We start from the raw sequence: 56,120 nt of genomic DNA on the forward strand, positions 1-56,120 counted from the left end.
CATTCCGAACCCGGAAGCTAAGCCTTACAGCGCCGATGGTACTGCAGGGGGGACCCTGTGGGAGAGTAGGACGCCGCCGAACAATTTTTGGGAAAACCCCCGCATCTTCGGATGCGGGGGTTTTCTGCGTTTTACGACGGCTGGACCAGCTTGGTGTCGTACGCCAGGATGACCGCCTGAATGCGGTCGCGGGAGCCGGTTTTGGCGAGGATGCGGCCCACGTGGGTTTTCACCGTCGACTCGGCCAGGTGGAGGCGGGTGGCTATCTCCGTGTTCGTCCAGCCCTGGCCGATGACCGTGAGGATTTCGCGTTCCCGGTCGGTCAGGGAAGCGAGGCGCGAGTCCTGCTGCGGCGTCTGCGCGGTGGAGTCGGTGGGCAGGTGGTGGACGTAGGCGTCGAGGAGGCGGCGGGTGAGGCTGGGGGCCACGACCGCGTCGCCCGTGGCGACCGCGCGGATGCCGGCCAGGAGTTCCTCGGGCTGGGCGTCCTTGACGAGGAAGCCGGAGGCTCCGGCGCGGAGTCCGGCGTAGGCGTACTCGTCCAGGTCGAAGGTCGTGACGATCAGGATGCGGGTGCGGTCGCCGGCGGCGGTGATGCGGCGGGTCGCCTCGATGCCGTCCAGGCCGGGCATGCGGATGTCCATGAGGACGACGTCGGGGTGGAGCTCGGCCGCCATGCGGACCGCTTCTCCACCGTTCGCCGCCTCGCCCACGACTGTCATGTCGTCCTGGCTCTCCAGGAGCATGCGGGAGCCGAAGCGCTGGAGGGGCTGGTCGTCGGCGATGAGGACCGTGGTCACTGCGGGGTTTCCTCCGGGAGGTGTAGGCGGACGCGCCAGCCCTGCTCGGGGTGCGGGCGGGGTCCGGCCTCAAGTGTGCCGCCGTACAGGGCGGTTCGCTCGCGCATTCCTGGTAGTCCACGACCATCAGGGGAGGGTCCGGGAGGGAGGCTGCCGTGACCTGTGTCCGTGATCGTGACCGTGACTGCGGCCTTGTCCTCGTAGGACAGGTCTATCTCCGCGGTGGCGTCGGGGCCGCCGTGTTTGAGGGTGTTGGTGAGGGCTTCCTGGATGACGCGATAGACGGTGAGCTGTCGGCCGGGGGGAAGTGTGTGGCTGCCGTGAGTGGTGGTGCTGACCGGGAGGCCGGCGGAGCGCACGCCGTCGAGGAGCTGGTCCAGGTCGGTGAGGCCGGGCTGGGGGGTCAGGTCGGCTTGCTGTCTCTCTTCCTCGCGGAGGACGTCGAGGAGGCGGCGGAGTTCGGTGAGGGCCTGGCGGCTGGTGGTGGCGATGGCGTCGAGGGCCTGGGCCGCGCGCTCGGGGGACTTGGCGGCCGCGTATCGGCCGCCGTCCGCGAGGCCGGTGATGACGGAGAGGTTGTGGCCGATGATGTCGTGCATCTCGCGGGCGATGCGGGCGCGTTCGGCGGCGGTGGCGAGCTGGGCCTGCTGGTCGCGTTCGGTCTCCAGGCGGCGGGCGCGGTCCTCCAGAGCCTCGGTGTGGTCGCGTCGGGTGCGGACGGTGACGCCGATGAGGGCGGCGACCGTGATGGACATCAGATGGGAGCCGATCTGCTGGTCCCAGCTGCCCTCCCCGTGGCGGACGGCCGACACCAGGACCGGGGCGATCACCAGGGCTGTGGCCCACCACAGGGTGCGCAGGGCCCGGCGCAGCGCGAGGTGGTAGATCAGGACCAGTTGGAGCAGGGCGGCCTGCAGGGCGGCGCCGGTCCAGGCGTTGACGAGGGCGAAGGGGACCATGGCGGCGAGGACCGCCCCTGGGTGGGTGCGGCGCCAGAGGAGGGGGACTGAGAGGCCCAGGCTCAAGGTGAGGAGGAGCCAGCCGGGGACGTCGAGGCTGTGGGCGTTGTGGCGCCAGCCGCCGCCGGCGTAGTCGATCAGGGCGGCCGTCACCCAGAAGCCGGTGAAGTGCAGGTCCCACAGCAGCGGGTGGCGTCGGTCGAGGGCGCGCACCCGGCCGGTGAGGCGGTGGGCGTATTCGGTGAGAGGCTCCGGTGTTCTGTCGTCCGTCACGGGGTCCATCGTGAGGGCTGCGATGCCGGGCGTCACACGTCTCGGCGGCGCAGGACCGAGGCCGCGACCGCGAGGACGGCAGTCGTCCACAGGAGCATGGCCAGGAGGGCGGCGCCCGGGGAAGCAGCCCCGGGCATGAGCTGGGCTGTGGTGAGGGCCTCCAGGGCCTTGCCCGGGAAGTAGCGGACGGCGTCGTCGGCCGGCGCGTACGGGAGCATGGCCAGGATCTCCGGGACGATCATGATGAGGCCGATGAAGGCGCCGATGGCCATCGGGACCGAGCGGACCAGGGCGCCGATGCCGAGGGCGAGGACGGCGAGGAGGGTGAGTCCGGCCGCGTTGCCCGCGAGGGCGCGCAGGACGCCCGGGTCGCCGAGGGCGGCCTCCTGGTCGGTTCCGGTGAGGAAGGACTGGGCCAGAGGGAAGGTCAGGAGGTTCGTCGCCAGGGTGAGGGGGAGGGCGACCGCGGCCAGGACGGCGGCCTTCGACCAGAGCACGGGCAGGCGGCGCGGGACGGCTGTCATCGTGGCCCGGATCTGGCCCGTGGAGTACTCGCCGGCGGTGGCCAGGATGCCCAGGACGCCCAGGTTGATCTGGGCGAACTGGGTGCCCAGGAGGACGAAGACCACCGTGTCCATCCCGCCTTCGCCGGAGCCGTCGTAGGCCGCGCCGAGGCCAGCGAGGGCGCGCAGGTGGTGGTAGGCGGTGCGGCCGGGGTGGACCGAGCGGGCCTCCAGCAGGGCGCCGACTCTGTGAGGGGCGCGGGGTGGGTCGCGTAGGAGCTTCCGGCCACGGTGGCGTGGCCGCGGGTGGGGGCGTCGAGGCCGAGGAGCATGCGCATCGTCGTTGACTTGCCGGCGCCGTTCGGGCCGAGGAAGCCGGTGACGGTGCCGGGGCGGACGGTGAAGGACAGGTCCGTGACGACCGTACGGTCGCCGTAACGTTTGGTGAGTTCGTGTGCTGTCAGCATGCTTCGATGCTCGGGCGCGCGGGGGCGGCAGACGTCGGACCGGCGGTGGTAATCGGGTGAGGGGTGTCGTACCCGGGTACTACCGTGGCCCGCATGAGCTATGTGATCCGGTCCGTCCGTGCTGATGAGTGGGCCGCGGCGAAGGAGCTGCGGCTCGCGGCGCTGCGGGACCCGGTGGCGCACCTCGCCTTCCTGGAGACGTACGAGGAGGCCGCGGCCAGGCCGGACTCCTTCTGGCAGGAGCGGACGGCGGGGGCCGCCGAAGGGGCGGACAAGGCTCAGCAGATCATCGCCGAGGCGCCGGACGGGCGGTGGGTGGGGACGCTGACCGTGCTCGTGGAGGAGCCCGGGACGACCGACTGGGCCGGGTTTCCGGTCGAGCGGAAGCAGGGGCACGTGGTCGCTGTGTTCGTACGGCCCGAGGAGCGCGGGAGCGGGCTGACCGAGGTGCTGTTCGACGCGGCCCTGGAGTGGGCGTGGGGGCGGGGGCTGGAGCGGGTGCGGCTCATCGTGCACGAGGAGAACGGGCGGGCGCAGCGGTTCTACCGCCGGGCCGGATTCGAGCCGAGTGGGCTGACCGTGCCGCTCGGGGACGCGGGGGAGCGGGAGCTGGAGTTCGTCCTCGAGCGGGAGTGAGCCCGGTTCAGGGCGGTGCCTCAGACCGGCAGTTCGTCGTGTGGCCAGCGGGCGCGGCCCTGTTCGCGGGACCGGAGCAGGGCCAGGGTCGGCATGCCCCGGTCCGCTCCGGTGGCCAGCAGCTCCGGGAGCTGGGAAAGCGGGGCCACGGCCGCGACGTCGTCCAGGACGAGCGTGAGTGGTGGGTCGAGGCGACCGGAGGATGACCGTTCGGCCATGTGCCGGCCGCGCTCGACCACGCTGGAGACGAGGGCCGTCAGGAAGGGCATCGCGCCCGGGTTGGTCCTGGGGTCCTCGATGGATTCACCCACCACATAAAGCGTTCCCCCTTCGTGGACGAAGGAATCCAAGGCGACGGCATCAGTTCGGTTGGGAGTGCACGCCTCCCGGATGTTGACCGTGGAGAGGGCCGCGAGGGCGCGGGTGTTCAACTGCTGGGCCATGTCGCGGCGCTCGGGGTGGGCCGTGAGGGCGCCCTCGAGTTCGCCCGCGGAGCCGGGGGCGGCCTTGGGGTTGGTGCGGAGGATGCGTACGGCGTCCTGGATCTGGTTGCCTTGGGACCAGCGGTGGAGGTGGCGGATGGTGCGGCCGTCGATGGCGGCGGCGTGCAGGTAGCTCCGCAGGAGGGTGGTGGCCGTGTCGCTGACCGCTTGGTCGAGTTTGGCGGTGGGGCGGACGGGGGTGAGGAGGGCGGTGGCTCTCCTGGTCGCTGTTTCCCTGTCCTCGCAGCCGGTGGTGGGGGACCAGTGGAGGCGGGACGGGGTGTCGCAGAGGTGGGCCGGGTCGTAGAGATGGGCGGGGCCCAGTTTGGCTCTGGCGTCCTTCGTCTCCTGCCACAGGGTGGCGTTGGAGGTGACGACCAGGGCTGGGCCCTCCGCGCCGCGTACCGCCTGGGTGGCGGTGGTCTGGCGGGACTCCCTGGGGGCTACGAGAACCTTTTCCCACCCGCTCACCCGTCCCGGGCCGAACAGGGAAGCGGGGGCTCCGGGCGCGGCCGCAGGGGTGGGGGCCAGGGGGGCGGGCGGTTCCGCCGGGTGCGGGGGCTCGGGGGCCGCGCGGCGGGTAATGGGGACGTCGTGCTGCGCCGCGGCGGGGGTGGGGGTGGCGGTGTGGGTGTGCTGCGCCGGCGTGGGGGTGGGGTGCTGCGCCGGTGTTGATACGTCGTGCTGCGCCGAGGCCGGTGTCGCATAGTGCGTCGGCGTGGGTGCGTCCTGGGGCGTGGCTGCGGGGGACTGGTGCTGTGCCGATGCCGGTACGTCGTGCTGCACCGGCTCCGGTGTCGTGTGCTGCGCCGGGCCCGGTGTCCCGTACTGCGCCGGGCCGGGGGCCCCGTACTGCGGTGGGGCCGGGGCCTCGTGGGGCGTGGGAGCGCCGGTCTCGTACGGGGCCTCTGCCCCCTTCCCGGCCGTCGCCGGCTTCTCCGCCCGGCGTCTCGCCCGGCCGGCCCTCCAGCGGGCCACCGTGCCGAGCACGAACATCGTCAGGACGAACAGGGCCATCAGCTGGCCGATGAACAGGCCCCAGAACAGGCCGTAGCCGGAGAGTTCGCCGGGGGGTGTGCCGGGCCAGGCGCCGGGGATGTCGTGGGGCTGGGCGATGAGGCCGCGCATGGCGAGGGGCGTGCGGGTGAAGGTGACGCCGGGCGGCCAGGAGCCGTGGGCGAGCCAGGCCGCGAGGCCGGTGGCCGTCCACACCAGCAGGGTCATGCCGAGGAGGAAGGCGAGTATGCCGACCAGCAGGCCGTCGGGGATGCCTCCGTGGGTGTCGCGCTGGATGCGGCGGTCGTCCGGTCTCACGCGTCCTCCCCCTCCCTCTACGCCACCGTCGATTCGGAGTCGCCCAGGTGGTGCTCCACGAAGGCCGCGGCCCGTTCCTCCGCCTCGAGTTCGGCGGCGCGCAGGGCGTCTTCCGCGAGGTCGGCGGAGGACTCGGTCATCGCGCGGTCGGTGAAGACCAGCGGGCGTTCTGTCTCCGTGACCAGGTGTTTGACGACCTGGACGTTGCCGTTGACGTCCCAGACGGCGATGCCGGGGGTGAGGGTCGGGATGATCTCCACGGCCCAGCGTGGCAGGCCCAGGACGCGGCCCGTCGCCCTCGCCTCGTCCGCCTTCTGGGCGTAGATCGTTCTCGTCGAGGCCATCTTCAGGATCGCCGCCGCCTCCTTCGCCGCCGCGCCGTCCACCACGTCCGACAGGTGGTGGACCACCGCCACGAACGACAGACCGAGCCGCCGGCCGAACTTCAGCAGGCGCTGGAACAGCTGCGCCACGAAGGGGCTGTTGATGATGTGCCAGGCCTCCTCGACCAGGAAGATGCGCTTCTTCCGGTCGGGGCGGATCCAGGTGTGCTCCAGCCAGACGCCGACGATCGCCATGAGGATGGGCATGGCGATGGAGTTGCGGTCGATGTGGGACAGGTCGAAGACGATGAGCGGCGCGTCGAGGTCGATGCCGACCGTGGTCGGGCCGTCGAACATGCCGCGCAGGTCGCCGTCGACCAGGCGGTCCAGGACCAGGGCGACGTCGAGGCCCCAGGCGCGTACGTCGTCTATGGCGACGTTCATCGCCTCGGCCGACTCGGGCTCGGGGTGCCGTAGCTGCTCGACGATGTCGGTGAGGACCGGCTGGCGGTCGACGATCGTCTCGGTGACGTAGGCGTGCGCGACCTTGAGCGCGAAGCCGGCGCGCTCGTCCAGGCCGTGTCCCATCGCGACCTCGATGATCGTGCGGAGCAGCGCGAGCTGGCCCGTGGTCGTGATCGCGGGGTCGAGCGGGTTGAGGCGGATGCCGTGGTCCAGGGCGGCCCTCGGGTCCAGGCGGATGGGAGTTATGCCCAGCTCCTGGGCGACGAGGTTCCATTCGCCCACCCCGTCCTCGCCCTGGGCGTCCAGGACGACGACCTGGCGGTCGCGGAAGCGGAGCTGGCGCAGGACGTACGTCTTCTCCAGCGCCGACTTGCCGTTGCCGGACTCGCCGAGCACCAGCCAGTGGGGGGCGGGGAGCTGCTGGCCGTAGAGCTGGAAGGGGTCGTAGATGTAGCCCTTTCCGGAGTACACCTCGCGGCCGATGATGACGCCGGAGTCGCCGAGGCCCGGGGCGGCGGTCGGGAGGTAGACCGCCTGGGCCTGGCCCGTGGACGTGCGCACCGGGAGCCGGGTCGTCTCGACCTTCCCGAAGAGGAAGGAGGTGAAGGCGTCGGTGAGGACGGACAGCGGGTCCCGCATAGGTCCTACCTCCGAATGCCGGTGGCGAAGGGAAGGGTGTTTACGAAGGCGCGGTGGTGCTCGCGGTCGCACCACTCCAGCTTCAGGTACGACTTTCCTGCCGAGGCCCTTATCGTCCGCTTGTCGCGGGCGAGGGCGTCGGGGGAGCGGGAGGAGACGGTGATGTAGCCGACGAGGTTGACGCCGGCCGCGCCGCTGGCGAGGTCCTCGCCGCGCTGGTCGAGCCGGGAGTTCGCTGCCACGTCGCGCGGGTCGAGGGTGCGGTTCATCTTGGCTGCGCGGGAGGCCTCGGCCTCGTCGTTGGTCTTCTCCGTCAGCATGCGCTCGATGGCGACCTCGGTGGGTTCGAGGTCCATCGTGACGGCGACGGTGCGGATGACGTCCGGGGTGTGGACGAGCAGCGGGGCGAGGAAGTTGACGCCGACGGGGGTCATCGGCCACTCCTTCACCCAGGCGGTGGCGTGGCACCAGGGGGCGCGGGTGGAGGACTCACGGGTCTTGGCCTGGAGGTAGGTGGGCTCCATGGCGTCCAGCTCGGCCGGCCAGGCATTGCGCTTCGTCATCGCCTGGATGTGGTCGATGGGGTGGTCCGGGTCGTACATGGAGTGGATCAGCGAGGACAGTCTGCCCTGGCCGAGCGGCTGCCGGACGCGGATGTCGGCCTCCTGCAGGCGCGAGCAGATGTCGGTCAGCTCGCGGGCCATGACGACGGCGAGTCCGGCGTCCCGGTCGACCTTGCCGCCGTGGGCGCGGGCGGCCCGGGCCATGGCGTTGGCCTCGGCGGCGAGGTCGCGGGTGTAGTGCATGCAGGCGACGAGGTAGGCGCGGTGCTGCTCGCTGCTGGTCGACACCATCGACTGGAGCTGGTCGTACGACTGCTGGAGCCACGGCGGTGCCTTGTCGTCGCCGCGGACGGCGACGTCCTTGGCGTGGGCGTCCGGGTCGGCGGGGAGGGTGCGGGCCAGCATCTGCAGGCGGGTGACGAAGCCGTCGCCGTTGGCCACGTGCTTGAGCAGCGTGCCGAAGCGGTCGACCAGGGCCTCCTGGTCCTCGCTGTCGCGCAGGCCGACGCCCGGGCCCTCGATCTCGATGGCGGCGGTGACGGTCTTGCGGTCGGCGTGCAGCAGGACGGCGATCTCGTCGGGCCCGAAGGGGGCGGCCAGCCAGGTGATGCGGCCGATGCCCGGGGGCGGGCCGACCTCGACCTCACGGCCGTCCAGCCGGATGCCGGCCTCGACGGCGGTGGAGCGGTAGGTGGTGCCCTGCTTGAGGGTCCGCTTGTAGCTGCGGTTGATCTCGAACCACTTGTAGAACGTGCGGTGCTTGTACGGCACGTACACCGCGGCCAGCGCCAGCATCGGGAACCCGGCGAGCAGCACGATGCGCAGGGACAGCACGGGGATGAGGAGGCCGCACATCATGCCGAGGAACGCGCCCACGACGATCAGGGCGATCTCGCCGGTCTCGCGGTTGCGGCCGATGATCGCGTTCGGCCGGGCGCGGCCGATCAGATACGTACGGCGGGGCGTGACCGGATGGGACACGTGGGAATCGGTCGTCAACGCCCTTCACCTCCCGTGCGGTTGGTGCTGCTGTTGCGGGTGTTGCTGGCATGGGGCGTGTTGACGGGGCTGCCCGAACGGGGTGCGGGTGCGGCGGAGGGGACAGATCCGCCGCCGCCGTTCGAGGTGCGCGCGCTGTGCGCGGCGACTCCGCCGGATGCGGGGTTGCTGGGGCGGGGGGCGGAGGACTGGCCGCCTCCGCCGTTGTTGTCGGCGCGGGAGCTGTGGGTCTTGATGCCCTGCGCGACCAGGGACGCCGGGGAGCTGATGACGGCCGCGGCCTTGCCCTCGGCGCCCTGCATGATGCGGTTGTTGCGGGAACCGGCGATCTCGTCGCCGAAGCCGGGGACGAAGCGGTAGATCATCGCGCTGGCGAAGATGGCGAGCAGGATGATGGCGAGGCCGGAGACGACGGCGGAGAAGGCGTCCGGTCCGTCGCCGGTGGAGAGCGCGCCGGCGAGGCCGAGGACGATGACGATGACCGGCTTGATGAGGATGACCGCGATCATGATGCCGGCCCAGCGGCGGACGTGGCCCCACAGGTTCTTGTCGACGAGGCCGGCGTAGACGACGGTGCCGAGCAGGGCGCCGACGTAGAGCAGGGCCGCGCGGATGACGAGTTCCAGCCACAGGACGCCGGCGGCGAGGATGCTGACCAGGGAGACGACGATCAGCATGATCGGGCCGCCGCCGATGTCCTCGCCCTTCTTGAGGGCCTCGGAGAACGTGCCGAAGAAGGCGTCGGTCTGGTCGCCGGTGGCTTTCGCGAGGACCTCGGTGATGCCGTCGGTCGCGGAGACGACGGTGTAGAGGATCAGGGGGGTGAAGGCGGAGGCCAGCACCGTCAGCCAGAGGAAGCCGATGGCTTCGGAGAGGGCGGTGGTGAGGGGGACGCCGCGCACCGCCCGCTTGGCCACGGCCAGGAGCCAGAGCAGGAGCGTGAGGATCGTCGACGCGGCGAAGACGACCGCGTACTGCTGGAGGAACTTGGGGTTCGTGAAGTCGACGTTCGCGGTCTCCTTCACGGCGTCGCTGAGCTTGTCGACGGTCCAGGAGGCGGCGTCGGCGCAGCCCTTCGCCAGGGAGGCGAGGGGGTCGAGGCTGGAGGTGGGGTCGAGACGGGAGGTGCCGCCGCCGGAGCGGCTGCCGGTGTCGGTGTCGCCTTGGCAGATCTCCAGGACCCGGCCGGAGAGCAGGGAGCAGTTGTCGTTGCTGGGGCTGGGGCTGGGCGACGGCGTGGGGGCCGCGACCGCCCGGGTGGCGAACAGGACCACGGCGGTCTGTACGGCGGTGAGGGTTGCTGCGACCTTCACTCCGCGGCGCGGGCTACCGGGCATACGTGAACCCTCCGAACTCCTCGACGGCCTTCGAGATGTCGTCCGACGTCGACACCCTGTTGTCGCCGTTGACCGGCGCGGGGCCCTCCTTCTGGGAGAAGCTGTCGACCTTCCAGTCGCCGTCGGTCCAGCGCAGCTGGAGGGTCATGGTGAACCAGTCGCTGGTGACCGGGTTCTCCGAGCGCTCCCCCGTCATCCCGTAGACGCCGGTGCACCAGACCTCGACGGTGGCGGAGCCGCCCCCGTAGTCGGTGACCTTGGTGCCGACCGGCATGGTGCGGGAGACGTACGTGCTGCCCTTCGGCGCGTCACCGTTCTCGTCCAGGCCGACCTTTTCCAGGAACCTCTTGTCGTAGACCCGGTCGAGGCTGCTCTCCAGCTCGGAGGCTCTGCCGGCGTCGAACACCTGACGGACGATCTCGGGCCGGCGCGCGGGCTTGAGGATGTCGGCCGAGACCAGCACCACGGCGTAGTTCGCCGCCGCGCTCTCCGCACCCTCCTGGTCCTGGGCGAAGCCCGTCGGGATACCGGCGGCCGACTTGGACTTGACGGGGCGTTGGCCGGAAGGAGCCGTCGCCGCCGATTCCGGCTTGGCGGCGGAGCCGCCCGTGGAGGAGTCCGACTCCCCTCCCCCGCGGTTCGCGAAGGCGATGGCCGCGATCAGGAGGACGACCACGCCCACCACCGTGACCAGGCTGCGGGACGACGATCGGCCGCGGCGGGGGGCACCGTAGGGGTCGGAGTCCGTGTCGGGCAGGCGGGTACGGGTCTGGCCCGTGCCGCCGTAGCCGCCGGAGGCCTCACGCTCGTCACCGAGACTCATGCCGCGTACGCCCCCTCGACGTCGTGCGGAAACACGTACTGCTCGTACGACGGTAGCGGTGCTGGTTCCCGCGCGGGCGCGGTGTGGTGACTCGACATCAGGGAAACGCAACCTCAGCCGGTGGGCACGACGGGCGGGTGGGATGGAGGGGGAGCCGGACGGTACCCGGCCGGGACGGACGGTGCCCGGCCTACACGGCCATGCCGTACACGATGGTGAACAGCGTCCCGAGTGAGCCGATGATGAAGACGCCCGTCAGGCCGGCGATGATGAGGCCCTTGCCCTGCTCCGCGCTGAAGGTGTCCCGCAGGGCGGTGGCACCGATGCGCTGCTTGGCAGCGCCCCAGATGGCGATGCCGAGGCAGATCAGGATGGCCACCGCCATCACGACCTCGATCATCACCTTCGCCTCGTTGCCCAGGCTGCCGAAGGGGCCCCAGTCCGGAGCGATCCCGCCGATGATGGTGTTGATGTCTCCCTTGTCGGCCGCAAAGAGCATGTAAGTCACCGCCCCTGTTGGGTAGTTCCGCACCCTCTGCGGACGTGCAGAGGTCAGGCCTCATTGTCGCCGACGATGACGCTGTCGTATGTCGACTTGGCGTCATTGATTGGCGGGTTTCGTACGAATACCTTGCCACCGTTCGGCGCCAGACCCTATGGAGGGCGACGAACGGTGCACGAAGGATCGTATGGTCACTCTGTGTATCACGGCAGGTCACGCCGGGCAATGAGGCCTGAGCGAAACCTGGGATGCGGTTCCGTCGTTGTGCCCTCCTGCGACCTTTCTCACCAATCCGAGCGGTTTCTGACGGCTGGTCGGGTGAGCGTCGCGCCGATGTTCCCGGGGTGAAGGCTACCGGGCACGGCGAAGGGGGCGGGGCTGGGTTGCCGGGGCCCGTACGTCCCCTGTCGCTCTTGGGACCTCGTGGCCCCGGGTGGTGTCCTCTCGGTGACGGTCCGTCACGAGTAGGAGGGGCGGCCGGTGAAGGCGTTGAGTCCCTGCGGGGTGCCCGGTGCCCTGCTGTTGCTGGCCATGACGTCGGTGACGCTCGTTCGGAGGCGTGAGGCTGGAGGGCGACTATCGGCGGTGGTGTGAGGCCGGTGGTAGTTGTAATGGACGTTCCAGACCGTGATCGCCCGGGCTCGCTCTTCCTCGGGGATCCACCGGCGGGCGTAGAGCAGCTCTTCGGCGAGGATGCGCTGGTAGCGCTCGACCTCGCCGTTGTGACGGGTCGTGTAGGGCTTGGTCCGCTGATGGCGGGAAGCCCGCGAGGTCACGGAGCGCGCGAGGACTGCGGCTCGGTAGTTGGTGTCGTTGTGGGTGACCACGCGCACGATCCTGTGGATGCCGTGGGCGGCGAAGAACGCGCGGGCGCGGCTGCAGAAAGCCACGGTGGTGGCGGCCTTCTCGTCGGGGAGGTGTTCGGTGTAGTCGTCTAGGTGGCCGCGACCACAGTGCGGAAGGGGACCGCGATAAGCAGGGTGATCGCAACCAGGAGCCCGCTTGCCCACAGCGGCCCGAGGTTCCCGACCGCAGTGCTGAGAGTGGTTGCGGCAATGAGGGGGCCGACGGCGGCGCCGACGTTGAGTGCCGCGGTCGCATACGACCCGGCCATGGTGGGGGCTTCCGCGGCCTCATAAAGAACCCGTGTGATCAGGGTGCTGCCCAGCGCGAACGACAGGGCGCCCTGCACGAACACGAGGGCGAACAGGGCGACCGGCTCGTTGGCCAGCACCGCCAGGGCCGACCAGCCGATGAGCAGCAACGGGCCGCCGACTGCGATGACCAGACCGGGGCGCTGGTCGGACAGCCGGCCGGCGACGGTGACCCCGGCGAAGGAACCGGCGCCGAAGAGCACAAGAACTACAGAGATCCACAACTCGCCCAGTCCAGCGGTGTCGGTGACGATGGGGGCGAGGAAGGTGAAGCTGCCGAACGTGGCTGCGTTCACCATCGCGCCGAGCAGCATCACCAGAATCAATGGCGGCTTTGTGAGCTGGGCGAGTTCCGCTTGCAGGGCTGGCCCGCCAGTCGCCTCTTGCTTCACACATCCTGCCGGGGATTGCCTTCAGGATGCCGAGAGCTGCAGGCAGGCAGAGAGCGGCAACGGCCCAGAATGTGGCCCGCCAGCCGAGCACCGCGCCGAGTACCGACCCACCAGGGACACCGGCGATCGTGGCCACCGTCGTGCCTGACAGCAGCACGGCAAGCGCACGTCCCTTCTTGTCGGGTGAAACCAGCGTGGCGGCAGCCGTCAGAGCGACGGCGAGGAACCCTGCGTTCGCGAGCGCGGCGACGACCCGGGCAGCGAACAGGACCGGGAAGCTGGTGGTGATGGTGCCCACGGCGTGAGCCGCCGCGAAAGTGAGGATGAACCCGAGAAGGCTGGAGCGCCTGGGCCAGTTGCGGGCAAGCGCGGCCACAAGGGGAGCGCCGACGACCAGCCGACCGCGAAGGCCGAGGTGAGCGTGCCTGCTGTCCCGACTGTGACGTCGAGATCTGAGGCGATGTACGGCAGGAGGCCGGCGAGCATGAACTCCGAGGTGCCCATGGCGAAGACCGCCATGGCAAGCTCGATGGTGAGGGGCGCCGAGGCCAGCGTGGATCATCTCGCCCGAGATCGCCCACGCCGTCACGGGCGTCGGCTCCTTCTTCGTCTACCCGAGTTCACCGAGACGGAGGGCGTCCCGTATCTCGCTGAGCTTCGCGGTCGTTGCCGGGGTACGCTCGTGCGCTTGTTCAGCGAGCCGGAGGGCGTCGTCAATCTCGCTGAGCTTCAGGGAGGACAGGACGGCCTCCCGCTCTATCAGGTCGGCCCGGGACACAGTGGTCAGCCACGTGCACGGGGTGAAGCCTGGACGCGGGAACGCGAGCCGCAGCACGCCTTCGAACGGCAGTCCTTCACCGGCGCCCACCATTACTTCGATGCCCAGACCGCTGATGTCGACGCCCGCCGGAGCAACGACCTGCATCACCCGGATCCCGGACGTGTCCTCTCCCGACAGCAGTACGACCAACCTCCGCTCGTCGAACTGAACCCACCAGACTTCGCCACGTTGCACAAGTCCTCCAAATACAGGACGGCAGGCAGACGCTGCGCGACCCTGACGCGCTGTGGAGACGGGCGCGGCCACCGTTGATCATCGGTGTGTGAAGACAAACTACGCACGAGGACACCAGTTGCGGGGGAGGTTGGTCGAACCCGGCCAGCGGTAGCCGTGGGTCGCCTCCTCCACCACCCGCGGCTGCACCGAGAGCGTCTGGATGACCAGCAGCGCCGAAGGCACCGGCTCCGGCTGCTCCGCCGCGCCCGCGCAGTCGTAGAGCTGAGGCAGGGCTTCGGCTACTGAGCCTCCTCCACGAAGTGGTCGAACTCGCCCGCCCGCACTCCGCGTGCGAAGGCGTCCCACTTGTGGCGGGTGGTGGTCACCACGGTGGCCGGGGCCCTGGTCTCGCGGAGGTAGACGGGGGTGTCACCGTCGTCTCCCTCGCCGAAGGCGATCTCGATCCAGGGGCCTGGGCCGGTTGCGTCCGGTGGGGCGGCGCGGGTCCAGGTGAGGTTCGGGGGGAGCTCAGCCATGGCGGGGCTCGTTCTTGAGGGCGGCGAGGAGGGCGCCGAGGGAGGCCGGGGTGGCGGTGAGTATCGCGCCTGTGGGGTCGCTGCTTTCGGTTATGTGGATGGCCTGGGGGCTCGCGGCCACGTGCACGCAGGAGTCCCCTGCTCCGCAGTAGGACGACTTCTGCCAGCTGAGTTCGGGCATCTCGTTCTTCCTCACAGGTCCTGGACGATGTTGTGGATGACGTCGCGCGACTTGGCGGGCGGGAGAGCGCGGGCTTCCAGTCGGTCGAGGAGCGTCCGGTACATCTGTAGTTGGGCCTCGGCGTCGAGGAACGTCGGTCCGTGGGACTGGTCCAGGTGGACCGTGTCGAGGTGAGGGACCGGCCCCCTCGAGTAGAAGATCGACTGGCCTGAGCCGGGGAAGGAGCCGACGCTGAACGGGAGCACCTTCAGGGTGACGTGTTCTCGTTCGCTCGTGTCCAGTACGTGCTGGAGCTGCGCCTTGGCCACGGTCGGGCCGCCGAACCGCATGCGCAGGGCCGCCTCGTGAATGACTGCCGTGTACGGGGTCGGAGGGTCCCGGAAGAGAACGGTCTGGCGTTTGATGCGGAACGACACGCGGTGCTCGACGTCCGGTGGGGAGAGCTCGGGCACGAGCTGGCGGAACAGCTCACGGGCGTGGTCGACGGTCTGCAACAGGCCTGGAATGTGAACGGTGACGGCCGCACGCAGGCTGACGGCGTGGTGTTCGAGCTCGGCCAGGTCGAGCAAGGCCGGGGGCAGGAGATCCCGGTACTCCTCCCACCAGCCGCGCTTGCGGTCGGAGGTCATGTCCGCGAGTGCCTCGATCAGGCTCCTGTCCGCGCACTTGTAGTGGCAGGCGATGGCGCGCACCCGCTCGGCGCTCACCCCCACGCGCCCGGCCTCCATGTTGCTGACCTGCGCTTGCTTGATTCCCAGGAGTTGACCAGCGTCGGTCGAGCTCAAACCCGCCCGCTCGCGCAGTTTCCGCAGCTCCGCGCCGAAGCGCAGTTGGCGACCCGTCGGGTTCCTCACGGGCTTGCCGCCTCCTTGACGTCACTCACATGGGTGGCAGTAAAGGGAATGCTTCGGATTCGGTAAATACCTTCACTGGGTGCCGCTACCTTACAACTGGGCCCACCGCCCGGAAGTGCCCCGCTCGACGGAGCGGCGTGGCCACTGGGCAACCGTACGCACGTTCGCCAACTCACCAAGCTAAACGGAGACTTCCGATGCCCACCGTATCCCCGCCCTGGGCCTACACCCTCCACCTCCCGCACGATCCACGCTCTCCGGGGATCGCCCGGGCGACCCTGCGTACGGTGCTCGCCGCCCGTGGGCTCGGTGAGCTCACGCCCACCGCGGAACTGCTGGCCGCCGAACTCCTCGCCAACGCCCACCGGCACACCGTCGGCCCTTACTCCCTCCGCATCCGCTCGGCGGAACCCGGCCGGCTCCGGGTGGGCGTGTGGGACAGCGACCCTCGGGTTCCGCCCGGCTTCTCCGCCGGTGGCGGCCCCGTGGCCGTGTCGCCGCCGCCCGACACCGCCGAGACCGGCCGCGGTCTGCACCTCGTACGGGCCTGCGCGGACGCGTGGGGCGCGTCCGTGCTGTGCGAGCTGGGTGAGTCGGCGGGCGGAAAGCTGCTGTGGGCCGAGTGCCGGTGACGTCGAAGACTCAGCAGCGGATCGGGAGGGGAACGCGGCGGGCGATCCGTGGCGCCCCTGTGCGCCGTCCGCTCCGGGCGTGCCCCCGTCGTGCCGCCCGTGCCCTGGCCTGTTCCTCCTTCCGCCCCCGACTCTCCTCTCCGTGATCATTCCCGAGTGCGGTGGCCGCCTCTACACTGACCAACGGACTCCTGGGCGACGAGGGGCGGTTGACGGTGCGTAAGGCGTGGATCGTGGCGGGCGTTGCGATCAGCTCCGCCCTGGCCTTCGTGATGCTGCTCGTCGTCGGGGTCTACGTCGTCGCCGGGAACCTGGTCAACGGGGTGGGCGGTGGGGTGAAAGCGCTGGCCAAGGGGTCGGTGCCCGCCGAGTACGCGCCCCTCGTGCAGAAGTGGGGCAACCTCTGCCCCGCCATCAGCCCGGCCCTGCTCGCCGCCCAGCTCTACCAGGAGAGCGGCTTCAACCCGAAGGCGCAGAGCCACGCCGCCGCGCAGGGCATAGCGCAGTTCATCCCCGGCACCTGGGCCGCCCACGGCGTCGACGGCGACGGTGACGGCGACCGTGACGTGTGGGACCCGAAGGACGCGATTCCCTCGGCCGCCTCCTACGACTGCGAACTCGCCTCGTACGTGAAGAAGGTTGGCGGGAATCCGACCGCGAACATGCTGGCCGCGTACAACGCGGGGGCGTACGCGGTGATCAAGTACGGAGGCGTGCCGCCGTACAGCGAGACCCAGAACTACGTGAAGAGGATCACGGCGCTCTCGGAGAGCTTCGCGGCGCCCGTCGGGCGCGTCGACCCCTCCGAGCAGGCCGCCGGCGCCATCGAGTACGCGCAGACGAAGCTCGGCACGCCCTACCTGTGGGGCGGCACCGGCACCGCTGAGCAGGGCGGACGCTTCGACTGCTCGGGACTGACCCAGGCCGCCTACGAGACCGTGGGCATCAAGCTCCCGCGCGTCGCCAACGACCAGTACAACGCCGGGCCGCACCCCGAGCGGGACGAACTGCTCCCCGGCGACCTCGTGTTCTTCTCGGACGACCTCACCAATTCCCGGGCCATCCGGCATGTCGGCATTTATGTCGGAGGCGGGTACATGATCGACGCGCCGCGGACGGGCGCGGTCATCCGGTTCGACCCGATCGACACCCCCGACTACTTCGGAGCCACCCGGGTCACCGAAGATGGCGCGAAAGCACTGCCCACGACGGTGTGAACCGAGCGTGAACCCACCCCCTGAGCTGCGAAGACGTATCTCTCTTCGATAACGTCTGCGTGATCATTTGGTGGAGTGTGGAACGTATCGACAGGGACCATGCGTTCCTTGTGACGTAGTCGAGCAGACGTCAGAAGGCATGTGTCACGCACACGTGCAGCGGAAGCGGATCTGCACACCACGGGGGTGGTGGTAGGAGCGGCGCACGCACGGGTGCGCCGGGAGAGCCGACGAAGGGGCCGAAGCACCATGGCTGGACTCGCCGATTCCGGGGCGGACCCCGACGTCGACCTGCTGTACGACATCAATGGCCTGGCCAAGGACGCGCCGGCCTGGTTCGACCGGGTCATGGAGTACGTCGGTGAGTACGGGCTGCTGCTCGCCATCGTCCTGCTCGTGGTGGGCTGCTGGTGGTCCGTGCGGCGGCGCGGGGACGAGGACGCGGCGTCCACCGTCGCGGCGCTGGCCTGGGCACCGCTGGCGGCGGGCATCGCCGTGCTGGTGAACGTGCCGATACGGGGATTCGTGGAGCGGCCCCGCCCGTTCCTCGATCACCAGGGGCTCGAGGTGCTCGTCCAGGGCAAGACCGACTACTCGTTCGTCAGCGACCACGCGACGCTCGTCATGGCGCTCGCGGTCGGGCTGTTCGTCGCCAACCGGAAGTTCGGGCTGGTCGGCCTGGTGCTGGCGCTGTTCGGCGGATTCATCCGCGTCTACATGGGCGTGCACTATCCGACGGACGTGATCGGCGGGTTCGCGCTGGGGACGGCTGTGGCGCTGCTGCTCTCGCCGCTCGCCATGGCCCTGCTGACGCCGGTGGTGAGGGCGATGGAGCGGTCGCCCCGGGTGGGGTGGCTCGTGCGGGCCGGAGGGCCGGCGCGCGAGGAGGACGGCACCGTGATTCCCGATTCCCGCACCGAGCGGGCGTCCCAGCGGGACCTCGCCGCGTAGGGAGCGGCACGAGCCCCCGCCGGAGGAGCCGGCTCTACAGGGCCTGGGGGTACGTGAAGAAGCGGTCGGGGTCGTACTGCTTCTTCAGCTTCGTCAGGCGGGCCGCCGCGTCCCCGTAGTACGCCGTGCGCCAGTTCGTCAGGGTCGGGTCCGTGTAGTTCTGGTACGCCGCGCCCGAGGCGTGGGGCCGCATGGCCCGGTGGGCGGAGGCGAGCCAGTCGCGGGCCGTGGAACCGCTCGTGCCCGCGCGCCAGGCGCCGATGTACTGGGCCAGCACGCGGGAACGGCGGTGGACGAAGGCCGTCGACGTGGGGGCGACCCGGTTGACCGCTCCGCCCAGGGCCGTGAGCGCGATGCTGCCCGTGCCGCCGCGGACCGAACCGATCTGGGACAGCAGGGTGCGGATGCCGGCCGTGGAGAGGGAACGGTCGAAGAAGTCCGACGCCGCCGCGTACGTCTCCCGGCCGAGCGCGCCCTCCGGGGAACGGCCCGGGGTCGAGCCGGGCAGGTGGCACTGTGCGTCCGTCGGGAACGAGGAGCAGCCCGCGTACACCTCCATCGACTCCTCGTACGAGCGGCGCTTCAGGGAGACGCCGCGGGCCGGGACGCCGACGCGGTCGGCGAGGCGGTCGACGGCGTTCTCCAGCTCGCCGTGGGTGCCGAGGGAGAAGGCGGCGACCGAGACGGTCGGGGTGCCGCCCGCGGCGTTCGCCAGGTGCAGGGACGACCAGATCTCGTCGGGCTGGGACGGGCCCCACTCCTGCCAGGCCCTCACCACCGCCGCCGCCTTCGACCAGGGCCACGACAGATACGCCGAGACGCCCTGCGGGGCCGGGTGGGTCGTGAAGTGCAGTTCCGTCACGACGCCGAAGTTGCCGTTCCCGCCGCCGCGCAGGGCCCAGAAGAGGTCCATGTTCTCACGGGCGTCGGCGGTGAGCTGCTTGCCGTCGGCGGTGATCAGGGTGGCCCGGGTGAGGCTGTCGCAGGTCAGGCCGTAGGCGCGGGAGACCATGCCGTGTCCGCCGCCGAGGGTGAGACCGGAGATGCCGACGGTGGGGCAGGAGCCGCCGGGGATCGTGACGCCCTTCGCGGCGAGGGCGCGGTAGACGTCGATGAGTTTGGCGCCCGCGCCGATCACGGCGGTGGTGCCGGAGGCCCGGACGCGGGCGAGTTCCGAGACGTCGATGACCAGACGGCCGGTGCCGGAGGACCAGCCGGCGTAGGAGTGGCCGCCGTTGCGGATCGCCACCTGGACGGTGTGGGCGCGGGCGTAGGCCAGGGCCGTGCGGATGTCGTCCGGGTGGGACACGTACGCCACCGCGGCGGGCTCGAGGGTGTCGAAGCGGGTGTTGTAGAGCTGCCGGGCCGCCGGCCAGTGGGTGTCGCCGGGGCGGACCAGGGGGCCGTCGAGGTCGCGGGCCAGGGCGGACCAGTCGGCGGCGGTGGTTCTCGTGGTGGTGGTGCGGGCGGTGGTGGCGGTGGTGGCGGTGGCCCCGGAGCCGGTGTCGGACCGCGTGCATCCGGTAGTGAGGGTGGACGCGGCCGCGGCGAGGGCCGCCGCGCCCGCGGTGAGGATCGTGCGGCGTTCCATGGGGCCTCCCGGTGGTTCCGTCGGGGGAGACGGGGTGGTGGGGACGGGGGTTCCATGGTGGGCGCGGCCGAGGCGGCGAGCCTCAGCCCGTCGTGTGGTTCTCCGCGTCCGTGCGCGCCTGGCTTCTCGCTCTTCTCGCCGGGCCCTGCCAGCCGCAGGTGCACCGCGCCATGCAGAAGCGGCCCTTCTCCAGTGTCGTCGTGCGGTGTTCCGGGAGGTTGAGGGGAGGTTCCAGCCCGTCCTGCTGCGCCACGGCGACAACGGTACCCAGGGCAGGGGAGGTGTTCGCAGGCCGGTGCGCCGTCGGTGGCGTGACGAGGGCACCTACCCGTCGTTAACCGGAACGACAGGGGGCCCGTGACGGACGTACCGGCTGGGGGTAGGCAGGCGATGACTGGGCGGCAGCGGGAACGGCGGCGCGGGCGGACGGGTGCGGTGTTCGTCGCGGCCGGGGTCATGGCCGGAGTGGGACTGGGGGCCGGAGGGTGTGCCGGCGGTGACGCCGCCGCCGGGGACTCCGGCGGCGGGGATCCGGTCGTCGTGCTGCACCGGGCCGCCGACCGGCTGGTGGACGCGGGGAGTTCCAAGGCCCGTACGTCGATGGAGATGGCCGCCGGCGGGACCCGGGTGACCATCCGGGGTGCGGGGGTGTACGACTACCGGAAGCGGATGGGGCGGCTGAAGGTGCTGCTGCCGCAGGACCCCGCGGGGGCCGCCGAGCGTCGGCCCATCAGCGAACTGCTCGCGCCGGGCGCGCTGTTCATGAAGAACCGGGGCGCCGGGGTGCCCCCGGACAAGTGGGTGCGGGTGGACACGCGGACCCTGTCCGACGGGAACCTCGTCACCGGCGGGGCCACCGATCCGTTCGCGGCGGCGGAGGTGCTGCTCGGGACGCGCACGGCGACCTATGTGGGCCGGACCGAGGTCGCGGGGACCGGGGTGCGGCACTACCGGGGGACGGCGGATCTCGGTGCCGCGGCCGGGCGGGCGTCGGAGGGCAACAGGGGATCCCTGCGCGCGGCGGCGAAGGGGTTCGCCACGGCCGAGGTGCCGTTCGACGCCTACCTCGACGACGAGGGGCGCATCCGCAAGGTCCGGCACCGCTTCAGCTTCCTGAACGGGCAGCAGAAGAACCCCGTAGCCGTCGCCTCGACCACGCTGCTCTACGATTTCGGGGCCTCGGTGCGCGTGCGGCTGCCGGACGCCGACGACATCTACGCGGGCAAGATCGCCGAGGAGTGACCGGCGTGAACTAGCCCGTCCGTGCCATGCGCGGTGTGTAGGCCGCTCCCTACTCTAGGAATCCGGTGACGGCAGAGACGAGGTGACGCACGTGGCTCCGGTCGGCGGTACGGCGGTTCAGGACCACGTGGCCCTCGCCGAGATCGAGCTGTGCGGAGAGCTGATCATCGCGGCCTCGGCGGCCCAGGAGCGGCTCAGCCTGGAGAGCATCGACGAGGTGCTGAAGGTGGCCGAGGAACGGGACGCCTCCGGGCGCTGACCGGGCACCGGGCCCCGGCTCACGTCCGCAGCATGCGGGCGATCGCCTGGGTCGCCTCCTTCACCTTCGCGTCGATCTCGTCACCGCCCTTGAGGGCGGCGTCGGCGACGCAGTGCCGCAGGTGCTCCTCCAGCAGTTGCAGGGCGAAGGACTGCAGGGCCTTGGTGGAGGCGGAGACCTGCGTGAGTATGTCGATGCAGTAGACGTCCTCGTCGACCATGCGCTGCAGGCCGCGGATCTGGCCCTCGATGCGGCGCAGGCGTTTGAGGTGTTCGTCCTTCTGCTTGTGGTACCCGTGCACGCCGTGGTCGTGGTCGGTCGCCACGTCCGCACCCGCGGTGCCGGGGGTGACATGTGCGACATCCGTCGTGTCGGTCACGTCCGTCATCGCGTCCTCCTGGAGGGCAGTGGGCCGACATATACCCCTAGTGGGTATATGGTACCGAACTTTGCGGGGTATACGGCCCTCGGACCGCCCCCGTGCTGACCACTGTTCATCATGGGCGACACTGGTGGGCGGCCCGATAGCCGTGGCCAGATGTTGCGCCTAGCATCAGCCTGACCGAAACCGAAGCACCCCGAGGACCCCACGTGCGCTTTCGTCTGACCCCCAGGGAGACGAGCTTCTACGACATGTTCGCCGCCTCCGCGGACAACATCGTCACGGGCTCGAAGCTCCTGATGGAACTGCTCGGGGCGGACACCGCCGGCCGGGCCGAGATCGCAGAGCGTATGCGGGCAGCGGAACACGCGGGTGACGACGCCACGCACGCGATCTTCCACCAGCTCAACTCCTCGTTCATCACGCCGTTCGACCGCGAGGACATCTACTCCCTCGCCTCGTCCCTCGACGACATCATGGACTTCATGGAGGAGGCCGTCGACCTGGTCGTCCTCTACAACATCGAGGAACTGCCCAAGGGCGTCGACCAGCAGATCGAGGTGCTGGCGCGCGCGGCCGAACTGACGGCCGAGGCGATGCCGCACCTGCGCACGATGGAGAACCTCACCGAGTACTGGATCGAGGTCAACCGGCTGGAGAACCAGGCCGACCAGATCCACCGCAAGCTGCTCGCGCACCTCTTCAACGGCAAGTACGACGCCATGGAGGTCCTCAAGCTGAAGCAGATCGTGGACGTGCTGGAGGAAGCGGCGGACGCGTTCGAGCACGTGGCGAACACGGTGGAGACCATCGCCGTCAAGGAGTCCTGAGCCCTTCATGGACACCTTTGCTCTGGTCGTGACCATCGGGGTCGCGCTCTTCTTCACGTACACCAACGGCTTCCACGACTCGGCGAACGCGATCGCCACGTCCGTCTCGACGCGGGCGCTGACACCGAAGGCCGCGCTGGCCATGGCGGCGGTGATGAACCTCGCCGGTGCCTTCATGGGGTCCGGCGTCGCCAAGACCGTCAGCGAGGGGCTGATCCAGACACCGGTCGGGTCGAAGGGGATGGGCATCCTCTTCGCCGCGCTGGTGGGGGCGATCGTCTGGAACCTGATCACCTGGTACTTCGGTCTGCCGTCCTCCTCCTCGCACGCGCTGTTCGGCGGCATGGTCGGGGCGGCGCTGGCCGGGGGGACGACCGTCTACTGGCACGGGGTGCTGGAGAAGGTCGTCATCCCGATGTTCGTGTCCCCGATAGTCGGGATGCTGGCCGGCTATCTCGTGATGACCGCGATCCTGTGGATATTCAGGAAGGCGAACCCGCACAAGGCCAAGCGCGGGTTCCGCATCGCGCAGACCGTCTCGGCGGCCGGGATGGCCCTGGGGCACGGTCTGCAGGACGCGCAGAAGACGATGGGCATCGTGGTGATGGCCCTCGTCATCGCGGATGTCGAGGACTACGGCGACCCGATCCCGGTGTGGGTGAAGGTCGCCTGTGCGGTGATGCTGTCGCTGGGGACGTACGCCGGCGGGTGGCGGATCATGCGGACGCTGGGGCGGAAGATCATCGAGCTGGATCCGCCGCAGGGCTTCGCGGCGGAGACCACGGGCGCGTCGATCATGTTCACCACGGCGTTCCTGTTCAAGGCGCCGATCTCCACCACCCATGTGATCACGTCGGCGATCATGGGCGTCGGCGCGACGAAGCGCGTGAACGCCGTGCGGTGGGGCGTCGCCAAGAACATCATTCTCGGCTGGTTCATCACGATGCCGGCTGCCGCGCTGGTGGCCGCCGCGTCGTTCGGGATCGTGAACCTGGCGTTCCTGTAGCCGACCCGGCTGCCATCCCGTACGCGAACGGGCCCGCCCCTGATCTCAGGGGCGGGCCCTTTTCGGCCTCGCGGTGGCACCGCCATGCAGCACCGCGAGGAGTCGGCGGGGGTCCGGATCAGCCGAAGCGGCCGGAGATGTAGTCCTCCGTGGCCTGGACCGCCGGGTTGGAGAAGATGCGCTCCGTGTCGTCGATCTCGACGAGCTTGCCGGGCTGGCCGACCGCCGCGAGGTTGAAGAAGGCCGTGCGGTCGGAGACCCGGGCCGCCTGCTGCATGTTGTGCGTCACGATGACGATCGTGAAGCGCTCCTTCAGCTCGCCGATCAGGTCCTCGATGGCGAGGGTGGAGATCGGGTCGAGCGCCGAGCAGGGCTCGTCCATGAGCAGGACGTTCGGCTCCACCGCGATCGCCCGCGCGATGCACAGACGCTGCTGCTGGCCGCCCGACAGGCCCGAGCCGGGCTTGTTCAGGCGGTCCTTGACCTCGTTCCAGAGGTTCGCGCCCTTGAGCGACCGCTCGACGATGTCCGACAGCTCGCTCTTCTTGTAGTTGCCGTTGAGCCGCAGCCCCGCCGCCACGTTGTCGAAGATCGACATCGTCGGGAACGGGTTCGGGCGCTGGAACACCATGCCGACCTCGCGGCGGACCGACACCGGGTCGATGCCCGTGCCGTAGAGGTCCTCGTCGTCGAGCAGCACCTTGCCCTCGACCCGGCCGCCCGAGGTCACCTCGTGCATCCGGTTCAGGGTGCGCAGGAACGTCGACTTGCCGCAGCCGGAGGGGCCGATGAACGCCGTCACCGAGCGCGGCTCGACGGTCATCGAGATGTCCTCGATCGCTTTGTGGGAGCCGTAGTAGGCGGTCAGTCCGCTTACGTCGATTCGCTTGGCCATGACTACTTCACTTCCAAAAAGTCTGGGGGTCGCTGTGTGGCCCCGCGCGGCGGTAGCCGCAAATTGACGCTTCAGCGACCGGTCTTCGGGGCCTTCCAGCGGGCGATCGCGCGGGCCGCCAGGTTCAGGACCATGATGAACGCGATGAGCGTCAGGGCCGCCGCCCAGGCCCGGTCGTACGCCGCGCCGTAGCCACCGCTGTTGGCGTACTGCAGGTAGATGTACATCGGCAGCGAGGCCTGCGGGTCCTGGAAGGGGTTGGCGTTGATGAAGTTCGTACCCCAGACCAGCAGCAGCACGGGAGCGGTCTCCCCGGTGATGCGCGCGATCGCGAGCATCACGCCGGTGGTGATGCCGCCGAAGGACGTCGGAATGACGACCTTCAGGATGGTGCGCCACTTCGGCACGCCCAGCGCCAGCGACGCCTCGCGCAGCTCGTTCGGGACGAGCTTGAGCATCTCCTCCGTGGAGCGGACGACCACCGGGATCATCAGGATGCACAGGGCCAGCGAGCCGGCGAAGCCGGAAGGGCCCAGGTCGAACATCAGGACGATGCTGAGGATGAACAGACCCGCGACGATCGACGGGATTCCCGTCATGACGTCGACGAAGAAGGTGACGGCCTGGGCGAGCCTGCCGCGCCCGTACTCGACGAGGTAGACCGCGGTCAGCACACCGACGGGCACGGAGAGCAGGGTGGCGATGCCCACTTGCTCCAGCGTGCCGAGGATGGCGTGGTAGATGCCGCCGCCGGGCTCGGTGTCGGCGATCACACCCATCGAGTGGGTGAGGAAGTACATGTCGAGGACCTTGACACCGCGCTTCACGGTCTCCCAGATCAGGGAGATCAGCGGGATGACGGCGAGGAGGAACGCGACCCACACCATGCTGGTCGCCGTCCGGTCCTTGGCCTGCCGCTTGCCCTCGACGCGCGCGGAGATGACGTACGACCCGAGGACGAAGAGGGCCGCGGCGATCAGGGCCCACTGGATGTCGCTGTGCAGCCCGGCCGCTGTGCTGATGCCGAGGCCGAGCGCGATCGAGCCGGCGGCGACCGCCCAGGCGAACCACTTGGGCAGTCTGGCGCCCTGCAGGGTGCTCGGGTGCTTGGCCGGCTTGTCGGCGAGACGTGCGTTGCTCATGCGTTGGCCCCCGAGTACTCCTTGCGGCGGGCGATGATCAGGCGGGCCGCGCCGTTGACCAGCAGTGTGATGACGAAGAGCACGAGACCGGACGCGATCAGCGCGTCCCGGCCCAGCTCGGTGGCCTCGTTGAACTTGCTGGCGATGTTCTGGGCGAAGGTGCCACCGCCCGGGTTGAGCAGGCTGGTGGTGATGTCGAAGGTCGGCGAGAGCACCATCGCGACGGCCATGGTCTCGCCGAGCGCGCGGCCGAGGCCGAGCATCGAGGCGGAGATGACGCCGGAGCGGCCGAAGGGCAGGACGGCCATGCGGATGACCTCCCAGCGCGTGGCGCCGAGGGCGAGGGCCGCCTCTTCGATCATCTGCGGGGCCTGGCGGAAGACCTCGCGGCTCACGTTGGTGATGATCGGCAGGATCATGATCGCGAGCAGGATGCCGACGGCGAACAGGGAGCGGGCGGCGCCCTCGTTCCACTGGAAGATGCCGGTCCAGCCGAGGTAGTCGTCGAGCCAGCCGTAGAGCCCGTCCAGGTGCGGCACGAGGACGAGGGCGCCCCACAGGCCGTAGACGATGGACGGCACCGCGGCGAGCAGATCGACCACGTACGCGATGGGCCCGCCGAGCTTGCGCGGGGCGTAGTGCGTGATGAACAGGGCGATGCCGACCGCGATCGGCACCGCGATCACCATGGCGATGACCGACGACACGACGGTGCCGAAGGCGAGGACCGCGATGCCGAAGACGGGCGGGTCACCGCTGGGGTTCCACTCGAAGGTGGTGAAGAAGTTGGCCTCGTCCTTGCTGATCGCGAGGACGGCGCGATAGGTCAGGAAGGCCGCGATGGCGGCCATGATCACCAGCACGAGGATGCCGGACCCGCGGGAGAGCCCGACGAAGATCCGGTCTCCGGGGCGGGTGGCACCGCGCGCGGCGCGTTTCTGCTCGGCCTCGGGGGGCGTTGGAGGTGCGCTGGGGTTCTGGGTGGCAATGTCCATCAGGTTCTCCGGTCTGCGGAGCCGTCCCGTTTCGAACGGCTCCTGGCGGCGGTGCACCGGACGGTGCGGCCCAGCCCCGGTCGGGGCTGGGCCGCACACTCAGGTCAGCTGAGGCCGTTGATGGTCTCGCGGACCTTGGTGATGACCTCATCGGGCATCGGGGCGTAGTCGGCGTCCTCCAGCAGACCCTGGCCGTCCTCGGAGGCCATGAAGCCGAGGAAGGACTTGACCGAGGGCAGGGTTTCGGCCTTGTTGCCCTTGTCGCAGACGATCTCGTAGGTCACCAGCGTGATCGGGTAGGCGCCCTCGGCCTTGGTCGCGTAGTCGAGCTCAAGGGCGAGGTCCTTGCCGGTGCCGACCTGCTTGGCCGCGGCGATGGCCCTGGTGGCGTTGTCCAGGGTGGCCTCGACCGGCTTGGGGGCGCCCGTGTCGATGCTGACCGTCTGGATGCCGTCCTTGGCGTAGGAGAGCTCGAAGTACGAGATCGCACCGTTGGTCTGGTTCACCTGCTGTGCCAGGCCGGAGGAGCCCTGTGCGGACTGGCCGCCCTTGGCCTCCCAGGCCTTGCCCGGCTCGTACTTCCAGTCACTCGGCGCGGCGGCCTTCAGGTACTTGGTGAAGTTGTCCGTGGTGCCGGACTCGTCGGAGCGGTGGAAGGCCTGGATCTTGAGGTCGGGCAGCTTGGCGTCGGGGTTGAGCTCCGCGATCGCCGGGTCGTTCCAGTTGGTGATCTTGCTGTCGAAGATCTTGGCGAGGGTGGGCGCGTCCAGGACGAGGTTGTCCACGCCCGGGACCTTGTAGCCGACGGCGACCGGGCCGCCGACCATCGGCAGGTCGATGGCCTGGCCACCGGAGCAGACCTTCTTGGACTTCTCGACCTCGTCGGGCTTCAGCGCGGAGTCCGAGCCGGCGAAGGCGGTCTGACCCTGCAGGAACGCGGTGATACCCGCGCCCGAGCCGGTCGGGTTGTAGTTGACCTGCACGCTCCTGCAGGCCGCGGTGTACTGCTTGACCCAGGCGTCGATCGCGTTCTTCTGTGCGGTGGAGCCCGACGCCTGCAACTGGCCCTTGGCATCGTCACACTTGATGTTGCCCGGCGCGGCGGCGTTGGAGGAGCCACCGTCCGTGTTGCCACCAGTCTCGTCGGAGCCGCACGCCGTGAGGGCCAGGGCGCCGGAGACGGCGAGAGCACCGAGAGCGAGGGCCCGCCGGTTCATGCGCTGAAGCTTCACTTGAGTTCCTTCCAGGTGCCGCCTTCCTGATCGGCGGCGTGCGAAGTCTGGGTGATACGGACGCGCCGAGCAGGCGCGGCTCGCATCCGGTACGGCCGAAATTAGGCACATCAGGTGAAGCCGCCGATGGCCACACATGAACGACGGGTGAACCCCTGCCTAAGGTGTGGTGAGGTCACGGATTGCTCACGAGAAGGGCATGTGGCGATTCCGCTTGTCGCGTGTGCCGCCCGCGGACGGCGGCGGACGGCGGTGGACGGTCTCAGTCCGGTCCGCCGGCCGGCCGCGGCCCGTGCAGCACCGCGAGCAGCGCGTCGACCAGGGGGCGGTCATGGGGCTGCGTCAGGCGGGCGCGGGCCGCGGCCGGTGCCAGCCACAGCACCCGGTCCACCTCGTCCGTCGGCACGAAAGTGCAGGCCAGCGCCTCGGCGGCCCAGTAGCGGACCTGCTTGGGGCGGCCGTTCGCCAGGTAGCGCAGGGTGGGCAGTTCGGCGCCCGGCAGGGCCCGGCAGCCCGTCTCCTCCGCCACCTCGCGCAGGGCACCGGCGAGCGGCTCCTCGGCGCGCTTCAGTTTGCCCTTCGGCCAGGACCAGTCGTCGTATTTCGGCCGGTGGACGAGACAGAGTTCCGGCTCGCCGGTGCCGGGGGAGCGGCGCCACAGGACGCAGCCCGCGGCCTGAACGGTGGTGTCCTCGGGTGAGCTCACCTGGTGTTCACCGCCTTCTGGGTGCCGTGCGGTCATGACGCGCTGACGGTCTCCTTCTGCCAGGCCTGCTGGAACGCGAAACGCGCCGCCTCCACCTCGTGCCGCTGGTCGGCGTGGAGCACCCCGAGGGCGTAGGCCGTGGCCGGGGCGATCCGGGGGGTACGGGCAGCCTGGGCCGCCGCGGCCGCCGCCTCCGAGGCGTCGCGGTGCCGGTTCAGGGCCTGGCCGGCGGAGAGCAGGCGCAGGTCGACGACGGCGTTGCCCTTGGGGCCGCTGACGGCTTCGCGGGCATAGCGGTGCAGGCGCAGCAGCAGGCGGACCTGGTGCCACGGGGCGTCCTGCGGGTGCGTATGGGTGTCCGGGGCCAGTCCGTGGACCAGGGCCGCGGCGTTGTACGGGTGTCCCGCGGTGACGAGGGGGAGGGCGGTCACGGCGTCGCCGAGGCGGTCCTGGGCGGCGGCGGCGAGGGGGCGGAGGTCGGTTTCGGCGGCGGTGGTGGCGAGGGGGACCTCGCTGGCCAGGACGGCGACCTTGTCCGCGACGGCGTGGAAGCGGCTGGAACCGAGGGCTTGCAGGGTCGTGGAGTGGGCCCGGGTGCGGGCGAGGGTGAGCTGGCGGTCGAGGAGAGCGCCGGCTTTCGCCGCTCCCACGGTCAGGTTGCCGCGTTCCGGTGCCGAGGCCGCCCCGGTGGCGCGACCGCCCGCGGCCGGGGCGGTCGCCTGGGAGGGGAACGCCGTGGAGCCCGACAAGCGGTGCAGGGCCGTCAGCAGGCGTTCCAGGCGGGCCGTGTACGCGTGTTCCATGGCCAGCGTGCCCGACACCCACGCCAGTTCCGGGCGCATGTTCTCGCACCAGTCGGTGTCGAGGAGGGACTGGAAGGTGTGCAGGCCGGCGCTGATGCGGCGGGCCGAGCGGCGCAGGGCGCGGGCCGCTTCGGCGGACCCCTCCGAGCCGCTCGCCCCCGACCCCGTCTCCCGGTGCAGGCGCAGCGCTCGGAGGAACTCCGTGGCCTGGGTCCGCAGATAGCCCGCGAGGACGTCCCCGGTGGGAGCGGGCCCGGCGTGCCCGGACCGGGGATCCGTCGGGTCAAGGTGTTGCTTTGCCACGCCGGCGCCTCCGGGCGTCTATGAGCATCTCCTGGACGTTGCGCAGGGGCTGGCCGTCCGCGTCGGTCGCATGCCGGGTCCAGTCGCCGTCCGGGCCGAGGTGCCAGGAGGCGGTGGAGTCGGACATGCCGGTCTCCAGCAGCCGGTTCAGGGCCGCCCGGTGGGCCGGGTCGGTCACCCGGACCAGCGCCTCTATCCGGCGGTCGAGGTTGCGGTGCATCATGTCGGCGCTGCCGAACCACAGCTCGGGTTCACCGCCGTTGCCGAAGGCGAACACCCGCGAGTGCTCCAGGAAGCGGCCGAGGATCGAACGGACCCGGATGTTCTCCGACAGGCCCGCGACGCCCGGGCGCAGCGCGCAGATGCCGCGCACCCACACGTCCACCGGCACGCCCGCCTGGGACGCGCGGTAGCAGGCGTCGATGATCGCCTCGTCGACCATCGAGTTGACCTTGATGCGGACGTACGCCGGCCGTCCGGCGCGGTGGTGCTGGATCTCCTTGGTGATCCGCGAGACCAGACCGTCGCGCAGCGACTTGGGCGCCACGAGGAGGCGGCGGTAGGTCTCGCGGCGGGAGTAGCCGGACAGGCGGTTGAAGAGGTCCGAGAGGTCCGCGCCGACCTGGGGGTCGGCCGTGAGCAGGCCGAGGTCCTCGTAGAGGCGGGCCGTCTTCGGGTGGTAGTTGCCGGTGCCGACGTGGCTGTAGCGGCGGAGCGTCTCGCCCTCCTGGCGGACCACCAGCGACAGCTTGCAGTGGGTCTTCAGGCCGACCAGGCCGTAGACCACGTGGCAGCCGGCCTCCTCCAGCTTGCGGGCCCACTTGATGTTGGCGTGCTCGTCGAAGCGGGCCTTGATCTCGACCAGGACCAGGACCTGCTTGCCGGACTCGGCGGCCTCGATGAGCGCGTCGACTATCGGGGAGTCGCCCGAGGTCCGGTACAGGGTCTGCTTGATGGCGAGGACGGCCGGGTCACCGGCGGCCTGCTCCAGGAAGGCCTGGACGGAGGTGGAGAACGAGTCGTACGGGTGGTGCAGCAGGACGTCCCGCTCGCGCAGGGCGGCGAAGATGTCCGGCGCGGACGCCGACTCGACCTCGGCGAGGTCGCGGTGGGTGCCGGCGACGAACTTGCGGTACTTCAGCTCGGGCCGGTCCAGGGAGGCGATCCGGAACAGGCCCGTGAGGTCCAGCGGGCCCGGCAGCGGGTAGACCTCGGCCTCGCCGATCTTCAGCTCGCGCACCAGCAGGTCCAGGACCTCGCGGTCGATGGACTCCTCGACCTCCAGGCGCACCGGCGGGCCGAAGCGGCGCCGCATGAGCTCCTTCTCCAGGGCCTGGAGCAGGTTCTCGGCGTCGTCCTCCTCGACCTCCAGGTCCTCGTTCCTGGTGAGGCGGAAGGCGTGGTGCTCCAGCACCTCCATGCCCGGGAACAGCTCCTCCAGGTGGGCGGCGATGACGTCCTCGATGGGGACGTAGCGGCCCGGGGAGCTCTCCAGGAACCGGGACAGCAGCGGCGGCACCTTGACGCGGGCGAAGTGCTTGTGGCCCGTGACCGGGTTCCGCACGACGACGGCCAGGTTCAGGGACAGGCCGGAGATGTACGGGAAGGGGTGCGCCGGGTCGACCGCGAGCGGGGTCAGGACGGGGAAGATCTGGTGCCGGAACAGGGTGAACAGGCGGGCCTGCTCCTTCTCCTGCAGCTCGTTCCAGCGGACCAGGTGGATGCCCTCCTCCGCGAGTGCGGGGGCGACGTCCTCGTGGTAGCAGGCGGCGTGCCGGGCCATGAGCTCGCGGGAGCGGGCCCAGATCATCTCGAGCACCTCGCGCGGCTGGAGGCCGGAGGCGGAGCGGGTGGCCACGCCGGTGGCGATGCGGCGCTTCAGGCCGGCGACCCGGACCATGAAGAACTCGTCCAGGTTGCTGGCGAAGATCGCGAGGAAGTTGGCCCGCTCCAGCAGGGGCGTGTTCGGGTCCTCGGCGAGTTCGAGCACGCGCTCGTTGAACGCGAGCCAGCTGCGCTCCCGGTCGAGGAATCGGCCCTGCGGCAGCTGGGGTCCGTCGTACGGCGACTCCTCGTACGCGTCGAGGTCGGCGTCGATGTCGGGTTCGAGGTCGGAGACGGCCGCCGCGATGGTGTGCGGGCGGTGGGCTGCTATGGAGCCCACGGAGGGCTGCGCGTGCTGGACCTGTGCCTGGGTGTTCGGCTGGCTCATGGACCCATTCTTTCGCGCCGCGAGCATCACGGGCGCGTCGGAAAGCGCGGGAGGGAGCGGGGGTGTCACATGAGTGCTCCCGTTCCCCGCGGGCCCCTCTGGCGGAGGCGAAGGCTCGGGCACAACGGGATTCATTGGCCGAGCGTCGCAAGCTCGTCTGAATCAAAGGTTACGGAGACATGGCGTGCGGGATAGCGGGGGGCGGCTCGCGGGGGTGCGGAGGGGCCTCGCCGCGGACCGGTGGCCGTCCACAGGCTGTGGAGAATTCCGGGATCGGCGTGCGACGGTCCGCGCGTCCATCCCCCCGTGGACGGACGCGCGGACCGGGTTCAGGGCAGGCGGCGGGTCGGGAGCAGGAAGGCGGTGGCCGTCGCGGTGGCGGCCGCGGCCAGGAGCAGGCCGGTCTCCACGTGCTGCAGGGCCACCAGTGACAGGACGAGGGCCGTGCGGTGCGTCCGCGTGACCTCGCGGAGCAGGCCGCCCGGGCGTGAGCCGGGGCGGGTGCCGGGCGTGGCCGCCGTGCCGAGGGCGGTCATACGGCGGCTCCCGTGCGGCGCCGCAGCAGGACGAACGCGGCTGTTGTCGTCAGGGCGGCGACGGCCAGCACGATGCCGGTCTCCACGAGCTGCAGGGGCCAGAAGTGGGAGGCCGGGTGCTCGTGCATCAGCACGGGCGTCCCGGGCTTCAGCGGCCACAGGTGAGGGCGCGCCTCGTCCAGCACGTGGACCAGGGACGACACGGCCAGGACCGCCACGCCGAGAGCGGGCAGCGCGCGGCGCAGCAGCACGCCGGCCAGGACGCCGAGGGCCAGGGCGGCCAGGGTGTAGGCGGTGGCGAGGGTGCCGTTGGCCTCGAAGACGCTGTCGTCGTGCCACTCGTGCCAGCCCATGACGACCATGAGGCGGCCGTCCGACGACCACAGCGCGCGGTGCAGCAGGGTGATCGCGAGCGTGCCCGGCACCAGCAGCAGGGCCGGGACGGCCAGCTTGGCGGCCAGCCAGTGGGCCGGGGTGACCGACTGGGTCCAGGCCAGCCGGGCGGTGCCGTCCTCCAGCTCACGTCCGACGAGCGCGCCGCCCGCTAATTGAGTAGTGAAAGGTGATGGAAGGGGCCCGGGAAGTCAAGCCCGCTCGCGTGAACCGTTCGAGCCGGGCCGTCCGATGAGGAGACGTGAGCGAGACGAGAAGCGACGGGGAGCTGCTGCGGGCCATCGCCGCGGACGCCGACCGGCGAGCCTTCGAAGAGCTGTACCGGCGGCACGCGCCGTGGCTCCGGGCCCGGCTGCGGGGGCGGTGCGCCGACGTGGGCGTCGTCGACGACGTCGTCCAGGAGACCTTCCTCGCGGTGTGGCGGGGCACGGCCCGCTACCGGGAGGGCCACTCCGCGGACGCGGCCGGGTGGCTGTGGCGCATCGGGTCGCGGCGGCTGGTGGACGCCCTGCGGGGCGACGGGGCGCGGGGGCGGCTGCGGCAGGCCCTGGCGCGGCTCCGGCACCGCGACGAGGTGTCGGCGGAGGAGCGCGTGCTCGCGGGAGTGGAGCACGGGGACCTCGCCGGGGCGCTGGTCCGGCTGTCGCCGGAGTTGCGGGCGGTGCTGCAGGTGACGGTCATCGACGGGCTGACGACCCGCGAGGCGGCCGTACTGCTGGGGATTCCGCCGGGGACGGTCAAGACGCGGGCGATGCGGGCCCGCAAGCAGCTGCGGGAGGCGTTGGCATGAGCTGGGACGTTCGGAAACGGCTGCGGCCCGCCCGCACGCGGCGGCCGGAGGTGACCTCATGAGCTGGCACGTGCCTGAAGAGGACCTGCGCGCATACGCGCGGGCGGAGCTGGCGGCACCCGCCGTGTGGTCCGCCGACGCGCACCTGACCGCCTGCGCCCGGTGCCGGGGTGTGCTCGCCGAGGTGAGTGACCCCGCCGTGCTCGACGCGGGCTGGGAGCGGCTCGACGCCGAACTCGACGCGCCCCGGACGGGAGTGCTGGAGGGGCTGCTCGTGCGGGTCGGGGTGGCCGGGCACACCGCCCGGCTGCTGGCGGCGGCGCCGGTGCTGCGGCGGTCCTGGCTGGGGGCCGTCGTCGTCGTGCTGCTGCTGAGCGTCGGGGCCGGGCACGCCGTGCGGAACGGGGAGTTCCCCATGCTGTTCCTCGCTCTCGCGCCGCTGCTGCCGCTGGCGGGGGTGGCGCTGTCGTACGGGCCCGCGCTGGATCCCACGTACGAGATGGCCGTGGTCGCCCCGATGCACGGGTTCCGGCTGCTGATGATCCGGACGGTGGCCGTGCTGGGTGTGGTGCTCGGGCTGAACGGGCTGGCGACGCTCGCGCTGCCCGCGTACGGGCTGCGGGCGCTGGCCTGGCTGCTGCCCTCGCTCGCGCTCACCGCGACCGGGCTGGCGCTGACGCCCCGGCTGGGGCCGGTGCTCGCGCCGTCGCTGGTCGGCGGGGCCTGGGCCGGGCTGCTGGTGCTGGCCGAGGCGCTGCGGGCGGGGCCCGAGGTGCCGCTCGCGCCGTTCACCGCCGCCGGGCAGGGCGTGGCGGCGCTGGTCGCCGCGCTCGCCGCCGGGCTGCTCTTCCTCCTCCGTGACCGATTCGACCTCTTCCAGGGACGTGCCGTATGACTCCGACCGTGTCCGCCTCCGGGCTCAGCCTCCGCTACGGCGGCACCCACGCCCTCGACGACGTGTCGCTGCGGCTGACCGCCGGTGTCACCGGGCTGCTCGGCCCCAACGGCGCCGGCAAGACCACGCTGCTGCGGGTGCTCGCCACGGCCCTGCCCGCCGACCGGGGGGCCTTCACCGTGCTCGGGCACGACCCGGGCACCGCCCGCGGCCGGCAGGAAGTGCGGCGCCGGCTGGGCTATCTGCCGCAGACGCCGGGCTTCCACCCGGACTTCACCGCCTTCGAGTTCGTCGACTACGTGGCGATCCTGAAGGAGATGACCGGCCGGGGCGCCCGGCACCGGGAGGTACGGCGGGTGCTCGACGAGGTCGGCCTGGCGGAGGTGCGGGGCAAGCGGATCCGCAAGCTGTCCGGGGGAATGCGGCAGCGAGTCGCCCTCGGGGCCGCCCTGGTCGGTGACCCCGGGTTCCTGGTCCTGGACGAGCCGACCGTGGGGCTGGACCCCGAACAGCGCATGCGGTTCCGGGAGTTGATCGCCGGAGCCGGGGAGGGGCGGACGGTGCTGTTGTCCACCCATCAGACGGAGGACGTGGCGATGCTCTGCCACCGCGTGGTGGTCTTGGCCGGCGGGCAGGTGCGGTTCGAGGGCACTCCGGCCGAGCTGACCGCGCGGGCCGCGGGGCGCGTGTGGAGCAGCACCGAGCGGGACCCGGCCGCCAAGGCGGGGTGGCGCACCGGGACCGGGACCTTCCGGAACGTGGGGGACCCGCCGCCCGGCGCCGAGCTGCTGGAACCCACCCTGGAGGACGGCTACCTGCTCACGCTCGACAGCACCGGAGCGGAGGTGGCCGCATGACCGCCGTGGTGGAGAAGCCGCTCGTGTCCGGGACGCGGGACGAGCCGGGCGGGCTCTGGAAGGCCGTGTTCGCCCTGGCCCTGTTCGAGTCACGCCGGCTGCTGACCCGGATTCCGGTGCTCCTCGCCTTCGCCCTGTACCTCGGCTGGACCGTGTGGCGCGCCGGCAGGGACTGGGGCGGCTACCCGGCACTCCAGGACGCCGACCGCGCCACCCAGAGCGCTCCCATGCTGGTCGGCCTCGCGGTCCTGCTGTCCGCCAACCACGCCGCGCTGCGCTCCCGACGGCACGGCACGGATCGGCACTTCGCCGTGCTGGTGCTCCCGCCGTGGCGCCGGACGGTCGCCCACGCGCTGTCGGTCGTGGCCGCGGCCCTGCTCACCGCCGTGTGCGTGGCCGGGCAGTTCGGCCGGGAGGCGCTCCGCCCCGGTGCGATCGGGCACGGCTCGGTGGGCGAGCTGCTCGTGGGTCCCCTGACGGTGCTGTTGTGCGGGCTGCTCGGGCTGCTGGCGGCCGCTCTGGTGAGGTCGGCTCTGGCCGCCCCGCTGATGATCGTGTTCTGCCTGTTCGCGTTCATGTTCCTCTCCGGTGCGGGAACGGGGGACGGCTGGGAGCAGTGGCTCATGCCGGCCGTCGGCGAGGGGACCAGCAACACCCTGCCCTCCGACCTGATGGGCCGGCCCGCCGCCTGGCACGCCCTGTACCTGGCCGGGCTGGCGCTCAGCCTCGGGCTGCTGGCGGTGCTCGTGGCCGGCGGCCGCAAGCCGGTCGTCCTCGCCAGTGCCGCCGGGGCGCTGGCCATGACTGTGGTGGGCGGAGTGGCCCAGTCGGCGGGCGAGTCCCCCGAGTTGGTCAAGGCGCGCGAACGCGCCACGGTGCACCCCGAGCAGGTGCAGTCCTGCGCCCGGCGGGACGGGTCGATGTACTGCGCGTTCTCCGAGTGGGGGCCGCGGGTCGGCGACTGGGCCACGGTGGTGGAACGCGTCCGGTCCCTGGCCGGGGGCAGCGCCCGCGAGCAGGGCGTCGTCGTACGGCAACGGGTCGAGGCGCGCTACGGCCTCTCCAGTGACTCCGCTCTGGATCCGCTGAAGCGCCCGCACGAGGTGACGGTGGGCACCCGGTGGGGCGGCAACCGCGCCCCCGAGTTCTCGGCCGCCGTGGCCGGTGTGCTGATCGCGGGCGACGAGGAGGCCGCGACCTCGATCTGCGACGGCCGCATCGTGCCCCTCATGTGGCTGGCCGTGGGCTGGGAGTCCGACCCTCTCGGCGCGCTGCGCCGCGTCCGGCTCGACGACAGCGTCACCGGCTCCGCCGTGGTGCTCCAGCCCACCAACGGGCTGTACATGACCGAGGCGCAGACCGAGGTGTTGCGCGCGCTGCTCGCCCTGCCCCGCGGTGAGGCCGGTGCGCGGGTCAAGGACCGGTGGGACGAACTCACCACACCGAAGATCACCGCGGCCCGGGCCGCCGGGCTGCTGGGCGTCCCCGCACCCGAGGGGGAGGACAAGTGCTTCGACTGACGCGGGAACTGGTGCTCGCCGTCCACCGGACGCTGCCCTGGGGCGCGGTCGCCGCGGCAGGCGGAACGGGACTGCTGCTCGCCGCGCTGACCCGGACCGGCGAGAGCGCGGAAGGGCTCTCCCTGTACCTGCTGCGGGCCGCGATCCTCGCCTTCGCGGTGGGCCTGGCCTTCCTCCTGGACGACCCGGCCCGGCACACCACGGCCGCCGTGCCGACGCCGCGTCCGGTCCGTGTCGCCCTGCGCGTCGCCCTGGCCGTTCCGGCCGCGGCGGCCTGGTGGACGGTGGCCCTGCTGCTCGTGCCGCCGCGCGTGCGGCCCCCGGTCGGTGACATCACGCTGGAGGCCGGGGCCGCCTTCGTCCTGGCGGTGACCGGCGCGGCGGCCGCAGTGCGCTTCAGCGAGGTGGCCCGGCCCGGACTGCCGGTCGCGGGCGGGCTGTTGACCACAGCCGTCCTGGCCATGCTGTTCTGGCCCCGCCGCTGGGCCCTGTTCGTGCCGGTGCAGGACGAGCGGTGGGCGGCGGCCCACGACCGGTGGGCCGTGGTGCTGGCCGGGGCCGTGATCCTGGGAGTGGTGAGTGCGGTGGAGCCGGTGCGGCGGCGGGCCCGGCTCTAGCGGGTGCCGGGTACATCGAGTAGTTGTGGCAGTCGGGCTAGTCAGGCCCTGAGATCCGGCACCGTCGGGACGTCCGACAACCACCTGTTGTGCGGCTAGGCTCCCCCTCGTGGACCTCAAAGCCGTACGGGCCTTCGTCGCGATCGCCGACTCCGGGCAGTTCCAGAAGGCCGCCGTGGATCTGGCCCTCACCCAGCAGGCCGTGTCCAAGCGGATCGCCGCGCTGGAGAAGGACCTCGGCGTACGGCTGCTGGTCCGTACGCCGCGCGGCGCGGAGCTCACCATCGACGGGCAGGCGCTGCTGCCGCACGCCCGGGTCCTGCTCCAGGCGGAGGAGCGGGCCGTCGCCGCCGTGCGGCCCGGGGACCGCGCGCTGCGGGTGGACGTCGTGGGACGCCGAGCCGCCCCCGGCGGGCTGGTACGGGACTTCCACCGGGCGCACCCGGAGATCGCGCTGGACGTCGTCACGCTGTTCGACGCGGACACGGCCATGGCCGCCGTACGGGACGGGTCCGTCGACGCCACCTTCCGTGCCGTCACCATGCCCGGGCACCGGCTCCCCGACGGCATCACGGCCCTGCCGTGCCTCGACGAGCAGCTACGGCTGTGCGTCGGCCCCGGCCACGCGTTCGCCCGGGCCCCCTACGTGACGCCCGCGCAGCTCGCCGGGCACCGGATCTGGATGCCGGGCAACGCGCCGGGCACCGAGTGGCACGCCTACTACGAGGAACTCGCCGCCGAGTTCGGGCCGGCCATCGACACCATCGGGCCCAACTTCGGCCTCGAGGCGCTCCTCGACACGATCGCCGGTTCCCCCACCGTGGCGACCTTCCTCAGCGAACGGACCCCGTACGTCTGGCCGGTCGCCCACGACCTGCGGCTCGTCCCGCTGCGGGACCCGACCCCGGTCTACCCGCACTCCCTGCTCCGGCGCACGGACAACCCGCATCCCGGCCTGACCGCGCTGCGCGACTACCTGGTCGCGACCCGCCCGCGGCCGCCGGAGGGCGAGACCTGGCGGCCGTCGTGGGCGAAACCCGCGAAACCCGCGGCCCCCGCGGCCCCCGCGGACCCTGCGGCCCCCGCGGACCCTGCGGCCCCCGCGGACCCTGCGGCCCCCGCGGACCCTGCGGCGCCCGCGGACCCCGCGGGCCCCGCGCCTACCCGAGCCGCTTCTCCAGCAGAGTGAAGGACTTGGGCGGCCCGCCCGGCTGCGGCTTGCCCTCCTTGCGGCCCACGACGCGGTAACCGGCGTCCTGGTAGTAGGCGTTGAGCTGCGCGTTGCCGGCCAGGCAGTCCAGGCGCACCGTCGTCCGCCCCGCCGAGGCCACCCGGTTTTCCGCCGCGCTCAGCAGCAGCCGCCCCGTCCCGGGCGCCGCGGTGCCGCGGTCCACCATGAGCCGGTGCACGTACCCGGCGACGGGCGGCTGCGGGCCCCAGGCGTCCTCGTCCTCCCACCACAGCTCCCAGGCACCGGCCAGGCTCCCGCCGGCCTCCGCCAGCCAGACCTCGCCGTGGGCCATGACCCGGCGGAAGTGGCCCTCGCCCAGCTCCCCGGGCCGCCACTGCCCGGTGACGCCGCGGGCCAGCATCCAGCGGGCCGCGGCGTCGCGGAGGCGGACCAGGGCGGCCAGGTCGGCCTCGGTGGCGGGGCGTACGCGCAGGTCACTCACGCGGGGATCCTCGCACGCCCGTCCCGCGGGCGGATCGGGCCCCTCAGGTCTCCGTCCGGTACATCAGGTCCACCTCGTGCGTCACGAAGCCCAGCCGCTCGTACACCGACACCGCCGCCTTGTTGTCGGCGTCGACGTACAGCATCGCGGTCGGCAGTCCCTGCCCCGCCAGATGCCGGAGCCCGATCGTGGTGAGGGCCTTGCCGAGGCCGCCGCCCTGCGCGCCCGGTCCGACCCCGAGGACGTACACCTCGCCCAGGCCCTCCTGGGCGTGGACCTTGGTCCAGTGGAAGCCGACGAGTTCGTCGCCGCGGAAGGCGAGGAAGAAACCGGCGGGGTCGAACCACGGCTCGGCCTTGCGGTCGTCGAGGTCGCGCTGGGTGAGGGAGCCCTGTTCGGGGTGGTGGGCAAAGGCGGCGGCGTTCACCGCGAGCCAGGCCGCGTCGTCCTGGCCGGGGACGAAGGGGCGGACGGTGACGCCCTCGGGCAGCGCGGGCTCGGGCGCGTCGAAGTCGGTCAACGGCCGCCGCATCTGGCGCAGTTCACGGAACAGCGTCAGACCCAGGACCTGCGCGAGGTGCCGGGCGGCGGAGTGCCCGCCGTGCGCCCACACCCGCAGCCGCTTCCCCGACGCCGCCAGCAGCGCCGAGCCGAGCGCCCGCCCGTGCCCCTGCCCGCGGTGCCCGGGGTGCACGACCAGCTCGGCGGCCGGCGGCTCCACCTCGTCCGTGTCCTCCAGCTGGGCATAACCGACGAGTTCCCCGCCGGTGGTGAGCAGCAGATGGGACACGCCCTCCCGCTCCCCGCCCGCCCGGCTCCCACCACCGCCCTCGACGGAGTCGCTTCGCGACGCCCTGAAGTGCTGCAACTGCAACCGCCCCTGTTCGGACACCGCCTGCTGCCCGTCGGTCCGGGCCGCCTCGTCGAGCAGCCCGAACACGGCCTCGGTCTGCTCCGCGGAGAGCGCGGCAAGGGTCTCGATCGAGCGGGGGCGGCCGGGCCGTACGGTGTCGTCGCTGGTCATGCGTACGAGGGTACGGGGCGCCACCGGCAAATCGGCGGCAAAGAAGCAACCAGGTCGTAACCCGGAAAGGCCTGTCGCGCTACGCGCGTTGACTCTAGGCTGCGCCGGACGACATCACTGTCCCAGCAGACCCAACAGGGGGGCGTATGCCAGCCACTTCACCGGCGCATCAGGAGCGTCGGAGACGTCGTACCCACCGTGTCCTCGCTCTCGCCGCCGGTGTCGTCACCGTCGGCGCGCTGGCCGCGGCGGCGCTGCCGGGTGCGGCGACCGCCGGGGAGGACCACCGCAAGGGCGGGCACTGGCCCGGCCGCTACCAGGACGTGCAGCTGCTGTCCTTCAACGACCTGCACGGCAACCTGGAGCCGCCGGCGGGCTCGTCCGGCCGCGTCACCGAGCACCAGCACGACGGCACCACGAAGACCATCGACGCGGGTGGCGTCGAGTACCTCGCCACGCACCTGCGGCAGGCCCGCAAGGGCGAGAAGTACTCCATCACCGCCGCCGGCGGCGACATGGTCGGTGCCTCCCCGCTGATCTCCGGCCTCTTCCACGACGAGCCCACCATCGAGGCGCTGAACAAGCTCGACCTCGACGTCACCTCCGTCGGCAACCACGAGTTCGACGAGGGCGCCAAGGAGCTGGCCCGCCTGCAGAACGGCGGCTGCCATCCGAAGGACGGCTGCTACACGGACGAGAAGTTCCAGGGCGCCGACTTCCCCTACCTGGCCGCCAACGTCCTCGACGAGAAGACGAAGAGGCCGATCCTCAAGCCCTACTGGGTGTGGAAGAAGAAGGGCGTCAAGGTCGGCTTCATCGGCGTGACCCTGGAGGGCACCCCGGACATCGTCTCCGCCGAGGGCGTCAAGGGCCTCTCCTTCAAGGACGAGGTCGAGACGATCAACAAGTACGCCAGGGTGCTCCAGAGGCAGGGCGTGAAGTCGATCGTCGCGCTCATCCACGAGGGCGGCTTCCCGGCGTCGACGTCGTACAACTACGACTGTGACGCCCCGGGCGCGGGCGACGGCATCTCCGGCCCGATCGTCGACATCGCCAAGAACGTCACGTCGCAGGTGGACGCGCTGGTCACCGGCCACACCCACAGCGCGTACGTGTGCAGCATCGACGACCCGGCGGGCAAGCCCCGCATGGTCACCTCGGCCGCCTCCTTCGGCCGCCTCTACACCGACACCACGCTGACGTACGACCGGCGGACCGGTGACATCGCCCGTACGGCGGTGAAGTCGGCGAACCGCGTGGTCACCCGGGACGTCCCCAAGGCGCCCGACATGACCGAGCTGATCAGCAAGTGGAACACCCTGGCCGCGCCCATCGGCAACCGCGCGATCGGCCACATCTCCGGCGACATCGTCAACACCGGTACGGAGTCCCCGCTCGGCGACCTCATCGCCGACGCCCAGCTCGCGCACGGCAAGCAGCTGGACCCGGAGACGGACCTGGCGCTGATGAACCCGGGCGGTATCCGGGCGCCGATGACGTACGCGGCCAAGGCCGGTGAGGGCGACGGTGTCGTGACCTACGCCGAGGGCTTCACGGTCCAGCCCTTCGCCAACACCGTGAACCTGCAGGACTTCACGGGCGCGCAGCTGATCCAGGTGCTCAAGGAGCAGGTGACCGGCTCGAACGCGGCGTCGCCCAAGGTCCTCCAGGTGTCGTCCGGCCTCACCTACACGCTGGACCTCACCCAGTCCGGCGCCGACCGTGTGGTCACGGACTCGATCAAGCTGAACGGCGCGGCCATCGACCCGGCGGCCACCTACCGCGTCGCGACGAACAGCTTCCTCGCGGGCGGCGGCGACGGCTTCCCGACGCTCGGCCAGGGTACGAACGACGTCGTCGGCGCCGACGACCTGGCCGCGCTGGAGCAGTACCTGACGGCCAACTCCTCGGCGTCCAGCCCGCTGGCGCCGCCGAAGGCGGACCGCATCACCGTCGTGAAGTAAGTCGCATACCCGGGGTTCGAGTTGCGGCAGGGGGCGGTACGCATGATCGGATGGATCGATGCGTACCCCCCACCACGCAGTTGCGCATCCCCGTCCGAACCCGTACGAGGAACTCGGTGCCCTCGACGACGGGCCTCTGGAGGAGACCCCTCTGGAGGAGTTCCTCCCCGAGGAACGTGATCAGGGCGCCGAGGGCGCCTGGGCGCCGCCCGACCACCGCCGCGGCGGCCGGCGCCGCCGGAAGAATCGTTTTGCCGGACTGCCGTCGGCGATGAAGGCGGTCGTGGGACTCGTCGTCCTCTGCGCCTTCGTCGCCCTCGGCGACCGCTGGGCCGTGCTGTACGCCGAGCACCGGGCCGCGGACACCCTCAAGGACCGGCTCGACCTGGCCGCCGCGCCCGAGGTGGACATCGGCGGCTTCCCCTTCCTCACCCAACTCGCCGACAAGCGGCTGGACTCGGTCAAGGTGACGGTCCCCGATGTCGCCGCCGACCGCGTCTCCCTGGCGAAGGTGTCGGCCACGGCCCACGACATCCGGCTGGACGCCGACGGGCTCACGTCCGTGCGCGGCGCCCACATCCCCCGCTTCGACGGGGAGGTTCAGCTCTCCTTCGCCGACCTCAACCGCGAACTCGGCGCCTCCCAGGTGACCTTCACCGGCGAGGGCCGCGACCGGGTCCGGGCCGACGGCACCCTGCCGGTCGCCGGGCACGACCTCCGGGTGCGTGCCGAGGCACGGATCCATCGGCAGGGCGAGCGGGGCATCGCCACCGAGATCGGCAACATGCGCCTGGACATCGGCGACCTGGCCACCTACCGCCCGGGCACCCGCGCCTCGGAGGGCCTGCACCTGACGGCCAAGGGGACCGCCGACCTCGCCCGGGAGACCCGCAAGGCCAAGGCGCTGCTGTCGGTCCCGGCCATCGTGCGGCGGATGGGCGTGCCCGAGGCGACCGCACGCGAGGCCTTGGCCGACGACGGCAAGCTCACCGAGCTGACCGGCACCCCGCGCTTCGCCCGCCAGGCCCAGCGCCTCAACCTCATCGACCTGGCCCTGGACAACCCCCAGGTGCTCCGCCGCCTCGGCCTGGACCCCGACCTCCTCGACTCCCTGTCCGGCCTGACCCGCCCGGTCCTGGCCGACCGGCTGTCCCTGGCGTTCGAACTGCCGGAGCCCGAGCAGGGAGAGGTGCGGCTGCGGGATGTGCGCGTGGAAGAGGACGGCATCCGGGTGCGGGTGGCGGGGACGGGGCTGACCTTGGGTTCGTAGCCGGGTGGGGCCCGCTCATCGGAGGACAGCCGGACCGGAGGCGGAAAGGACCCCTAAGGGGTCTTTTCACTATCCCCGCCCGGCATCGGCATGGTGGCCCTCCCGGGTCCGGCGCCGCTCGTCAGCCGGACCCGGGAGGGAGCCTTCAGGACGCCGAAGGCGTCCAGCCCGCGAGCCAGTCCCCGACCTCCTGGTTCGCGGCCTGCGCGTCGCTCAGGTGCGGCCGGTTGGTGCTCGCCGGGCCCGCACCGGCGCCGTAGTTGCCGTACTCGGCGAACCGGTCGTCCTTCCACGAGAAGCCGCTCATGTCGGTCCACGGCGTGGACTTGATCGCGGCGCTGAGGTTGGTGTTGCGGACCGTGGTCTGCGGGTCGAGCGAGGCGTCACCGCCCGCGTGCCAGGGCCGCCCGAGGTAGAAGCTGCCGTTCGAGACATCGCCGTTCACCGTGGAGTTGGCGATCAGGATGCCCTTGCGGTTCGCGGCGGTGCTGGGGGCGGTGATGTAGCCGGCCGAGGTGCCGTTCCAGCGCTTCTTCAGCGTGATGACGGACCTGTCGATGACGGCCGTGGCCCGCCCGAAGATGAAGTCGACGTTGCCGATGACGTAGGAGTTGCGGACGTAGACCCGGCCCAGCCGGTCCTTCGACGCGGTGTCGAGCAGCAGCGTGTCCTGGTCGCCGCTGACGATGACCCCGTCCAGGAACACCCTGTCGGCGGCGGTCCGCAGGGCGACGGCCTGGTGGCCGTTCAGGCTCTGGTTCCTCGCCTCGTCGAAGTCGTTGGAGATGGTCAGGTTCCGGGCCTGGAAGTCGTCGGCCTGGACGGCGACGGTGGCGCTGCCGGAGGTGCCGTACGTGCCGCCGCCGGGCTTCGGCGTACCGGAGGCGTTGTTGTAGACGATCGTCGTGTCCTTGCGGCTGCCGCCGGTGCCCTGGATGGTGACGTGCGGCTTGTTGGACGGCACCTTCACCAGCTCCCGGTACGTGCCCGGCTTGACCGCGATCACGACCCGCGAGCGGTTGTTCGCCGGTACGGCGTCCACGGCGGCCTGCACGGTGCGGTACTGGCCGCTGCCGTCCTTGGCGACGGTGAGGGTGGTCGCGGCCGCGGCCTTGGCGGAGGCGGTCGTGCTCTTGGCGGAGGCGGTCGTCCCGATGGAGGCGCGGGGCCCGGCACCGGCCTTGAGGACCGACGGGAGGTCGGCGGCCTTGTCGAGGGTGTACGGGTAGTAGGCCTTCGGGTCGAAGGCGGTCCCGCCGCTCTCGTTGCGCCCGCTGGTGCCGGAGAAGGAGTTGCCGCGCTGGACGACGGCGGCGCCGCTGTCCTTGATGACCGGGTTCCTGATGCCCTTGAAGAGGGAGTTCTCCAGGACCATCTTGGTCCTGCCGCGCGAGTAGTTGCCGTACGACGACTTGATGTCCGTGCCCGGGACGTCCTCCAGGAAGTTGTTGTAGAGGTGCGCGTGGGCGGCGTTGTCGGTGGACGGGTTGCGCTGCTCGGTCTCGCGGATCCAGTTGTGGTGGATCGTGATGTCGGTCTTGACGTTCTCGGTCCAGCCGATGCCGAAGGTCTTGTTGTTGTCGCTCAGCCTGTTCCAGGAGACGGTGACGTTCGTGCTGTCCTTGCGGACGTCGATGAGCCCGTCGGCCATGTGGCGCAGGTCGTTGTGGTCGATCCACACGTGATGGGCGCCGTCCATCTGGATCGCGTCGAAGTCGTGGTCCTTGTCGTTCCAGATGCCCTGGTACGCGTCCCGGATGGTCAGGTTCCGGATGATCACGTTGTGCACGCCCTGGCCGAGGAAGAACCCGCCGCCGACGATGTGCCCGGAGGTCCCCTGACCCACGATGGTCTTGTCGGACCGGACCTTGATCTCTTTGCCGGCCGGGTTCATGTTGATGGCCCCGGCGACGACGATGACGTACGGCTCGGCGGCGGTGGCGTACTTCTCCAGCTCGGCCTGCGTCTTCACCGTGACGGTCTTGCCGTCCCGGCCGCCGTACGTCCCGTTCTGCCCGAGCGAGTTGACGGAGGCGAACCCGTCTGCGGTGGCGGAGGCCCAGGCCGGGACCGCGGCGGAGGCCTCCTGGGCGGTGGAGCCCAGGACTCCGAGATCGGTGCCGTAGGCGAGGGTGCCGGCGGCGGTCAGGGCCAGGGGAACGCCCAACGCCAGGGCGGTGCGGCTTCTGCGGTGACGGGGACGGGACGTGCTACGCGGCTCACTCATACGGCGATCCGTTCCGTGTGGGGGAATGACCGCTGATCAGTCGCCGCCCCACACGGAAAGGTTGCCGGGGTATCCGCCCTACTTGATGCAGGACTTGGGGTCGAGCTTCTCCTCGATCTTGTCCTCACGGCCGTCGGGCTGGCCGCTGGGGAGGAGCTTGTCGGAGATGCCGTCGATGTAATACCCGTAGGAGTAGATGGTCTGATAGCCCCGGCCACGCCAGCTGTGCACGGTCCGGTCCCCGTCGCCCTTGTTCCACTGGTAGTCCTCGACGTGGAAGACGGGGTTGACGCGCACGACACGCTGATACGGCGTCCAGGTCACGGCGACCTGCCGGCAGGGCGGGATGGTCTTCTCGCTGCGGGTCTCGAACCGGGACTCCTTCTCCCAGCCCCACTCGTACCCGGCGCTGCCGCCCACGGTTCCGCTGAAGATGCTCTTGGCGAGGGAGAGGCTGATGGTGCCGCCGACGCTCTTCTTCGCGAACGTCTTGGTGCTGTAGCTGCTGACGAAGGTCTCCTTGTCGTCGGCGGATCCCTTGTTGCCGATCCAGCGTGACGTGCGGACGGTGTCACCCTTGATGGACCAGGTCGAGGCCTCGGCGTACCCGCACCAGCCGCGGAACAGCTCCCACGGCCCGGCGGGCTTCCACAGCCCGAAGACGTCCCGCAGGTACTCGTCCTGGGTCTTGAACTCACCGGTGTCGACGTTCAGGGCGCCGTACACGCCCGTCAGGCTCGTCTCCTGACTGCAGAGCCGTTCGATCATCCGGTCGGTGTCCCCGGGATCCACGCCCCGGATGTTGGTCGCCCCGGCGGGCCCGGCGGCAGCGGTCCCCGCGCCGGTCAGCAGACCGGTGACGGCGAGGGCGGTGGTTGCGGCAACAGCGCCGCACTTTCTGAGAGTTGACTTACGAATGAGACGCATGGGGGTCGCTCACTCCTGTTGGCGGTTCTGTGACGGCAGTGAAGATGCCAGAGCAGGGGCGCGCGTTTGCGCTACTGATGGGTATGACAGGACATCGACAGCTGGTGGCGGGTCAAGTCCTGCTTTGTCCGGCGTCCCCATCCCCACGGCTGACCGCGACCCGCAGCACGTCCCCCAGTGACTCCAAGGCCCTGACCAAAGCGAAGCGCACGGCGCGTTCACCGGCCTCGGGGTCGCGCAGTACGGCGCCGGCGCCTGCGAGGACCTGTTGGGCGGAGGCGAGTTGAGCCGCCTCGATGTCGTCGGCGAGCCGGGAGAGCAGGCTGTGCGGGTCGTCGGTGCTGAGGTAGCAGGGTTTGCCGTCGGTGCCGGTCCAGGGCAGGAGCCTCATGCGGAGACCTCCAGGGCGCGGAGGTACGGCCGTACGAGGGGGGTGTCCATCACGAGGGGCTCCACGTGGAGGGGGCGGCGGGTGTGCGGCGGGGAGTGGGGGACGGCCGGGGCCCGTCGCACCGGCGTGATGGCTCGGTGACGCCCTCGGGCGGGGAGCAGGAGTCGCACGAGGAGGAGCAGGGCCGACTCGCAGAGTTCAGCGATGCGCAGGCGCACGGAAGCGTCCCTTCTCAGGGCGGGGCAGGGGATTGACGAGCGGTGATTACCGTTCGTGCCCTCATCGTCACTGGTCACCCGTACGCTGCGGAAGGGGCCAGGTGTTGCCTGGCGCTCCAGGCAACGGTGAGGGGTGACGTGGGCGAATTGGTTGACGGGGAGCGGGAGTCGGGGCGGGTGGCCCTCGGCCGGACGCTGAGGTTCCTGCGCGAGCAGGCGGGTAAGTCGCTCGGGCAGTTGGCCGAGGGCACCGGGTACGACAAGAGCTATCTGAGCCGTCTGGAGAAGGGGGAGCGGCTCTCCAAGCGGGCGGTCATGGAAGACCTGGACAGCTACTACGGGTGCGGTGACCTGCTGGTTCGTGAATGGCGGGATGCCCGCAGGGAGGTCATCAAGGACAAGTACAAGGCGTTCATGGACCTTGAGGCGACGGCGCAGATCATGTGGATGTTCCAACTGCGCGTACCGGGGCTGTTGCAGACCGAGGACTACGCCCGAGCGGTGTTGTCAGGGTTGTCCGGCGCGCAGACAACGGCAGGCAACAGTGAGGACGTCGAGGAACAGGTGGCCGCGCGGATGGGGCGGCAGGAGCTGCTCCATCGCCAGTCTGCGCCGAGCGTGCGGGTGATTCTGGACGAGGGTGCGGTACGACGGCCGGTTCCCGACCCGAAGGTCTGGGCCGACCAGTTGTCACACCTGGTGGACGCTGCGGAGCGGCCGAATGTCGCAATTCAGGTGCTGCCTTACACGGCCGGTGTGCACGACCTTATGAACAGCGACCTCATCCTGTTGTGGCAGCGCGTCGGGGATCCTGTCGCCTACGTGGAGGGCAACGGGATCGGGCAGTTGATCGACGATCCGGACAGGGTCCTGTCCTACCGCTTGTCCTACGATCTCGTCAGGGATGCGGCACTGAGCCCGGCGGACTCGACGGCGTTCATCAAGCGCCTTCTGGAGGAGTACAGACCATGAACCGAACCCCTGACCTCACCACCGCGGTGTGGCGCAAGTCCTCCTACAGCGACGGCGGGGCCTCGAACTGCCTGGAGGTCGGCGACGGCCACCCCGGCATGGTCCCCGTCCGCGACAGCAAGCTCCCCCACGGCCCGATACTCGTGTTCAGCGGTAGCCCTTGGGCGTCGTTCCTGGCCGGCGTCAAGGACGACAGCTCGGTGCACATCTCGGGATGACTCGGGGCATCGATCTCTCCTTCTTGATCTCCCTCTCGCCAGAACTTCTCATGTGAACCGCCGTGCGTTGGCCAACGGGCAGCCCATCGACGACGCTCCGGAGCTGTCCGACGGCCCAGGCGCCATGCGACGACGAGCCATCCGTTGTCGCTGATCACGGTGGACCACGGTTTAGAGCAGCAGGCCGCTCAGGGCCTCGAGTCGGCGTGACCGGCTGGTACTCGGCGATCGGCGCCGGTCAGTCTCCTCTGCGCAGCCACCGCCGCACCTCGCTCCGGCGGTCCGGGCCGACCACCGGGACGACGGGGTCGTCCGCCGAGCCGGAGCCTTCCAAGCGCACCGCGTGACACCAGCCGTGCTCCGCCAGGGAGTCGGTGAGCGACGAGCGGATCTTCCGCTGGTCAGCGGACGGGCAGGAGGGGGACTGGGCGTAGGCGACGGCGAGCCCGGCCAGCCCTTGGGCCACCGACTCGTTTCGGGTGGCCGCGACCCGGTCGAGCAGCACACCGGCCACCGAGCCGCCGCGCACGTGCCGCAGCGACCGTACACAGTCCAGCGCCGCCTCGCCGACCAGCGCGTCCCGTAGCAGCGCCGTCTCCACCACGTCCATGAGCCCCGGGCCCTCGGCGGGTTCCAGGTCGACATGACGCAGGGCCGCCAGCAATGACACCGCGGCCATCGCGGCCAGGTCGTTCCCGTCAAGCACCTGCGCGCTGAGCAACGGCTGCACGCGGGCGGGCTCCGCGCGCACGAGGAACGGCAACGGGTCGCGCGAGGTCATCGCCACCAGGATGTTGAGCACGGCGCAGACGGTCGGGATCTCGATCAGCGACGCGTCGTCCCAGCGGGAACGCAGCATGGGCAGCCATGCCAGCAGCAGGCTGGTCATGGCGTCCACATCGACATCCTCAGGGATGAACGGTGCCGCGATGTCGGGGCGCGCACCGAGCGGGAAGTAGGCCATCGCCCCAAAGGCGGCCAGCTCCTGATCAGTGCGCCCCACCGGGAGGGCCCCGGCCCTCAGCTGCCGGATCGCTTCCTCTGCGGCCGCATCCCCGGTCAGCCCGGCTGCCAGCGCGGCCGTACACGCCTGCACCACCTGGGCGGTCAGTCCGATCGCCCAGGGGGCACCGGCCTCCCCCGGCAGGCGGCACGCCGACGCCCCGACCCGTTCGGCGGTGCCGGCCGCAGCGGCCACCAGCTCCGGTACGACCTCGTGGCCGGCACCGAGCTGCAGGGCCACCGCGAGGTGCGCGGCCAGCGCGCTCTCCAGGTCGTCGGCCTCGGCCACCCACTCCGTGAGCACCCGCTGGGCGCCCTGCCGCCAGCGCGGCACGCTGAACAGCGTCAGGAGCCAGGTCCGGTGCCCGTGCGGCTCCTCGGCCGCGCGGCGCAGTGCCTCTCGTACGGCATCCGGTTCGTCGATGTCCCACTGCGACAGGGCCTTGCGGAGCAGACCGCGCCGGAGCGGCCGTGTCTCGGTGCGCAGCGCCGCGGCCATCCCCCACCATGCGCCCACGCCGCGTTCGGAGACCCGGTGCTCGCGGTCGTCACGGTCCACACCACGCAACGGGCCGAGCAGGACGAGATGCGCCGTCGCGGCTGTGGTGGCGCTCGCGGTACACACCAGATCGACCAGGGCGGCGCCTGTGTCCTCCTTCCACGGCCGGTTCTCCAGTTCGTGCAGCCTCAGGACATCGCGCGCGTAGGGGGCCCAGCCCGTGTCCGGGGGTTCCTGCGCCAAACCCGCCGCCAGGGACTCGGCGGCGTCGCCGGTGACCCGGTGAACCAGGGCCAGCGCCTGGACCGCGGCGCCAGGTTCGCCGCCCAGCAATTCCCGTGTGCCCTCCGCGTCGAGCAGGGTGAGGGCACGGAGCTGAGCCGGGGCGTACCGTGCGCCGGGCAGAGCCGTCGGGTCGGTGCGGCGCAGCTCGTCCAGCAGCAGAGCACCGGTTTCGAGGGCGATACGCACCTCCGAGGGGAGGGTGCCGAGCACGGAGCCGAGTGCCGTGGCGGACAGCCGCACGGCTTCGTCCACAGAGGCACCGGCATCGGTGTCGGAGCCGGCGGGCAGTGCTTCCAGGGTCGCCGCCCACGGGTGCTCCTGCTGCGGATCCACCACCCGCAGCCGGGACAGCACGGACTTCCGGACGACGCCCGGCCTTCGGCACTGCCCAGGCAGCACCGCCAACCACGCCAGGACCGCCGTGGGGTTCAGCAGTGGGGAGGTGGGCGGCTCCTCCTGCCATCGGCCGGTGAGAAACTCGGCCAAGGCGGTCGCCTGCCGCAGCGGATGTCTCATGTTCCCGGTGTGCAGCGTCAGAACATGCGGCCAGGCACCCACGGCATGCAGCAGCCGCAGCACGGCGAGATGTACCGCCGAGCGAGTGAGGTCGTCGAGGTCATTGCGGGGCGACCACACCCGGTCGTGCAGGAACAGGCACGCGCGGATGACCGCGTCCGCCACGGACTCCACCGTCCGGATGAGCGCGCGCGTGGTCGCGGCGTCCCCGCTGGTCGGAGTGCCGTCGAGCGCGAGCAGCCCGAGTTCCGCCTCGGCGTGGTCCGCCGCCGTGCCGTCGCCGGTCGTCCCCGCCCGCAGCACGGCCCGCAGAGCATCCGCCTCCCCTGGGCTGGTGAGCAGCCACTTCCGCACCGCTGCAGTGATGTCCGGCGTACCCGGCCGGGTCATCCACAGCGGGTCGAGAGCGACGGGGCGGCGAGCGGGTTTGCCCACGGTGTCGAGATACACGGCGATGTTGTAGACGATGTCGTCAGCCTTGAAGCGCGGTACCAGTTCGGAGGCGCGGCGTTCGATCTCCGCCGCCCGCTTGTCGTCCGGCTTGCTCAGCAGTCTGGCGAAGTCGTCGTACTCGAGTGTCCACCGCAGTACGTCCTGGTGGTCGAGCCCACCGAAGAGGGTCACCAGCACGCGCGTCACCGCAGGATCGAGCCGACAGCGCGCCCACAGCCCGTCGTCCGCGGTGAGCAACCGGGGCAAGGGCAGCACCAGCGACTCCACCTCGGCCTGGTCGACCCGCCTGCGCTCGCGTTCCCATGCGGCCCGGCCGAGTTCCACGGAGGTACGGGCCTGCCGCGACTGTTCGGTCCCGTCGTCCTCCGGCACGTACAACTCGTCGAGGATCAAGACCGTTCTCCTCGGTGGGGGTCCCGCGGCGCGGCGAAGCGCCCGTTGCACCGGCTGGCCCCACTCCGGTGGGTCCTCGTCCACGTGTGCCAGGAGACAACTCGTCACGGACTCACCGAGCCACTCCCGGCGCAGGTAGAGGGCGGTGAGCGGACCGAGCGCCCCCGGGGAGTCCAGTGCGGTCATCGCCACCTTGTCGAATCCCGAACCCACGTGGGCCCGGACCTCGGCAACGGCATCGTCCAGCCGGTCGAAGGGCTCCCCCGTCGCGCGCAGTACCTCGTAGGTCTGCGCGACAAGCTTCAGGAGTTCGGAGACCTCGCCCAGGTACTGCTCGCCCGGCGCGGCCTCCAGTTGCGCGGTCAGGAAGACGCGAATCCACGGCTCCGGATCTTCCGCGTCGGCGCCCCGGGCCATCACCGCGTTGCGCAGCTCGGGTGTGCTCTCGCCCAGCACCAACAGGATGGGCTCCCGCCAGCTGGGGTCGTGGATCACTTCCGCGATGCGGTCCGGCAACGGGACCTCGCCGTCGAGCAGGGACAGGCCGACCAGGTACTCGCGGAAGGTCTGGTGCGAGAAGCCGAACTCGCCGGGGGAGAACTCGGCGAGCACACCGACTTTCTCCCGGATGTGGTCGACCAGTCGCAGGGCGACGGCGCCGGTGCCGTCACCGGTCAGCCTGGAGGCGCCGAACAGGGCCTCGTCGAGGAATTCCACCAGTTTGTCCTCGCGGATACGGATGTCCCCGTTGTCCTGCATCCACAAGGCGACCCGGGAGAGCATCGACAGGAACGCGTCCTCATCGGCCAGCACTCCGTCCAGTTCGGGATCGGTGATGCCCGGGAAGCGCCGCCAGCGGTAGGCGATGTCGAGCAGCAGTTGGCGGTACAGGCCCGCTCGGGTGGCCGGCAGCGCGCGGTGACGGTGCCAGTACGAACACATCGAGGTCAACAGCAGCGGAGTACGGGCCAGCCTGCGCACCGTAGGATTGCTTGACTGCAACTGTGCTGTGAACGGCGCGATCTCGTTCACGGCCCGGATCTCTGTGAAGAACTGGGTCACGAACGCCTCGATCTGAGGGCCCGTCAGCGGCCGGATGCGGTAGTGGGCGATGCCGTCGATGGTCAGGTGCACCTCGTCGTACCCCGCCACCCGACTGGTGATCAGCACCTTGGCCGGCCCGTCCGTGGCGGTGACGTGCTCCCGTACCAGCCCGTCCACCGCGCGGACTACCTCACCGCGATAGCGCACCAGTTCGTCGAGGCCGTCGACCAGCATCACCGCGTTGCCGTCCACCAGCGCGGTCGCGAACATCGTGCGCAAGGTGTCGGACCCGTACCCGATGGCGGCGAGCGCCTCCTCCGGCATCGACGCGGCGAGGAAGGCAGGCAGGTCGTCGGTGTCCTCACCTGCGGCGAACCGGCTCGCGTTGTGTGCGGCGTAGTCGGCCACGCGGAAGCGCAGCGGAATCCGGAGCGCACCGTCCGCGCGGCCCAGCAGGACGTCCCGGCCCTCCAAGGCCAGTTCCGAGCCGAGCCACTGGCACAGCACGGTCTTGCCGGTGCCGGGATCCCCGAGTACGACCACCACCCGGTTCCGCTCGAACGCGTCCTCCAAGTCTACCGGATCAGGGTCGGCCGAGGCCGAGCCCGCGGTCTGCCGCGAGCCCCGCTCCAGGATCTCGATCAGTCGGTTGCCCCAGGAGCCCCCGACCGCGATCTCGGCGGCGTCCAGGAGGCGCAACTCCTCGGAGCGCGCCCGGTCGTCGGCGGTGCGGGCGTCGGCCTGAAGCGAGATGTACATGGTGCGCAGGGGCAGCCTGCGCACCCGTCGCACCTCCTGCTCGCCGGCCTCCGCACCCAGGTCGCCGAGATCGATGTAGCGCCAGGCGTTTGCCGCCCAACGCAGATACCCTTCCGCGACGGTACGGAAGACAGCGGGCGACAGGGCCTCGACGGAGGGATCGACGGCCCGGTCCGGCACGGGAAAGAAGGGCGGTACCACACCGGTGAGGCCGACCCAGTTGGTACTGATGACCTGGTGGCCGGGGCGCAGGGTACTGCGGTTCATCGCGTCGACGATGGCATCGGGCTGGTAGGCGGGGCCTCGGTAACCGCTGGCGTCGAGGTCGTCGAGCGCGGCGCTCAGGAGCGCGGGGAAGGCGCCGGTGGCCGCCTCCTGGGCGGGTTTCGCCGATGTGATGACTCCGAAGGCCGAGCCGAGATCCTGGGCCCAGGCGGTCGCGGTCCGTACGACCGCCTGGGCCACCAGGTCGCTGCCGCCCCGCTCGGAGTAGCAGGTGTCGACCAGCAGCAGGACGCGGCGGACGTTGGTGCCCTGGACGACCTTCTTGGTGAGGTCACTGGTGGCCAGGGCGTCGTCGATGTCGCTGGGGTCGGTGTCGCTGGTGAGCAGGACGTGTTCCCCGCTGCTCAGGACCTCGCCGTGGGTGCCGATGTAGACGACCAGCATGTCCTCGCGGGTCAGGTCGTCGCGGCGGCAGAAGGCGCGCAGACGCGCCGTCAGGTCGGCTGCGGTGGGGCCCGTCAGCGGGGCCTCCGCCAGTTCATAGCCGAACCGCTCCGTGAACAGGCCCACGACCTGCTCACACGCCTCGGCCAGTTCCGGGCGGTCCCAGTCGGGTTGCCTCGGGTATCGGGGGGTCACGGTGGCGAGGAGGAACCGGCGCCCCGGCGGTTCGCTCATCCCAGCACTGCCGCGATCGCCGCGCCCGTGCGCCCCTCGGTCAGGTAGGGGATGACAGAGTGGGCGTTGGACCCGTTGTGCACCAGCACATTGCGCACGCGGTCGCCGAAGCACGGGCGCAGGTCCTTGACCAGTGCCACCACGTCGCCGGAGTCTGCGATGTTGGTCCACGTCAGGGAGTCGCCGCCGGGCCATGCACCGAGCGCGCCGCTGGGCGCGGGGTCGAGCCGGTGGAAGATGTGGTACGGGATGCCCAGCGGTGATCCCAGGGTCACCAGGAGACGCACCCCGTGGCCAGGAGTCGCGCACAGCGCCTCGTAGGCGACCACGGAGCCCAGTGAGTGAGCCACGACGGCCCGGGTGTCCGGGCCGATCAGTGCCGTCACCCGCGCACGGGCTGTGGCCCGGACCCGGGGGTCGGACAGGTAGGTGGTGACCTGCTTGAGATCGCCGACCATCGCCCGCTCACTCAGCTTGGCGAAGTAGCGGCTGTTAGAGAGCTGCCGCAGCGCGCGTTGCGCGCGCTCGGATGTACGAGCGAGGGTGTTCCCGTTCGGCGGCGCCACCCCTTCGTCGACCTCGGCGGCGTGCACCCACCAAGAGGTGAGCAGGTCCAGTTCCTGACCAGGTGCTACATCAGCGGCGCTGTACAACGGTTCGCCTCCGGCCAGCGACGTGGCCGGAGGCCGGAACAGATCGCCGTAGAAGGCCATGGCGGTGTCCGGAACGGCCGGGCACCCTGCCCTGGCCAGCCCGTCCAAGAGCGCCGGAACCCACTGCGCGAGCAGAGTCCGTTCCCCCAGCACCTGCTGGCCGATTCCGTGTACCAGGACCACCGTAGCCACCACGGGCTCCCCCCTGCCCTCGGACCAGGCATCAAGTAAACCATCAGCCGAGACTCGGGTCCGGCGTTTCGGGTGAATTGGGTAAGCCCATCTCGTCGGCCACAGATCGGAGTTCATGGCGATGTCCTGTAGCCTCACTCGGTCCCTCAGGCCGACGCCAGACCCTCCGGCGGCGGCACCGCCGCCCCCGGCAGCCGTACCGTCGCCACCGTGCCGCCGCCCTCGGCCCGGGCCAGTGACACCTCACCCCCTGCCTGCTGCACCGTCCGCGCCACGATCGACAGGCCCAGCCCCGAGCCCGGCAGCGCCCGCGCACTCGGCGAGCGCCAGAAGCGGTCGAAGGCGTGGGGGAGTTCGTCGGCGGGGATGCCCGGGCCGTGGTCGCGGACCGTGAGGGTGCCGTCGGCCATCCGTACCTCGATCGTGCCGCCCTCCGGGCTGAACTTCACCGCGTTGTCGAGGATGTTGACCACCGCCCGCTCCAGGGCGGAAGGTTCAGCCCGGACGAACCAGGGCTCGATGTCCGCCGTGATGGTCAGCTCCGGGCCCCGCAGCCGTGCCCGTCGCAGTGCCGACTCGACCGTGTCGTGCCAGGCGACGATCTGTGTCCTGCCCGAGTGCTGGCCCGTGTCGGGCCGGGACAGTTCCTGGAGGTCGCCGATGAGCGCGGCCAGTTCCGTCATCTGCGCCTTCACCGACGCGAGCAGCGCCTTGCGGTCAGCCTCGGGCAGGGGGCGGCCCGTCTCCTCGCTGCGGGTGAGGAGCTCGATGTTGGTGCGGAGGGAGGTGAGAGGGGTGCGGAGTTCGTGGCCGGCGTCCGCGATCAGTTGCTGCTGGAGGTCACGGGAGCTGGCCAGGGCCGAGGTCATGGAATTGAAGGAGTGGGAAAGGCGGGCGATCTCGTCCTCGCTGTCCTCCTCCACCGGGATGCGGATGTTCAGGTCCTTCGTGCGGGCCACGTGCTCGACGGCCTCGGTCAGCTTGTCGACGGGACGCAGCCCGGCCCGGGCGACGGCCAGGCCGGCGGCTCCGGCGCCGAGGACTCCCACGCCGGAGACCAGGAGGAGAATCAGGGCCAGCTCGTTGAGCGTGGACTGGGTTCCCTTGAGCGGCAGGGCGATGACGAGGGAGTAGTCGGCGGCCACGCCCTGTGTCAGGGGTCCGTCCTTGACGACGACCGCCGTGGTCAGGACGCGCAGCTTGTTGCCGTCGTTGTCGACGCCGTCGCGGATGTGGGCCTGGTTCGGGTCGGGGTCCCTGGCCACGGCCTTGTCGTCGGCGCTGACCTGCACCTGGGCCGTGGAACTCGGGAAGAGACACACCTTGCCGTCG

At 70.9% G+C, this 56,120-nt stretch carries 51 protein-coding genes, 1 rRNA gene and 4 pseudogenes (1 of these 56 running past the window's edge); 19 read left to right on the plus strand and 37 right to left on the minus strand.

Translation table 11 applies throughout. From position 1 onward, the window contains the following. Positions 1-82 (plus strand): 5S ribosomal RNA (gene rrf, locus ACZ5TL_RS35305); the annotation flags it as partial. 49 nt (positions 83-131) lie between these two features. Here the strand turns inward: rrf and ACZ5TL_RS35310 are convergent. The 3 genes and pseudogenes from ACZ5TL_RS35310 to ACZ5TL_RS35320 form a co-directional block, all read right to left on the minus strand. Further along, on the minus strand, positions 132-800 hold the full coding sequence (locus ACZ5TL_RS35310; protein WP_468594874.1) for a response regulator: 669 nt from the start codon (positions 798-800) through the stop codon (positions 132-134). Next, positions 797-2,041 carry a sensor histidine kinase gene (locus ACZ5TL_RS35315; protein WP_468594875.1) on the minus strand — a complete coding sequence of 415 codons (1,245 nt, stop codon included), beginning with the start codon at positions 2,039-2,041 and terminating at the stop codon, positions 797-799. The genes ACZ5TL_RS35310 and ACZ5TL_RS35315 overlap by 4 nt, the downstream gene beginning before the upstream one ends. A 23-nt stretch (positions 2,042-2,064) precedes the next feature. Continuing rightward, positions 2,065-3,002, minus strand: a pseudogene (locus ACZ5TL_RS35320) (ATP-binding cassette domain-containing protein). Positions 3,003-3,095: 93 nt separating this feature from the next. Here ACZ5TL_RS35320 and ACZ5TL_RS35325 point away from each other — a divergent pair. Beyond that, positions 3,096-3,638 carry a GNAT family N-acetyltransferase gene (locus tag ACZ5TL_RS35325; protein ID WP_468594876.1) on the plus strand — a complete coding sequence of 181 codons (543 nt, stop codon included), beginning with the start codon at positions 3,096-3,098 and terminating at the stop codon, positions 3,636-3,638. Positions 3,639-3,658: 20 nt separating this feature from the next. Here ACZ5TL_RS35325 and ACZ5TL_RS35330 read toward each other — a convergent pair whose 3' ends face one another. The 13 genes and pseudogenes from ACZ5TL_RS35330 to ACZ5TL_RS35390 form a co-directional block, all read right to left on the minus strand. Beyond that, on the minus strand, positions 3,659-5,434 hold the full coding sequence (locus tag ACZ5TL_RS35330; protein WP_468594877.1) for a type IV secretory system conjugative DNA transfer family protein: 1,776 nt from the start codon (positions 5,432-5,434) through the stop codon (positions 3,659-3,661). Positions 5,435-5,451: 17 nt separating this feature from the next. After that, positions 5,452-6,861 carry an ATP-binding protein gene (locus tag ACZ5TL_RS35335; RefSeq protein WP_468594878.1) on the minus strand — a complete coding sequence of 470 codons (1,410 nt, stop codon included), beginning with the start codon at positions 6,859-6,861 and terminating at the stop codon, positions 5,452-5,454. Positions 6,862-6,866: 5 nt separating this feature from the next. Beyond that, positions 6,867-8,423 (minus strand): SCO6880 family protein, encoded by a 1,557-nt coding sequence (locus ACZ5TL_RS35340; protein WP_468594879.1) that lies wholly within the window; start codon positions 8,421-8,423, stop codon positions 6,867-6,869. Next, the gene (locus ACZ5TL_RS35345) at positions 8,420-9,760 is read right to left on the minus strand and encodes a hypothetical protein (protein WP_468594880.1); all 1,341 of its coding nucleotides are present in this window, start codon (positions 9,758-9,760) and stop codon (positions 8,420-8,422) included. The genes ACZ5TL_RS35340 and ACZ5TL_RS35345 overlap by 4 nt, the downstream gene beginning before the upstream one ends. Continuing rightward, a complete protein-coding gene (locus ACZ5TL_RS35350; RefSeq protein ID WP_468594881.1) occupies positions 9,750-10,583 on the minus strand; it encodes a DUF8175 domain-containg protein in 834 nt (277 codons plus the stop codon). Before ACZ5TL_RS35350 ends, ACZ5TL_RS35345 begins: the two co-directional genes overlap by 11 nt. A 190-nt stretch (positions 10,584-10,773) precedes the next feature. After that, positions 10,774-11,082 carry a hypothetical protein gene (locus ACZ5TL_RS35355; protein WP_004000049.1) on the minus strand — a complete coding sequence of 103 codons (309 nt, stop codon included), beginning with the start codon at positions 11,080-11,082 and terminating at the stop codon, positions 10,774-10,776. A gap of 527 nt (positions 11,083-11,609) precedes the next feature. Next, positions 11,610-12,014, minus strand: a pseudogene (locus ACZ5TL_RS35360) (integrase core domain-containing protein); the annotation flags it as partial. 5 nt (positions 12,015-12,019) lie between these two features. Beyond that, positions 12,020-13,150, minus strand: a pseudogene (locus ACZ5TL_RS35365) (Cmx/CmrA family chloramphenicol efflux MFS transporter). A 91-nt stretch (positions 13,151-13,241) separates the two neighbouring features. Then, on the minus strand, positions 13,242-13,646 hold the full coding sequence (locus ACZ5TL_RS35370) for a type II toxin-antitoxin system PemK/MazF family toxin (protein ID WP_468594882.1): 405 nt from the start codon (positions 13,644-13,646) through the stop codon (positions 13,242-13,244). A 99-nt stretch (positions 13,647-13,745) separates the two neighbouring features. Next, positions 13,746-13,871 carry a hypothetical protein gene (locus ACZ5TL_RS35375; RefSeq protein WP_468594883.1) on the minus strand — a complete coding sequence of 42 codons (126 nt, stop codon included), beginning with the start codon at positions 13,869-13,871 and terminating at the stop codon, positions 13,746-13,748. A gap of 56 nt (positions 13,872-13,927) precedes the next feature. Next, positions 13,928-14,164, minus strand: a complete 237-nt coding sequence (locus tag ACZ5TL_RS35380; protein ID WP_468594884.1) for a DUF397 domain-containing protein — start codon at positions 14,162-14,164, stop codon at positions 13,928-13,930. Continuing rightward, a complete protein-coding gene (locus ACZ5TL_RS35385) occupies positions 14,157-14,345 on the minus strand; it encodes a DUF397 domain-containing protein (protein WP_468594885.1) in 189 nt (62 codons plus the stop codon). The genes ACZ5TL_RS35380 and ACZ5TL_RS35385 overlap by 8 nt, the downstream gene beginning before the upstream one ends. A gap of 11 nt (positions 14,346-14,356) precedes the next feature. Further along, positions 14,357-15,199 carry a helix-turn-helix domain-containing protein gene (locus ACZ5TL_RS35390; RefSeq protein WP_468594886.1) on the minus strand — a complete coding sequence of 281 codons (843 nt, stop codon included), beginning with the start codon at positions 15,197-15,199 and terminating at the stop codon, positions 14,357-14,359. 197 nt (positions 15,200-15,396) lie between these two features. On the opposite strand from ACZ5TL_RS35390, the gene ACZ5TL_RS35395 reads away from it, so the two are divergent. From ACZ5TL_RS35395 to ACZ5TL_RS35405, 3 genes are all read left to right on the plus strand, one after another. Beyond that, positions 15,397-15,831 (plus strand): ATP-binding protein, encoded by a 435-nt coding sequence (locus ACZ5TL_RS35395; protein ID WP_468594887.1) that lies wholly within the window; start codon positions 15,397-15,399, stop codon positions 15,829-15,831. Between the two features lie 215 nt (positions 15,832-16,046). Next, complete coding sequence (locus tag ACZ5TL_RS35400; protein ID WP_468594953.1) at positions 16,047-17,048, plus strand: bifunctional lytic transglycosylase/C40 family peptidase; 1,002 nt, start codon at positions 16,047-16,049, stop codon at positions 17,046-17,048. Positions 17,049-17,297: 249 nt separating this feature from the next. Further along, complete coding sequence (locus tag ACZ5TL_RS35405) at positions 17,298-17,999, plus strand: phosphatase PAP2 family protein (protein ID WP_468594888.1); 702 nt, start codon at positions 17,298-17,300, stop codon at positions 17,997-17,999. A gap of 34 nt (positions 18,000-18,033) precedes the next feature. Here ACZ5TL_RS35405 and ACZ5TL_RS35410 read toward each other — a convergent pair whose 3' ends face one another. Further along, the gene (locus tag ACZ5TL_RS35410; protein WP_468594889.1) at positions 18,034-19,590 is read right to left on the minus strand and encodes an FAD-binding oxidoreductase; all 1,557 of its coding nucleotides are present in this window, start codon (positions 19,588-19,590) and stop codon (positions 18,034-18,036) included. A gap of 82 nt (positions 19,591-19,672) precedes the next feature. Beyond that, positions 19,673-19,843: a hypothetical protein gene (locus ACZ5TL_RS35415; protein WP_468594890.1), complete on the minus strand. Its 171-nt coding sequence runs from the start codon at positions 19,841-19,843 to the stop codon at positions 19,673-19,675. A 137-nt stretch (positions 19,844-19,980) separates the two neighbouring features. Here ACZ5TL_RS35415 and ACZ5TL_RS35420 point away from each other — a divergent pair, with 137 nt between their 5' ends. Together ACZ5TL_RS35420 and ACZ5TL_RS35425 are read left to right on the plus strand one after the other, a co-directional pair. Continuing rightward, positions 19,981-20,832, plus strand: coding sequence for an SCO4651 family lipoprotein (locus ACZ5TL_RS35420; RefSeq protein WP_468594891.1), 852 nt, complete (start codon positions 19,981-19,983; stop codon positions 20,830-20,832). A 91-nt stretch (positions 20,833-20,923) separates the two neighbouring features. Then, positions 20,924-21,091, plus strand: a complete 168-nt coding sequence (locus ACZ5TL_RS35425) for a hypothetical protein (protein ID WP_468594956.1) — start codon at positions 20,924-20,926, stop codon at positions 21,089-21,091. Positions 21,092-21,110: 19 nt separating this feature from the next. Here the strand turns inward: ACZ5TL_RS35425 and ACZ5TL_RS35430 are convergent, their stop codons facing one another. After that, the gene (locus ACZ5TL_RS35430) at positions 21,111-21,479 is read right to left on the minus strand and encodes a metal-sensitive transcriptional regulator (protein WP_468594892.1); all 369 of its coding nucleotides are present in this window, start codon (positions 21,477-21,479) and stop codon (positions 21,111-21,113) included. Between the two features lie 203 nt (positions 21,480-21,682). On the opposite strand from ACZ5TL_RS35430, the gene ACZ5TL_RS35435 reads away from it, so the two are divergent. Both ACZ5TL_RS35435 and ACZ5TL_RS35440 read left to right on the plus strand, forming a co-directional pair. Next, positions 21,683-22,303: a DUF47 domain-containing protein gene (locus ACZ5TL_RS35435; RefSeq protein WP_468594893.1), complete on the plus strand. Its 621-nt coding sequence runs from the start codon at positions 21,683-21,685 to the stop codon at positions 22,301-22,303. Positions 22,304-22,310: 7 nt separating this feature from the next. Continuing rightward, positions 22,311-23,309, plus strand: coding sequence for an inorganic phosphate transporter (locus ACZ5TL_RS35440; protein ID WP_468594894.1), 999 nt, complete (start codon positions 22,311-22,313; stop codon positions 23,307-23,309). Positions 23,310-23,427: 118 nt separating this feature from the next. Here ACZ5TL_RS35440 and pstB read toward each other — a convergent pair whose 3' ends face one another. The 9 genes and pseudogenes from pstB to ACZ5TL_RS35485 form a co-directional block, all read right to left on the minus strand. Further along, positions 23,428-24,204, minus strand: a complete 777-nt coding sequence (gene pstB / locus ACZ5TL_RS35445) for a phosphate ABC transporter ATP-binding protein PstB (protein WP_468594895.1) — start codon at positions 24,202-24,204, stop codon at positions 23,428-23,430. Between the two features lie 71 nt (positions 24,205-24,275). Further along, positions 24,276-25,346: a phosphate ABC transporter permease PstA gene (pstA, locus tag ACZ5TL_RS35450; RefSeq protein ID WP_468594896.1), complete on the minus strand. Its 1,071-nt coding sequence runs from the start codon at positions 25,344-25,346 to the stop codon at positions 24,276-24,278. Then, entirely contained in the window at positions 25,343-26,341 is a 999-nt protein-coding gene (pstC, locus tag ACZ5TL_RS35455; protein WP_468594897.1) for a phosphate ABC transporter permease subunit PstC, read from the minus strand. Before pstC ends, pstA begins: the two co-directional genes overlap by 4 nt. A gap of 104 nt (positions 26,342-26,445) precedes the next feature. Further along, entirely contained in the window at positions 26,446-27,573 is a 1,128-nt protein-coding gene (gene pstS, locus ACZ5TL_RS35460; RefSeq protein ID WP_468594898.1) for a phosphate ABC transporter substrate-binding protein PstS, read from the minus strand. Between the two features lie 262 nt (positions 27,574-27,835). After that, positions 27,836-28,315 carry an NUDIX hydrolase gene (locus ACZ5TL_RS35465; protein ID WP_468594899.1) on the minus strand — a complete coding sequence of 160 codons (480 nt, stop codon included), beginning with the start codon at positions 28,313-28,315 and terminating at the stop codon, positions 27,836-27,838. Next, positions 28,312-29,385, minus strand: coding sequence for a CHAD domain-containing protein (locus ACZ5TL_RS35470; protein WP_468594900.1), 1,074 nt, complete (start codon positions 29,383-29,385; stop codon positions 28,312-28,314). The genes ACZ5TL_RS35465 and ACZ5TL_RS35470 overlap by 4 nt, the downstream gene beginning before the upstream one ends. After that, positions 29,366-31,597, minus strand: coding sequence for an RNA degradosome polyphosphate kinase (locus tag ACZ5TL_RS35475; protein WP_468594901.1), 2,232 nt, complete (start codon positions 31,595-31,597; stop codon positions 29,366-29,368). Before ACZ5TL_RS35475 ends, ACZ5TL_RS35470 begins: the two co-directional genes overlap by 20 nt. 329 nt (positions 31,598-31,926) lie before the next feature. Continuing rightward, the gene (locus ACZ5TL_RS35480) at positions 31,927-32,133 is read right to left on the minus strand and encodes a hypothetical protein (protein ID WP_468594902.1); all 207 of its coding nucleotides are present in this window, start codon (positions 32,131-32,133) and stop codon (positions 31,927-31,929) included. Beyond that, positions 32,130-32,678: pseudogene (locus tag ACZ5TL_RS35485) on the minus strand (ABC transporter permease); the annotation flags it as partial. The gene ACZ5TL_RS35480 and the pseudogene ACZ5TL_RS35485, both read right to left, overlap by 4 nt. A gap of 89 nt (positions 32,679-32,767) precedes the next feature. Here ACZ5TL_RS35485 and ACZ5TL_RS35490 point away from each other — a divergent pair. The 6 genes from ACZ5TL_RS35490 (at position 32,768) to ACZ5TL_RS35515 (ending at position 38,394) form a co-directional block, all read left to right on the plus strand. After that, a complete protein-coding gene (locus tag ACZ5TL_RS35490) occupies positions 32,768-33,316 on the plus strand; it encodes an RNA polymerase sigma factor (protein ID WP_468594903.1) in 549 nt (182 codons plus the stop codon). 58 nt (positions 33,317-33,374) lie between these two features. Beyond that, the gene (locus ACZ5TL_RS35495; protein WP_468594904.1) at positions 33,375-34,211 is read left to right on the plus strand and encodes a zf-HC2 domain-containing protein; all 837 of its coding nucleotides are present in this window, start codon (positions 33,375-33,377) and stop codon (positions 34,209-34,211) included. Next, positions 34,208-35,068, plus strand: coding sequence for an ABC transporter ATP-binding protein (locus ACZ5TL_RS35500; protein WP_468594905.1), 861 nt, complete (start codon positions 34,208-34,210; stop codon positions 35,066-35,068). The genes ACZ5TL_RS35495 and ACZ5TL_RS35500 overlap by 4 nt, the downstream gene beginning before the upstream one ends. Next, a complete protein-coding gene (locus tag ACZ5TL_RS35505) occupies positions 35,065-36,588 on the plus strand; it encodes an ABC transporter permease (RefSeq protein ID WP_468594906.1) in 1,524 nt (507 codons plus the stop codon). Before ACZ5TL_RS35500 ends, ACZ5TL_RS35505 begins: the two co-directional genes overlap by 4 nt. Further along, positions 36,576-37,205 carry an ABC transporter gene (locus ACZ5TL_RS35510; protein ID WP_468594907.1) on the plus strand — a complete coding sequence of 210 codons (630 nt, stop codon included), beginning with the start codon at positions 36,576-36,578 and terminating at the stop codon, positions 37,203-37,205. The genes ACZ5TL_RS35505 and ACZ5TL_RS35510 overlap by 13 nt, the downstream gene beginning before the upstream one ends. A 109-nt stretch (positions 37,206-37,314) precedes the next feature. After that, entirely contained in the window at positions 37,315-38,394 is a 1,080-nt protein-coding gene (locus ACZ5TL_RS35515; RefSeq protein WP_468594908.1) for a LysR family transcriptional regulator, read from the plus strand. Here the strand turns inward: ACZ5TL_RS35515 and ACZ5TL_RS35520 are convergent. Together ACZ5TL_RS35520 and mshD are read right to left on the minus strand one after the other, a co-directional pair. Next, positions 38,366-38,878 carry a GNAT family N-acetyltransferase gene (locus tag ACZ5TL_RS35520; protein ID WP_468594909.1) on the minus strand — a complete coding sequence of 171 codons (513 nt, stop codon included), beginning with the start codon at positions 38,876-38,878 and terminating at the stop codon, positions 38,366-38,368. The two genes, ACZ5TL_RS35515 and ACZ5TL_RS35520, sit on opposite strands and share 29 nt — an antisense overlap. A 43-nt stretch (positions 38,879-38,921) precedes the next feature. Continuing rightward, a complete protein-coding gene (mshD, locus tag ACZ5TL_RS35525; protein WP_468594910.1) occupies positions 38,922-39,902 on the minus strand; it encodes a mycothiol synthase in 981 nt (326 codons plus the stop codon). Positions 39,903-40,048: 146 nt separating this feature from the next. On the opposite strand from mshD, the gene ACZ5TL_RS35530 reads away from it, so the two are divergent. Continuing rightward, on the plus strand, positions 40,049-41,866 hold the full coding sequence (locus tag ACZ5TL_RS35530; RefSeq protein ID WP_468594911.1) for a bifunctional metallophosphatase/5'-nucleotidase: 1,818 nt from the start codon (positions 40,049-40,051) through the stop codon (positions 41,864-41,866). Between the two features lie 58 nt (positions 41,867-41,924). Further along, the gene (locus ACZ5TL_RS35535) at positions 41,925-43,136 is read left to right on the plus strand and encodes an LmeA family phospholipid-binding protein (protein WP_468594912.1); all 1,212 of its coding nucleotides are present in this window, start codon (positions 41,925-41,927) and stop codon (positions 43,134-43,136) included. 145 nt (positions 43,137-43,281) lie between these two features. On the opposite strand, the gene ACZ5TL_RS35540 is transcribed toward ACZ5TL_RS35535, so the two are convergent. From ACZ5TL_RS35540 to ACZ5TL_RS35555, 4 genes are all read right to left on the minus strand, one after another. Beyond that, positions 43,282-45,363 (minus strand): pectinesterase family protein, encoded by a 2,082-nt coding sequence (locus tag ACZ5TL_RS35540; protein ID WP_468594913.1) that lies wholly within the window; start codon positions 45,361-45,363, stop codon positions 43,282-43,284. Positions 45,364-45,441: 78 nt separating this feature from the next. After that, entirely contained in the window at positions 45,442-46,290 is an 849-nt protein-coding gene (locus tag ACZ5TL_RS35545; RefSeq protein WP_468594914.1) for a hypothetical protein, read from the minus strand. A 112-nt stretch (positions 46,291-46,402) separates the two neighbouring features. Next, entirely contained in the window at positions 46,403-46,681 is a 279-nt protein-coding gene (locus ACZ5TL_RS35550) for a hypothetical protein (RefSeq protein ID WP_468594915.1), read from the minus strand. Further along, entirely contained in the window at positions 46,678-46,899 is a 222-nt protein-coding gene (locus tag ACZ5TL_RS35555) for a hypothetical protein (protein WP_468594916.1), read from the minus strand. The genes ACZ5TL_RS35550 and ACZ5TL_RS35555 overlap by 4 nt, the downstream gene beginning before the upstream one ends. 138 nt (positions 46,900-47,037) lie before the next feature. Here ACZ5TL_RS35555 and ACZ5TL_RS35560 point away from each other — a divergent pair, with 138 nt between their 5' ends. Then, entirely contained in the window at positions 47,038-47,871 is an 834-nt protein-coding gene (locus ACZ5TL_RS35560) for a helix-turn-helix domain-containing protein (protein ID WP_468594917.1), read from the plus strand. Further along, positions 47,868-48,089, plus strand: coding sequence for a DUF397 domain-containing protein (locus tag ACZ5TL_RS35565; protein WP_468594918.1), 222 nt, complete (start codon positions 47,868-47,870; stop codon positions 48,087-48,089). Before ACZ5TL_RS35560 ends, ACZ5TL_RS35565 begins: the two co-directional genes overlap by 4 nt. A 238-nt stretch (positions 48,090-48,327) precedes the next feature. Here the strand turns inward: ACZ5TL_RS35565 and ACZ5TL_RS35570 are convergent, their stop codons facing one another. The 3 genes from ACZ5TL_RS35570 to ACZ5TL_RS35580 all read right to left on the minus strand — a co-directional run. Further along, complete coding sequence (locus tag ACZ5TL_RS35570; protein ID WP_468594919.1) at positions 48,328-53,943, minus strand: NACHT domain-containing protein; 5,616 nt, start codon at positions 53,941-53,943, stop codon at positions 48,328-48,330. After that, positions 53,940-54,788 carry a hypothetical protein gene (locus ACZ5TL_RS35575; protein ID WP_468594920.1) on the minus strand — a complete coding sequence of 283 codons (849 nt, stop codon included), beginning with the start codon at positions 54,786-54,788 and terminating at the stop codon, positions 53,940-53,942. Before ACZ5TL_RS35575 ends, ACZ5TL_RS35570 begins: the two co-directional genes overlap by 4 nt. A 146-nt stretch (positions 54,789-54,934) precedes the next feature. Then, positions 54,935-56,120, minus strand: the 3' portion of a protein-coding gene (locus ACZ5TL_RS35580; RefSeq protein WP_468594921.1) for a sensor histidine kinase. The gene runs 281 nt beyond the window's last position; 1,186 of the gene's 1,467 nt are visible here — the last part of the coding sequence; the start codon falls outside the window, past its right edge; its stop codon occupies positions 54,935-54,937.

The organism is Streptomyces sp. NPDC033136, from assembly GCF_055578235.1.

Bases quoted from the DNA above. Each gene is read 5' to 3' on its own strand.
- ACZ5TL_RS35440 (WP_468594894.1), top strand. From the start codon at position 22,311: ATGGACACCTTTGCTCTGGTCGTGACCATCGGGGTCGCGCTCTTCTTC.
- ACZ5TL_RS35495 (WP_468594904.1), top strand. From the start codon at position 33,375: ATGAGCTGGCACGTGCCTGAAGAGGACCTGCGCGCATACGCGCGGGCG.
- ACZ5TL_RS35350 (WP_468594881.1), bottom strand. From the start codon at position 10,583: ATGAGTCTCGGTGACGAGCGTGAGGCCTCCGGCGGCTACGGCGGCACG.
- ACZ5TL_RS35345 (WP_468594880.1), bottom strand. From the start codon at position 9,760: ATGCCCGGTAGCCCGCGCCGCGGAGTGAAGGTCGCAGCAACCCTCACC.
- ACZ5TL_RS35430 (WP_468594892.1), bottom strand. From the start codon at position 21,479: ATGACGGACGTGACCGACACGACGGATGTCGCACATGTCACCCCCGGC.
- ACZ5TL_RS35465 (WP_468594899.1), bottom strand. From the start codon at position 28,315: ATGACCGCACGGCACCCAGAAGGCGGTGAACACCAGGTGAGCTCACCC.
- ACZ5TL_RS35550 (WP_468594915.1), bottom strand. From the start codon at position 46,681: ATGAGGCTCCTGCCCTGGACCGGCACCGACGGCAAACCCTGCTACCTC.
- ACZ5TL_RS35480 (WP_468594902.1), bottom strand. From the start codon at position 32,133: ATGACCGCCCTCGGCACGGCGGCCACGCCCGGCACCCGCCCCGGCTCA.
- ACZ5TL_RS35500 (WP_468594905.1), top strand. From the start codon at position 34,208: ATGACTCCGACCGTGTCCGCCTCCGGGCTCAGCCTCCGCTACGGCGGC.
- ACZ5TL_RS35335 (WP_468594878.1), bottom strand. From the start codon at position 6,861: ATGCGGGACCCGCTGTCCGTCCTCACCGACGCCTTCACCTCCTTCCTC.
- ACZ5TL_RS35410 (WP_468594889.1), bottom strand. From the start codon at position 19,590: ATGGAACGCCGCACGATCCTCACCGCGGGCGCGGCGGCCCTCGCCGCG.
- ACZ5TL_RS35325 (WP_468594876.1), top strand. From the start codon at position 3,096: ATGAGCTATGTGATCCGGTCCGTCCGTGCTGATGAGTGGGCCGCGGCG.
- ACZ5TL_RS35505 (WP_468594906.1), top strand. From the start codon at position 35,065: ATGACCGCCGTGGTGGAGAAGCCGCTCGTGTCCGGGACGCGGGACGAG.
- ACZ5TL_RS35565 (WP_468594918.1), top strand. From the start codon at position 47,868: ATGAACCGAACCCCTGACCTCACCACCGCGGTGTGGCGCAAGTCCTCC.
- ACZ5TL_RS35395 (WP_468594887.1), top strand. From the start codon at position 15,397: ATGCCCACCGTATCCCCGCCCTGGGCCTACACCCTCCACCTCCCGCAC.
- ACZ5TL_RS35475 (WP_468594901.1), bottom strand. From the start codon at position 31,597: ATGAGCCAGCCGAACACCCAGGCACAGGTCCAGCACGCGCAGCCCTCC.
- ACZ5TL_RS35530 (WP_468594911.1), top strand. From the start codon at position 40,049: ATGCCAGCCACTTCACCGGCGCATCAGGAGCGTCGGAGACGTCGTACC.
- ACZ5TL_RS35420 (WP_468594891.1), top strand. From the start codon at position 19,981: ATGACTGGGCGGCAGCGGGAACGGCGGCGCGGGCGGACGGGTGCGGTG.
- ACZ5TL_RS35535 (WP_468594912.1), top strand. From the start codon at position 41,925: ATGCGTACCCCCCACCACGCAGTTGCGCATCCCCGTCCGAACCCGTAC.
- ACZ5TL_RS35570 (WP_468594919.1), bottom strand. From the start codon at position 53,943: ATGAGCGAACCGCCGGGGCGCCGGTTCCTCCTCGCCACCGTGACCCCC.
- ACZ5TL_RS35355 (WP_004000049.1), bottom strand. From the start codon at position 11,082: ATGCTCTTTGCGGCCGACAAGGGAGACATCAACACCATCATCGGCGGG.
- pstB (WP_468594895.1), bottom strand. From the start codon at position 24,204: ATGGCCAAGCGAATCGACGTAAGCGGACTGACCGCCTACTACGGCTCC.
- ACZ5TL_RS35540 (WP_468594913.1), bottom strand. From the start codon at position 45,363: ATGAGTGAGCCGCGTAGCACGTCCCGTCCCCGTCACCGCAGAAGCCGC.
- ACZ5TL_RS35380 (WP_468594884.1), bottom strand. From the start codon at position 14,164: ATGGCTGAGCTCCCCCCGAACCTCACCTGGACCCGCGCCGCCCCACCG.
- mshD (WP_468594910.1), bottom strand. From the start codon at position 39,902: ATGACCAGCGACGACACCGTACGGCCCGGCCGCCCCCGCTCGATCGAG.
- pstC (WP_468594897.1), bottom strand. From the start codon at position 26,341: ATGGACATTGCCACCCAGAACCCCAGCGCACCTCCAACGCCCCCCGAG.
- ACZ5TL_RS35385 (WP_468594885.1), bottom strand. From the start codon at position 14,345: ATGCCCGAACTCAGCTGGCAGAAGTCGTCCTACTGCGGAGCAGGGGAC.
- pstA (WP_468594896.1), bottom strand. From the start codon at position 25,346: ATGAGCAACGCACGTCTCGCCGACAAGCCGGCCAAGCACCCGAGCACC.
- ACZ5TL_RS35545 (WP_468594914.1), bottom strand. From the start codon at position 46,290: ATGCGTCTCATTCGTAAGTCAACTCTCAGAAAGTGCGGCGCTGTTGCC.
- ACZ5TL_RS35405 (WP_468594888.1), top strand. From the start codon at position 17,298: ATGGCTGGACTCGCCGATTCCGGGGCGGACCCCGACGTCGACCTGCTG.
- ACZ5TL_RS35315 (WP_468594875.1), bottom strand. From the start codon at position 2,041: ATGGACCCCGTGACGGACGACAGAACACCGGAGCCTCTCACCGAATAC.